Source organism: Salinispora mooreana, assembly GCF_000379065.1.
Classification (GTDB): Bacteria; Actinomycetota; Actinomycetes; order Mycobacteriales; family Micromonosporaceae; genus Micromonospora; species Micromonospora mooreana.
On the sequence record NZ_KB900614.1, the window covers coordinates 55,949 to 112,820 of the forward strand.

Here is a 56,872-nt window from a genome sequence, read left to right on the forward strand (position 1 = left end):
AGGTCCTGACTATCCTGCCACTGGCGGTCAGTTTCGTTCCAGAACGGGTGGTCCTCTGTTGTCGTGACGTCGCCGCCATCGACTCTGAGATCGACCAGTTGGTCCTCATGGACCCAGAGGTGTGTTACCTCGCGTGGGCCTTCTTTGCCGGTTTGGGGATCGGTGGCCCACACCAGGTCACCGACCTCGATGTCCTTGATCGGCTTGGTGCTCCCGTCAGCGAGTAGCACCTCGGTGTCGCCGGCAAAGCTCTTGCGGCCACCACAGCCTCGGAAAGGTTTACCCATGTAGCCGCCGCCACCGAGCTGACCCTCACTATCCCAGCCATACCGAATAAAACCTTCCTGTATGGCCTGCTCAAAAGTGCCGTAAAGGGCCTCGTCGTACGCCGCGCCGAATTCACCGCCGAGAGCCCCTCGCATGACATCGAGAGCGCCATACGCCCACTGGTCCGCACAGTCCTCGACGTACACGTACGCACATGCGAGAGAACTTTCACAGTTGCTGGCACCACCGCGGGGATCATTGCAATAGCTGATGACCTCATTGATGATCACGTCTTCGCTTGGCCCAGCGGGAACCGGAACCCCGTTCAGATGCAGCGCACCGGATGAGTTCTTGGTGAATCGATAGATCCCATTTGTAGCGATCAGCCTATCGCCGCGCGAGGAAGGCGACGGCCCCTTGGGGAGCTTCGGCGCTTTCCCGGTTATTACGGTTTTACCACCGTATTTGTAGGCACGACGGCCACTGCCGTGGATACCACCTTCTTCGAAGTACAGGCCGCTGGGGTCACTGAAGGTGGTGGGATTGTTATTGGAGTAGGCGTATCCGTGCCATTGTTGAGGGTCGGCGAGGCCCATGATGGGGTCGATGCTGATGAAGCGGCCGAGGGTGGGGTCGTATTCTCTGGCGCCTAGGTGGGTAAGGCCGGTGGGGTCGGTGGTGCCGCCGACGTAGCCTTTGGTGCCGATCCAGGGGGTTGGTGGGGTGGTGCGGTCTTCGCCGTAGGGCATGGTGCGGCGGCGTTGGGTGGTGAGGGTGTCGGCGTCGATTTGGATCTGGCTGGTGTTTTGGTGGTTGTTGATGGTCCAGGTGAGACCGCTGGCCTTGCGGATGGCGTTGCCGTTGTAGTAGCGGGTGCCGTTGGCCTGGGTGCTGCCGGTGGGGAGTTCGAGTTCGGTGTCGCCGAGGTAGAGGGTGGTTTTGTCGGGCGCGTGGGTGATGAGCCGGTTGCCGGCGGCGTCGTAGATATAGCTGGTGGTGTCGTTGTTGGTGAGGGTGTCGAGGCGGCCTTCGGGGTTCCAGGTCAGGTTTTGGGTGTCGCCGGCGGGGGTGGTGCGGGTGAGGGTGTTGCCGGCGTCGTCGTAGGTGAACGCTCGGGTGGGGGTTTCGGCTTGGGGGCCGGTGACGGTGATGGAGGCAACCTGGTGGGCGGTGGTGCCGTGGCTGGCGCCGACGTTGTAGGTCCAGGTGGTGTTGCCGGTGGTGTCGTTGTGGTCGGTTTGGGTGAGCCGGTTGCCGAGGTCGTCGAAGGTCCAGGAGCGGTGGTAGGGGTCAGCACCGCTGCGTTGTGGGTTGGTGCAGGTCGCCGTGTTCTGTGTCCAGGCCTGGGTGAGTCGGCGGAGTTGGTCGTAGGTGAAGCATTCGACTTGGTCGGTGATGCCGTCGGTTTGGCCGGCGATGGCGGTGATGTTGCCGGCTGGGTCGTAGGTGTAGTTGTTGGTGAACCGGCTGGTGAAGGTGCCGGGGGTGGCAGGGTCTTCGGTGGCCACGTCGTGGTTGTCGAGTCGACCGGTGCCGGTGTCGATGGTGTTGGTTTGCCGGATCTGGCTGCCTGGGTTGCCGTGCAGGGTGTGGTGAACGGGTCCGTGGAGGTAGTAGGCGGTTTCAGCGAGGTATGGGATGTCGGGTGAGCCGGCGATCTGGCCGGTGGTGGATTGGAGGTAGCCATTGGTGTCGTATTCGGTGGTGATGGTTTCCGCCGGGAGGCCTCCGATGCCCGGCAGGGTCTGCCGGACGGTCTTTCCGGCGAGGTCGTAGGCGGTGCTGCTGGTGTAGGTGCCGGCGAGGGCGCCTTCGGCGGTGGGGATGGTGATGTTGGTGCCGCTGGGTTGGTAGCGGTCGGTGTATCCGGTGACCGCGGTGGTGTAGGCGTTCCCGTTGTGCCAACGGGTGGTGGCCGTCGGCTGTCCCTTGGCGATGCTGTCGTAGAGGTAGCTGGTCAGGCGCTCACCGGTGTTGACGTCGCCGCTCCAGAGGGCTTGGGTGCGGGACATGCCGTCGTACTCGGTGGAGATCTTTTGGCCGCGGGCGTCGATCGTGTGAGCGACCCTACCGGCGGTGTCGTAGTGGGTGCTGCTGGCACCGGCGTCGGGGTCGGTCTTGCCGGTGAGGCGGCCGGCGAGGTCGTAGGTGTTGGTCCACGTGTTACCGGCAGGATCAACGAGGGCGGTGAGTTGGTTGAGCCGGTCGTAGGTGTAGGTGGTGCTCTGGTAGGCGTCCGGGTCGGAGGCCGAAGTGTATTGGTCTACGCGTGTGGTGTTGCCGCGCACGTCGTGGTGGCTGACGGTCTTGGTGCCTCCGGACGGCGGGACGACCATGGTGCGGTCGCCGTAGTAGGTGCTCGTCGTCTGCCGCCATCCGGCGCCGAGGTTCTTGTCCACCACGGTGGTGGGACGGTTGAGGTGGTCGTAGCTGGTCTCTTGGACTGCGGGGACGGTGGTGAGGTCGGGGTTGACCAGTCCGTTCCCGGCATCGGCACTGTTGTGGAACGGTTGGGTGGTGGCGGCGATGTTGCCGCGTGGGTCGTAGGTGGTGGCGGTGACGACCCGGCCGCCGTTCGGGCCGGGTTGTTGGTCTTCTCTGGCCCGGCCGAGCCCGTCGAGGTACTGGTAGGAGTTCAGGTAGACGGGGCTGCCGTCGTGCGACTGCAGCGTCTCGGTCTGGATCCGCGCGGCGGCGGTGGGTTGGCCGATGCCGCTGGAGGTGATGTGGTAGCCGAACCGTAGTGACGGCACCCCGGAGGACTTGGCCTGCCCGGGTAGATACACCTCGGCGAGACGACCGACCGGGTCGTAGAGCAGTTCGGTGACCTTACCGTTTTGGTCCGTGATCTTGGATGGTTCGCCGGTGTGTCGGTTGATGAGCGTGGTGGTGGTGTGGTTGAACTCGCCACCGACGGTGCTGGTGATGCCGTTGTCCGGCCAGTTGATCGCGGGACTGTAGCTGGTGGTGGTGGTCAGCCCGGTGGCGTCGGTCGAGGTGACCACGCGTCCCATGTTGTCGTAGGTGCTACGGCCGCTGGATACGTAGCTGGTGGGGTCGTGGTAGGTGTGGACCTCGGCGACGTTGCCGTCGAACGGTTTCTGGGAGCCCTCGACGGTGTAGGAGTCGTAGAAGATGACGATACGGGACAGCAGTGTGCCCGAGCCGCAGGTGTCACCGGACCAGGTTTCCACCCGTTCCGGGTAGTCGATCAGATACCAGGAACTCGGCTCGTCGCGCTGGGCGTAGGTGAACGAGGTGCAGGTGTTGTCGTCGACGCCGACCTGGTTGTACTGCTGCAGCCGTGTCGGCAGCCCGTATGTGGAGTCGTAGATGGTGCGCTGTGAGGTTTCCCGCCAACTGCCGTCGTCGAGGAGGACCCGGTGGTTTTCCAGACCCATGCGGACCTGGCGGGGATTCCACCAGCCGGGGCCGTCGAGGCTGCCTTGGATCTCATGGTCGTAGCGGGTGCTGGCGACCTCGGTGTAGCTGGCCTTGGCAGGGTTGGCGTTGTAGGCGGTCATGCGGTACTGCTGGGTTTGCAGAGCCAGTCCAGCTCGGGCGTAGTGGTCGTGGTAGGTGTTACCGGCCCAGTCGGTGATCTTGGTTTCCTTGATGCCGCCACCGCTGCCGGGATCGTAGAAGTCGTGGTACATGCCGCGGAAGTACTTCGACGTTGACACCGTGTATCTCGACGGGTCCGTGCCGGTGCCCTGAACGACGCGGACCTTGTCGTAGCCGGCGAACAGGTTCCACGTCTCGTGCTCGTTGGGAATCAGGGGGCTGCGCAGGTTCTTCCACGCCGGTGTGCCGACCGAGTAGTCGTACTGGGTGACCTGGTCCGGGGAATCACCCACCTGATCCTTTACCACGACCTTCTTGACAAGGTACTTGTGGAAGATTCCGAAACCCGCCTCGGCGCCGGGTGGAGTATGGAAGATCGGATAGCAGTCCTGCGTGTTGACGTCCCAGTTGCCCACCTTGCCGTCGTGCCAGGTGTCGTAGCCCGACTTGTTCGACCCGCCCTGCGGACACGGTCGCTGCGTACCGTACGTGACCTCGGTGCGGCCGCCCAAACCGTTGCGGACCACGAGGAGCCGGGGCATCCGCATCGCCGACACGCCTAACCCAGCCTCGTCGTAGTCGACCCGACCATCACGGTAGTTCGGCTGTACCCCGTCGACGTAGTCGAAGTTCACCGGCGGCAGATCAACCTTGTTGGCGTCCAGACCGATCAATCCGACTGGACGGATGTAGTCCAGGATGAACACCCGGTCGGTCAACCCAGTCGGGTTGACCACCTTGTAGCGCAGCTGCACCCGGCCGACGTTGTTCCACGCCCCCGAACCCGCGTTCCACTGATACGACGTGACCCGGTCCAGAATTCGGGTCGAGAAAAACGACTGGCTGTAGTTGCTGCACGAGGACGACCCACAGGAAAGGTCTGTCGGCACGTCCGGATATGACGACGGGCTCGACGATGTCGACGGACAGGACGGTGGAGTGTTGTTGAGCGGGTCCTCCTCGGCAGTGCGCTCCACGCACCGGCTCGCCCAGCTAAACACCGTCCGACCAACCGGAATCGCACCATCCTCGGTCGCGTTCTTCGCGTACAGCACCTCCGCCAGGTAGCCGCCACGGTCGTACTCCAGGATCGACCCGGTCAACGCCCGCTTGTAGTGGTTCGTTTCCCGCTTCCACACCAAAGTCGTGTCGTTTTCGTTGGGGTCCGAAACCCGGTCCAGGTTCCATCGCCACGGATCCCGACACGAACTCGGATACGAGCCATTACACGGCTCCCCCGCCTCGTCCCCCAGGAAGCTCATCTTCCATACCGAGTCCCGCTCATGCCCGAACCGGTACTCCGTGCCGTCCTGCGTCCACACCTTCCAATAGCCGTCGTTCTCCGCGCCACCGGACAGGAACTCCACCCGCCAGCCCAGATCGTCAACGGTCTTCCACACCCCGCTCGTGGTCTTCACAAGCTTCGTCGACTGCCCCTGCAGCGAGATCGTCATCAACGCCGAGCCCTGGTCGTTGGTGTCGGATTCACCATCATGGTCATCCGGCGACTCCCAGCACATCTCACTCGGATGCGCCGGACACGGTTTGTACTCCCGCTCGATGAACCCCGGCGAGAGAGTCCACCCCAACCCCACCGGACCAGACTGGTTGTTCGTCCCATGCGTCATCCCGTCCACCGACGACGAGTTGTAGGACACCTCCAACCCCAACGTCTGCCCGTACGGCAAAGACGGCTCCGGCAACGGGTACGAATACGAAAACGACCCCGCACTTTCGCCCACCTGCCACGAACCCGACTCCTTCAGATCCGTCGCCGTGTACGACCCGGTTGACCCACCCGCAGCAGAAGCCACCACCGCGAATACACCCGCCGAGGCCACCGTTCTGTCCGCCGATAGACCCGCGAACTCGCCCGTGAACCTACCGGGACCCCTCGGGTCACCACCAACGTCCACCACCGCCGTCAACGTCTCCGCGGCCGGATCGTTCACCGACGACACCCACTGCGGCTTCGCAGAACACGCCGCCACCTCGGGCAACGTCGCCGCGCACCCCGGCAACCGCACCAACGTCAACCGATCCGCGAACGACCCCCCGAACGCCTGCGCATATGCAGAGTAGTCAAGCTTCACCCGCACCGGGCCCGAGGCCGCTCCCCCGTCCGCACGGCGCAACGTGAACAGAGGACCCGCGCTGCCCAACTCCACCGACGCTGCCCGGTCAAACCACCGCACGTGCACCGTGTCGACCTCGTCCACCGCCACGCCGCCATCCAAGACGCCAACACCGGCCGGCTCTTCGGCCCGCTCGACCGTCAGCCCGGCCCGCTCTTCGGCCCGCTCGACCGTCAGCCCGAACGCCTCCGAGTCGGCGGCGCCACCCTCCAGGTCAAGAACCGCTTCGCCCCCTGCCGGGAACTCCGCCGCCGGCAACGGCTCCGTCACCGCCTGCCGATCGTCCGGATCCGGCCCCTGATCCGCCTCCCGCACACCAACACCAGCCACCGAAACAGACCCATCCGGCGCGGCCACCGGGTCCGCCGCCACCGGCTCACCCAACTGCACCACCGGCAACAACCCCACCAGCACCGCCGCAGCCAAGCCCCCGACCCTCGCCCTGCCCAACAAGCGAGAACGGTCAGCCCATCCACCCCGGCCACGGACAGCAAACATGGCAACCCCCGTGTCGACACTAAAGTGATCAACACTCTAAACATCCCGCCAAGGCAACATAAGACTAGGGTTCCACCGTCCGCCCAGAGCAGTGGGCCGAGTTCGGCCGCCTGCTGCGCCTGGCCGAACGGGCCCTCGACCTGGCCTCGCACCTCACACCCGAGGACCCCACCCCGTGGGCGCACCGGCTACGAATCATGATCGACCGAAGCGCGCCCCGGGAAGACCTCGATGAGGTGTGGACGGAACTGATCCGACGGGACCCCTGGAATCGAGATGGGCACGTTTACCGGCTGACCTCCCACTGCAGAAATTGGGGCGGCTCGCACCAGGCGATGTTCGACTTTGCGCGGTCGGTCGCCGCCACGGCCTCACCCGGATCGCCGCTCCACCTGCTGCCGGTGCGGGCCGCCTGCGAGTGGGCTCTCTGGGAACAAGATCGTGAATACAGTGGCACCGCCGAGGCAATCGGCCAACGATGGCGGCAGGACCCGACCATGCAGTCGGATCTGGACACCGCGCTGCACCGCTGGTTCCACCAGCCGGCCAGCCGACACGCCGAGTGGCTCGCGGACGTGAACTTCCTGGCCTACGGGCTGGCCCGTACCGGACGCGACGCCGACGCCGCGCCGGTCTTCGCCTCGATCGGCCGGTACATGACCCCCGTTCCCTGGGCCTGGTGGGACGACAAGAATTCCACCAACGCCTTCTTCCGCGCGCGCCGCCGAGCTCGCCGGGCTTGACCTGCCCCCCCCACACAGCTACGCCCAAGCCAGGAACCGGCGATACAGATCCGCGTTTCGGTGAACCTGCGACAGGTGCGCCTCGGCCTCCGCCATCAGCGCCGCAAGGTAGATGCGTAACGCGACGCGGTCGTCGTGGTATTCGGCCAGCAGGGTGCGGCGAGCAGCGGGGCAGGGCCACTCAGCCCGACAGGTGTCACAGCCCCACAAGGGCCGCATCGGCAGATGCCGCTCGTTCGCCATCAGGAGGCCCGGATTCGCGCCAACGCGGCGAGCAGGACCACGCGTAGCGCGTACTCATCAACCGTCGGCGGATAGCCGACCTGGGCTACACCGACCGCCCGGCCGACCGATGGCGGACGATTCACCGGCCGGGCGGTCACCGCAGCGCCCCGATCACCATGGCAGCGACGACGATCACCACGATGAGGATGGCCACCGCCTTCTGCCTGGTGGTCGGTGGCGGGGTGTGCACCGACGGGGCGGCTCGCCGTACTCGATCACCATCGGCCAACGGCGGCGCCCCGTGCGGATCATGGTTGGCCCGCACCTCGGCAGGGTTGTTGTCGTCGGCCATCACAGCCTCCGTAGCCCCGCCAGCACGGCCGCAAGCACGTCGTCGCTCGGGCGGGCCCGGCCGACACCAGCGCAGCCGACAACACTGCCGAGGAGCGGCCGTTGCTCCGAATCGACTCCGGTCACGACCGCGAGCTGACCGCTACTGGTCGAGCCAGGCGGCGCGGTTCGGCGTGCACGCTGCGGCAGCCGGTCGAGTGATTGGTATTCAGTAGCTGCTTTCATGAGTGCTCCTGTTTGAAAGGCATACTGCGGTGCTTGCTCTACCCGGGCGGCGGCTTCCCCACTGCCCTGTAGCCCACGATCAGCGCAATCGATCTCGGATGCAATGTCTCGGACTAAGAACCTCTATGCAGGACGATGCTTTTAGGGAATGATGCGAATGCCATCTCATGACATGCCCCGCCAGCGCATCAGGATGAGACAGGGAGACACCCACCAATGACCGACGTCGGATCGACAGTGCCGAGGCGGCAACTTGGCAGGCTGCTTCGACAGGCACGGGAACAGGCCAACATAGGGCTGGAAGCCGCTGCCGCTGATCTTGAATGGTCCCGCGCCAAGATGTATCGCATCGAGTCGGGGCAGGCGCCCATCCGCGTGTTGGACGTTGATCAAATGTGCCGGCTGTATGGAACGTCAGCCGAGATGACGGAAGTCATGAAGAGCCTCGCCAAGGAGTCGAAGAGCAAGGGCTGGTATCACTCCTACGGCGAGGCGATCCCCCGCTGGTTCGAGCTGTATGTCGGATTGGAGTCAGCGGCCAGCCGGATCCGGACCTACGAGCATGCTGTCGTGCCAGGGCTGCTCCAGACGCCGACGTACGCCGAGCAGGCCATCCGCACCAGGCCGGACCTTCCTTCGGAGGAGGTGGCGAAGCTCGTGGAGTTACGCGCCGAGCGGCAGCGCCTGCTGCGCCGAAAGCGGCCCGCCGCCCCAATCCTGGACGTCGTCCTGGAAGAGGCGCTCCTACACAAGAACGTGCCCGGGATGCGTGCGCAGATCGAACGACTGCTCGACGCCAGCACGACCCCGAACATCTCCGTGCGGGTGATGCCCCTCGGCGGCAAGCTCAGCCAGGTGGTGACCTCGGGGAGCTTTGTCATCCTGGACTTCCCCAAAATCGGGCTACGCCCCGCCGAGCCGACCACGGTCTACAATGAGGGGCTGTCCGGCGCCCTCTACCTCGATCGCATAGCGGAGGTGCGAACGTACGCCGACGCCTGGAATTCGCTGACCGCACAGGCGCTGGACGCCGACGACTCCCGGAAAGCCCTACTCACGATCAAGGAGAAGTACTATGACTAGGCTCAGTGACGCGATGTGGCGCAAGTCCGGCCGGAGCTCGGGCCAAGGGAACTGTGTGGAGGTTGCCGACAACCTTCCGGGTGTCGTGGGTGTGCGGGACTCCAAGGACCCGACCGGGCCCGCCCTCACCTTCGGCCCGGCGGCATGGCGCAGCTTCGTCACCTACACCAAACAGCGCTGACCAGCAGCCAGAGAGAAGGCCCGGCCTCCCGAGAGGAAGCCGGGCCCTCTGCTGCACTACCCGTTCTGAGCTGCTGATCGTCGACTGTGGCGGGCCACCGGATGGCGTCCGGCGCCCCGCCACAGTCGGCGGGATCAGTAGACGTCGACGCCGTAGACGTTCAGGGCTTCAACGACCGGCTGGAAGAAGGTCGTGCCACCGAAGAAGCAGTTGCCGCTACCGCCGGAGGTGAGGCCGAGCGCGGTCGAGCCGCTGAACAACGAGCCGCCGCTGTCGCCCCGCTCCGCGCAGACGTTGGTACGGATCAGGCCACGAACCGTGCCCTCGGCGTAGTTGACGGTGGCGTTGAGGCCGGTGACCGAGCCGCTGCGCAGACCGGTGGTCCGACCGGAACGCTGCACGGACTGGCCGACGAAGGCGTTACCGGCGGAGGTGATGTCCCGGTAGGTGCCGTTGTAGAGGTAGACCGAGCCCGGCTCCTGGCCGCTGAGGCTGACGATGCCGTAGTCGTTGCCGGGGAAGCTGGACCCGGCGGTGGAGCCGAGGTAGTTGGTCTGCGAGCTGTTGGAGTACCAGTTCGAGATGACGTCGGTGCAGTGCCCGGCGGTGAGGAAGTAGTAGTTGCTGCCACTGCGGACGTTGAAGCCGAGCGAGCACACACCGCCGCCGCCGTAGATCGCCTGACCTCCGGCGATCCGGGTGCTGTACACACCCGCCTCCGACTCGATGCGCATCGCACCGCCGCTGCGGGCCACGGCGGCCTCGACCCGCGCCAGCTTGGCACCGGTCACCGTGCTGTCGACGGAGACGACGACCTGGTTGGTCGCCGGGTCCGTCCACCAGGCCGTGCCGGGGATCTTGGCTGAGCTTTCCAGCTCCGCGGTGGCACGCTGCAACTCCGCGGCACCACGCTTGACGATCTTCGGGGTGGCTCCGGCGGTGCTGACCTGCTGGGCGGCAGCAGCGTCGGTCACCGTGACGATGACGGTGCCGTCGGCATCGGCATAGACGCCGGCTGAACGGTCGCCAAGCCGCTCGGCGAGATCAGCGGCGGCTTCCGGGGACGCGTTGGGGGCTGCCGCCTGCGCGGGGCTGCCGATGAGCGCTCCGACCACCAGGGTTCCGGCCGCGGCCACCGCCGCGACACGACGCAACATAAACCTCGTAGGTCGCATGTGACACCTCCGTTGGGGGGTGGGGGAAGGGCCACGCCGAGGGCGGCGGGGCCGGTGAATCAACCCCGGCCGAGCGGGGCTAACGGCCAGGATGCAACGAAGTATTCACATGTTTCGATTATTTGGCAAGCGCATCGACCTTGAACTTGCTCGACCTGGAAGCACCTTATGTCCGATTGCCACCACATGCGTGGCCCAAATCACCGTACTGGGGCAAACAGCGTGGACCGGCACTGGCGTGCGGCCCGAGCACACTGGAAAGAGGAACTTCGCCCGCAGCGCGGACAATAGGCGACAAGGGGGAAGTCACCACCTGATCACCCGCTGCCGCTGCCGTACTAGGTTGGGGATCGGTCTACCGGTTCGCCCCCGCGACCCGGTCGACCGTGCTGGTCGCGACGACGGGAGGGGAGCACGTGGGCGACAGTGCGAAACACCAGACGCCGACGCCAGAGCCGGAGTCCCTCACCGACCTACTCGGCGGACGACGTGGCGCGATCGACGCCACGGTGCCGCCGGTGGCGTTCGCGGCCGGCTGGCTGCTCGGCGGGGAGTCGCTGCAGATCGGAGTCGGCGCGGCGCTGGTGACCGGCGCGGCTGTGGCGGGCTGGCGATGGCGCCGTGGACATCGACCCCGGTCAGTTCTGGTGGGCCTGCTCGCCGTCTGCGTCGGCGCGCTGATCGCGCTTCGGACCGGACGAGCCGAGGACTTCTTCCTGGTGCAACTCGTCGCGAACGCGGCGAGCGCACTCGTCTGGATGGTCAGCATCGTGATCCGCTGGCCATTACTGGGAGTGGTCGTCGGCGTTGTGCTGCGACAGCGGACCCGATGGCGCCGGGACCCGGCGCTCCTGCGGGCCTACGGGCGCGGCAGTTGGGTCTGGACCACCAGCTTCCTGCTGCGGGTTTCGGTGTTCCTGCCGTTGTGGCTCGGCGGCCAGGTGGTCGCGTTGAGCGTGGCCCGGGTGGCGCTGAGCTGGCCGTTGGTGGCGGCCGTCCTCGGGGTGAGCTGGGTGGTGGTACGCCGTTCACTGCCGGCCGGCCATCCAGGGCTACGGCATCCGGTGCTCCCGGGCGAAGCATCGCCGCAGACCGAACCGGCGCCGCAGACCGAACCGGCGCCGCAGACCGAACAGGCACCCCGGCGCGAGTCGGCGGGCAGCCCGGGCTAGACAGAAAGGGAGAGGCCGCCACGGGGGGAGCGGCCTCTCCGGTGACGTACATTACCCCGTCGGGATCCGCTCCGCGCTCCCGGGGGCACACTTATTTCGGCCAGTTTGCAGATTGCGCGTACTCCGACCAATCGGGCATCCCCTGCCCAGGCTGATCGGGCACCCCGGACCACCCCGCCTCCTCGCGGATCCACCCAGTGATTCGGGGGGTTAAATGTACGGTTCTATCCTGAATCTAGCCATGGTCAGTCGTTCGGAAAGAGCCGCCCGAAGTCGGCGTACGCCATCGCGACATCGGCCTGAGCCCAGAACCGGTGGTAGCGGAACGTCGGCTCGGCGCCGCCGTCCAGATACGCCCGGACCTTCGGCCAGTCCGGATCGTTGAGGTAGAACGACCGGATCTCGACGAAACTCCTCCCCGTCTCGATCACGTCGCCGTTGGGCATCGTGCCCGTCCAGTCCGGCGGCAGGTAGAGGCCCTGACCGGTGCCGGCGTCGTAGACATCGTCGAAGCGCTCGTAGTCGCCCCGCGTCTCCACCGTCGACACACCCAGGGCATCACTGGCGGCGTGTAGCGCGTCCAACAGCCCCTTGGCCGTGTTCTTCGCGGCCACGTTCCCCGACCTCGCCGCGTACGCGGTCAGGGTCCGGGCGTAGGCGGCAGCGGCACCCACATCCTGGCCGGTCTCGGTCACCTCGACGTGCAGGTCGGTGTTTGGCTCAGGGGTGGCCGGATTCCACGTGTTCGGCTGGCCCGTCCAGGTGAGTTCGGCCGGAATCGACCAGTCCGCGCCCAGCGTGGTGTTGGCGATCGCCCACGGCACCCACCTGTCCAGCAACGCCTCGGCCCGGGCATCACCGGTCTCGAGGTACAGCTCGGCAATCCGGTGCATCGACCAGACCTGCATGCCGAACCACTGGTTCGACGGCGGGTCGTGGTAGACCGGCTTCTCGTCGTAGAACATGCCGTAGAAGGTCGGCGTGCCCGCGGGCGGCTGGCCGTACCGACCGCCCCAGCTGTTGGTCGCGCCACCGGCGATCGCACCCTCGGCGGACTGGAGCCAGGTGTACAACTCCAACTGCCGCTCCAGACTCTGGGCCCAGTCGGTGGACGCGCTCGGCGACCTCGGCTCGAGCTCCGGCACGGTGGTCAGGGCCCAGGCGGCGAAGGGGTTCTGGTAGCCGAAGTGGTTGTGGCTGGAGCCGATCCGCCACGACCAGTTCTGACCCGGCTCGTACGCGCCGCCCCAGGCGTAGTACCAGGACAGGAGGTAGTGCGCGGACTCCCGACCACTGCCGGCGGGGCAGGTGGACGCCCCGACACAGTTGCCGATCTGCTTGAAGTACTTGTCGAACATCGCGTACCGCAGGTAGTCGCCCAGCTTGGCGGCCTTGGCCACGGTGTCCGCCACCTCCGCGACCCTGCCCTGCTGCGTGGCCCAGGTCAGCGCCCAGTAGGCGGCCTGCACCGCCCGGGCGTCGGCGTCCGGCGCGTTGGTGTACTTCCACTGCTTCGCCGGCGCGTTCTGCTCCTGGACGGAGATGTCCAGGAAGCCGTACTGCCCGCCATGGGTGAAGGTCTCACAGGACGGCTGCGGGACGGTCTCCCAGACCGACTCCTGCTGCCCGCGCTGGAAGGTGTTGATGTACGCCGGCCGGGTGGTGCCGTCGCCGCAGCGGCCGAAGCCGTAGGTGTTGTCCACGTCGAGCAACCAGTGCATGCCGTAGATGTCACCGGTGCCATAGGTGGACTGGAGTTCGGCCCGCAGCGGGTCCTGACCGACCGGGACGCTCGGTTGCAGCTGCGCCGGGTACTGGCTGGGCAGGTCGTACTCGGCGGCGTACTGCGCGGTGCCGGGAGCGCCCGCGGTCGGCTGGTCGGCGGGGGAGGGGATGATGTAGTTCTCCAGCACCGTCCAGGCGTTGTTGAACGGCGCCCAGTCCTCGGTCACCCGGCCGTACTGCGCCTCCAACCAGAGCCAGAAGCTGAACGCCTCACTCGTGGTCTCGTGACCGTGGTCCGGCGCCTCGACGATCAGGGTCTCGATGGAGTGGTACGGCACCCCCTCGGGGCTGAAGTACCCGGAGTTCTTGACCTTGCCGTACTGGGTGAGGAACCGCGCGATGTACTCGTTGTCACCGCCGGGAGTGTCGTTGTCAATCTCCGTCGCGGCAATCGTCACGTCAGCGAGGCCGGCGGCGGAGGCGGTGATCGTCGCGCTGCCCCCGGCCGTGTCGGCGTCCTCGGCCGCCGACACGGTCACGTCAACACCGGTGTTCCAGTTCCCGGTGGTCAACGTCAGCGAGGTGGGGGCCACGGTGAGGTCGGAGTCACCGGTACGGGCGAGGCCCACCTGGACGTTCACGGCCGGTGCCGCACTCAACGTCAGCGTCACGGTGGCGCTGCCGCCCTCCGGTACGCCCACCGTGGCCGGGGTGGCGACCAGTTGCGGGCCGGTGGCGGGCGCGACGGTGAAGGACCGCTCCGCGATGGCGCTGAGCCCGGTGTCGTCATACGCCCTGGCCTGCACGGTGTAGGAGCCGGCCGGCAGACCCGGCAGCGTGTGGGCGTACGGGGCGGTGGTGTCGGTGTTGACCAACAGACCGTTGCGGTAGAAGTCGACCTTGCTGATGCTCCCGTCCGGGTCGCTGGCGGTGGCCGTCAGCGGCACGTCGGCCGGTGCCTCGAAGGGCCCGGGCGGCACGTTCAGCGAGACCGTCGGCGGCTGCTGCGCACCGCCGCAGGGGACGCCGTTGACGGAGAACGAGGTCGGGTCGGCGTTGGTACCGCTGTACGCGGCGTTGAAGCCGATCTGCGCGGTGCCACCGGTGCCGAGACTACCGTTCCACGACTCGTTGGTGGCGGTGACGTCGTTGCCGCTCTGGCTCCACTGCGCCGACCAGCCGTGGGTGATGGTCTGGTCGCCGGCGAAGGAAAACCGCAGGGTCCAGCCCGTGATCGGGTCACCGAGATTGGTGAGAGTGAGGTTCGCGGTGAAGCCGTCGCCCCAGTCGTTGGTCGTGTAGCCGACGTCGCAGGTCGGCGCGGCCGACGCGGCCTGCGCGGGCAGGACCGCCCCGCTGGCTACCGCAAGCACCGCCGCGGTGACTGTCGCCCAGCCGCGGCGTCGGTTCATGGGTCTCATGCGCGGTGTCTCCTCGGACCAGGCCGGAGCCCAGACTCCGGCGGGGCACCTGGCCGTTCTTCCTGCGGGGCGAGGCACCCGGGTGTGGACCCCCGGCCAAGGCCAGGGCCGGTGACGTGGCGTGGACGGGCATCCGTCCACCTCGGGGTGCCGCACCGGACTTCCCGGCTGCCCTCGGCCCCGCGCTCCCGCGACGGCGGCTCCACCACCAGCCTGCCACGACTGGAAACGCTCCCACAAGAGGACTGTCGCATCAACTCAGTTAGATATTTCAACTTTGTGAAGCTACTTTCTCAAAGCGGTTACGAGACGTTACAGTCGCACCAGAAATTGGGAGCGCTTCCACTCGACTCTCGTTTCCGCAGTGGAAGGAGGTGACTCCACAAGCCACTCGCGTGACCCGGCTCCCCCACGTGACACGCACGGCCAGACGCCACCGTCCGACCCGGCGTGTCCAGCACTGATGGGGGTGGGGGCCGCCCTCCCCCGCCCCCATTCCGCACTCCGGTGACAGCGCGGCCGGGGCGCGTCGCCGCACGCGCTGCCCAGAATCCCCTCGCTCCCGGGCTCCCGCCGGGAGGACCGGAGGCGTACCCTGTCTCTGGGAGCGCTCCCGGTCCGGTTCAGAACTAGCAGAGGAGACTCTCCCGATGTCGACACTCCCCCACACCGCGCAGCCCGCCAACTCGGAGCACCAGTCGGCGGGCACCCTGCGCTTTCCGCCCAACTTTGATTGGGGAGCCGCCACCTCCGCGTACCAGATCGAGGGTGCGGCCAAGGAGGACGGGCGGGGTGAGTCGATCTGGGACACCTTCAGCCACACCCCCGGACGAACCCGTAACGGCGACACCGGCGACATCGCCGCGGACCACTACCACCGGTACGACGCGGACCTCGATCTCATGGCCGAGTTGGGCCTGCGCAGCTACCGGTTCTCCATCGCCTGGCCCCGCATCCAGGCCGACGGCACGGGTGCGCCCAACCAGCGCGGACTGGACTTCTACCGCCGGCTGGTCGACGGACTACACGACCGCGGCATCCAGCCGGTGGCGACGATGTTCCACTGGGACCTCCCCCAGGCCCTCCAGGACCGGGGCGGCTGGGAGGCCCGAGAGGTCGCCTACCGCTTCGCCGACTACGCCGAACACGTCTTCCGGGCCCTCGGGGACCGGGTGCCGACCTGGCTGACCATCAACGAACCGAAAACCGTCGTGCAGAACGGCTACCTCTCCGGCCACCACGCCCCCGGCCACCAGGACCCGCAGGCCGCATATCTGGTCGCGCACCACCTGCAACTCGCGCACGGGCTCGCCGTTCGGTCGTACCGGGCCGTCGGTGGGACCGGGCGCATCGGCCCGGCGTTCAACCTGCACCCGTGCTACCCGGCCGACTCCTCCCCCGGTGCGACCGAGGCCGCCTGGCGCTACGACGGCTACGAGAACCGGCTCTACCTCGACTCGGCGCTCACCGGCCGCTACCCCCAGGACGTACTCGACGACCTCGGCCCCGACCACCGCATGGTCCGCGGCATCCACGACGGCGACCTCGGCATCATCTCCGCTCCCGTTGACCTCCTGGCGGTGCAGTACTACACCCCGTACTACGTCACCGCCGCGGGCACAACCGTGCAACGCTGGCCCACCTCGGAGGCCTCCTGGCAGCAGATCTACCCCGAGGGCATGTACGACATCCTCACCCGGGTCACCCGGGACTATGGCGTGATCCCGCTGACCGTCACCGAGAACGGCCTGCCCACCCCCGACACCCACGCCGCCGACGGGACAGTCGACGACGGCGGGCGGATCCAGTTCCTCCGCGACCACCTGGCGGCCGCGCATCGCGCCATCGCCGCCGGGGTGCCGCTGGAGGGCTTCCACGTCTGGTCGCTGCTGGACAACTTCGAGTGGGCCGAAGGCTACGACCAGCGCTGGGGGCTGGTCTACGTGGACTACCCCACCCAGCGTCGGGTGCTCAAGCGCAGCGCGCACTGGTACCGCGAGGTGATCGCGGCGGGCGGGTTCTGAGCGCGGGGCACAGCCCACGCCCCACCCGGGGATCGGTTCACCGGCGTCGGTGGCGCGGTGGTCAGGAAGGAGCGGTCAGCTCGCCGGTCCGGTCCAGGTCGGCCACCCCGGCCGCATCGCCGATCCGACCGAGTGCCACCAGCGCCGCGCCGGTCGCGCCGATCTCCGGGTTCCGCTGATGCCAGACCGACCGGGGCGCGAGGGCCACGGCGAAGGCTCGACGCCACCACTCGGACGCCGCCATCGCTCCGCCGCCCAGGACCACCTCGACCGGCCGCGGGCCCAGCTCCGACTCCAGGACGGCCAGGTCCACCGCGACCAGTTCACTCACGCCCCGCAACAGGGCGGCTAGGATCTCCACGGCAGTGGTGCCGAAGCCAAGCCCGGTCAACGCTCCGGAACCCGCCGAAGCCAGTCCGGGTGGCCGGTCGCCGCCGAAGCAGACGTTCGCCACCGGCCCCCCACCGACGACGGGCACCCGGGCCAGGGCCGCGTTCAGCTCGGCCCGGTCCGGGAGCCGCAGCTCCCGGTTGGCCCAGGCGAAGAGGTTGCCGCCGGCGGAGTACGCCCTTCCGGTGACGATGTGTCGCTGGTCAACCCGGTACCGCCAGAGGCTCGGTACAAGCCGGGGCAGCGGCTCCCCCGGCGCGACGGCCTGCACCACCCGGACCGCTGCCGAGGTGCCCACCGTCACCGCCGCCCGGCCCGGATCGACGCAGCCCGAACCGATGTTCGACGCGGCCCCGTCGCCGATCGGGGCCGCCCACCGCGCCCGGGCCAGCGGCGGCCAGCGGCGCGCGTACTCCGAGCGCAGCCGACCCTGCCAGCCCACCGGTGCCAACTCCGGCAGCTCGCCCGGGCCGGTGTCGGCCAGCGCACACGCCTCCGGGTCCCAGTCCATCGTGCCGAGGTCGAGCAGGCCGGTGCCGGAGGCCTGCGACACCGACATCGGGACCGGGTCCAGCAGCACGCCGAGGGCGTACTCGGCCAGCCCGGCGAAGCGGGTGGCGTGGCGACCGACTCGCGCCCGCAGCCAGGGCAGGCGGACTGACCAGTAGCAGCGGTGCCACCAGGTGCCGGTGCGTTGGTGGAAGGCCTCCGGGTCGGCCGGGCCGGGTTGCCCGGGCGCCGGCGCCGGTCGGGTGTCCAGCCAGGTGAGCACCGGGCCGATCGGGGTGCCGTCGGCGTCGAGCGCGACCACCGAGTGCCACTGCGCGGAGGTCGCCACCAGTTCGACTCCGTCCAGGTGCCCGCCGGCCGCCAACTCGTCCAGGCACTGCCCCAGGCGGGCGAGGTAGTCCCGCGCATCCAGCGTGCCGGCACCATCCTCGCCGACGGCGAGGCGCACCCGCCGCCGGGCCAGCGCCCCGGGCAGCAGCCGGGCTGCCTCGTCGAGCACCAGGCCACGTACCGAGGAGGTGCCCAGGTCCAGCGCGAGTGTGGTCATCGTCGGTCACGCTATCCGGCCGGGCCGGGTGAAGCCCTCGCTTCCGCCCCCCGGCGGTGAGCGCGTAGGGTGGTGCGCATGCTCGCGCACCTGCACTGCTGGTGGCCCGCCGACCCGGCGGCCACCCTCCGCGCGTAGCGTCACGCGGCCGCCCGTTGAGGCGGCCGTCGGTCTCTGACCGGCACCGGGCGCCCCTCGGGTGGCACCGGAACCGAGGAGACCCGATGACCCACCTTCCCCCGCTACTCGCCGCCGTCGCGGCCGGCACCGACCCCGGCCCGTTCGCGCTCATCCGCCGCGAAGGCGCTGACCACCTCGACCTCTACACCGGGTCGGTGCGGGTGGTAGAACGACTCAGCGACATCCCGGTACCAACCGGGGCAGCGGGGCCGGCCACCCTCGCGCTGGTGCCCTACCGGCAGGTGAGCGAACGCGGCTTCGACTGCATTGACGACGGCGCCCCACTGGAGTGCCTGGTGATCGACCAGCACGAAGAGATCGACCTCCCGGCGGCGCTGGCGGCGCTGCCGGACGCCCCGGTGGTCACCCACAACGCGGGCTTCGACAGCTCCGACGAGGAGTACGCGGCCACCGTTGACCGGGTCCTCGCCGACGAGATCGGCCAGGGAGCGGGTGCCAACTTCGTCATCCACCGCACCATGCGCGCCACCGTACAGGGCACGCCGCTGCGGGCGGCGCTGGCGGCGCTGCGCTCGCTGTTGCTGCGCGAACGCGGCGCCTACTGGACGTTCGTCGTGCACACCGGGGCCCGGACGCTCGTGGGGGCGAGCCCGGAGCGGCACGTCAGCGTGGACGACGGGTTGGTCCTGATGAACCCGATCAGCGGCACCTTCCGCCACACCGGCGCGACCGCCGACCGGGCTGACCTGTTGCGCTTCCTCGCCGACCCGAAGGAGGTCGAGGAGCTGTACATGGTCCTCGACGAGGAGCTGAAGATGATGGCCTCCGTGGCCGAGCGTGGGGGCCAGGTGGTCGGCCCGTACCTGAAGGAGATGTCCCATCTCGCCCACACCGAGTACCTGCTGGCGGGGCGGGGCTCGAAGGATGTCCGCGACGTGCTGCGGGAGACCATGTTCGCCCCCACGGTGACCGGGAGCCCGATGGAGAACGCCTGCCGGGTCATCGCGCGGCACGAGCGCACCGGGCGCGGCTACTACGCGGGGGTGCTGGCGCTGCTCGGTCGGGACGCAACCGGCCAGCAGACCCTCGACGCCCCGATCCTGATCCGTACCGCTGAGCTCTCCCCCGCCGGCGAGCTGCGGGTGTCGGTCGGGGCAACCCTGGTCCGGCACTCGGTCGCCGCCGGGGAGGTCGCGGAGACACACGCCAAGGCCGCCGCGGTGCTCGCCGCGCTGGGCCTCGGCCCGCAGGCGCCCGACGCAGCCGCGGGGGCGGCGCCCCGGCTCGCCGACGACCCAGCGGTCCGCGCGGCGTTGGCCGCCCGCAACGCACCGCTGGCCCGGTTCTGGCTGGACCAACGGCCGGAGGAGAACCCCGGCCGGCCCGGGCTCACCGGCCGCCGGGCGTTGATCGTGGACGGGGAGGACACCTTCACCGGTATGCTCGCCCACCAGCTACGCGCGCTCGGCCTCACCGTTACCGTGCGGCCGTGGGACGCGCCCGGCCCCCGTGACGGATACGACCTGGTGGTGGTCGGCCCGGGGCCCGGCGACCCGGCGGAGCTGGCCCAGCCGAAGATGGCGGCGCTGCGCCGGCTGCTCACCGAACTCCTCACCACCGGCCAGCCGGCCCTCGCGGTCTGCCTCGGTCACCAGTTGCTCTGCGGCCTGCTCGGGCTGCCCCTGCACCGACGGGACGCCCCGTACCAGGGGCTGCAGCGGGAGGTACAGGTCTTCGGCGTCCGGCGGCGAGTCGGCTTCTACTCGACGTTCACCGCGCGAGCGGACACCGATCACCTGCACACCCCGTACGGCCCGGTGGAGGTGGCCCGGGACGACACGAACGGCGCGGTACACGCGCTGCGCGGCGCCAGCGTGGTCGGGGTGCAGTTCCACCCCGAGTCGGTGCTCAGCCCGGACGGCGTGGACGTCCTCGCCGACCTGTTGGGCGACCTGCTGGCCGTGGGGAGCCGCCAGGGCGCCTGACCGGCGGCGACGCCCCGCAACACGACCGGCCGCCTCGCCTGATCCGCCCCCTGCGCCGCGCGGGTTAACCGACACACGAAAGGGAAGTCCACCCGCGCGTGCTGCCAGGACTCGGGGGTGCCAGTGCGGGATACAGAACCGACCGTCTCACCGGTTGTCGACGCATGGACCAAATCTCGGACGTCATCGGCACAGGATTGGCACATCGAGCGGCTGATGGAGGCGAAGGGGGAGAACAGGGTCAGCGTGGTGTTACCCGCCTACAACGAGGAGGCGACTACCGGGCCGATCGTCTCGACGATCCGCGAAGACCTGATGGAGCAGGTACCCCTCGTGGATGAGCTGGTCGTGGTCGATTCCCGGTCCACCGACCGCACCGCTGAGGTGGCCCGGGCCGCCGGCGCCGAGGTGGTCAGCCAGGACGAGATCACCAAGGGCCTGCCTCGGCTGGCCGGCAAGGGCGACGCGCTCTGGGCCGGCCTGGCCACCACCGACGGTAACCTCGTTGCCTTCGTCGACGCTGACCTGCGCGAATTCCGGCCGCACTTCGTACGTGGCCTGCTCGGCCCGCTCCTCACCAACCCATCGATCGATTTCGTCAAGGGCTTCTACCACCGACCGCTGGAAGATCAGCCCGGCCCCGAGGAGGACAACGAGGGCGGGCGGGTGACGGAGCTGATGGTCCGGCCGCTGCTGAACCTGTTCTGGCCGGAGCTGGCCGGCTTCGTGCAGCCCCTGGCCGGCGAGTACGCAGGTCGACGTGAGGTACTGGAACAGCTACCGTTCGTCACCGGCTACGGGGTGGAGACGGCAATGCTGGTTGACCTGCTGGGACTGGTCGGCCTGGACGCGTTGTCCCAGGTTGACCTTGGCATCCGGAAACACCGCCACCAGGACACCGAGGCGTTGGGCCGGATGTCCGCACAGATCATGCACACCGTCTGGGCACGGTTGCAGCAGCAGGGCTGGGCGGTCCCGGGCACCAGCCCAGCCAACCTGCTGGCCCAGTTCCGTCGTGGTGACTCGGAGGAGCTACCCAACCTCGACCGGGAGATCGTCGTCAACGACGTTTCGGTGCAGGAACGGGCGCCCTTGCGGGAGTTGCGGCACCTGGTGCCGCGCCGGTAGCGCGGGCGCCAACGCCCCGACCGTGGAGTCGCCGCTGGCCACCGGGCATCGGCGTAGCTCGGTCAGGTGGGTCAGGGGATCCGGACCAGCAGCATCGTGGCTACGGCGCTACTGACCGCGACTCCCAGGAGAACCCGCATGATGCCGGTGGCGAGGTCGCCCTGCTCGATCAGCGTGCCGGCCGCCGCGATCGCGACACCCGAGCCGGCGGAGAGGATCGAGAGCGTGGTCCCGGATGCCTCCCCGGCCCGCTCGGCCGGGACCATGGCCTGCGTACCCAGGTTGGTCAGGGTAAGGCCGGTCCGGTAGCCGAACCCGGCGACCGCCAGACCGAGCAGGTACGGCCCGATTTCCCCGCCAAACGCCACCACGACCAGGCCAGCCGCGCCGACCAGGGTGGCCGCGGCGATCAACCGATGCACCGCGACCCGTTGGCTGAGCCGACCCGCGAACGGACCGGCGACGCCACCGCTGATCGAGGCGGCGAGGACCGCCAGGCCCGCGACGAACGGCGAGTAGCCCCGGACCTGCTGTAGGTGAATTGTCGTGGCGAAGATCGTGACCACGAAGGCGATGTTGGCGACCAGCCCCATCAGGGTCACCACCACAAACGTGGTGTCGTGGAAGAGGTCAAGCCTGATCAGTGGACTTTCGGCTACCCGTTCCCGAAGCACGAACGCGGCCAGCAACACCAGTCCCCCGACAGCGACGGCAGTGGCCACCACCGGTCGCCAGGCGTTCATCCGGTCGGCGGCCACGGTGATCGCGAGGACCCCGAACACCACCACGACCAGACCAGCCAGGTCAATCGCCCGCGACACCGTCGGATCACGCGACTCGGGCAGCCAGGCAACGCTGGCAACGATGGCGACGACGCAGAGCGGCACGTTCACCAGAAGTACGCTGCGCCAGCTCAGCCACTCGGTGACCCCACCACCGAGCAGGGGCCCCAACGCCAGCGCCACCGCCCCGATGCCGTAGGCGTTACCGATCGCCCGCTTCGCCCGCTTCCCCGGGAACGCCTCGGTGATCACCGCGAAGGCGAGGGGGTACACGATGCCCGAGCCCATCCCCTGCACCACCCGAAAGGCGATCACGATCGGCGGATCGGAGCCCAGGCCGGCGCCGAGCGAAGCCGCCCCAAAGATGAGCAGGCCGACAACCAGCATGCGCCGACGACCGAGGATGTCGCCGAGCTTGCCACCAGGGATGAGGAACGCCGCCTGGGCCAGGATGTAGCCGCTGACCACCCAGTGCAGATCGGTGGTGGTCGTCCCCAACTCCGCCGCCATCGACGGCAACGCGAGATTCAACGCATAGAAGTCAAGCTGCACGAGGAAGATGCACGCAGCAGCCGCAAGCAGGGTCAGCCGGCGCCGTGGTCGGCCCGCATCCCCCGCCGATGCCTCACCTTGGCCGTGGGGCCGGGGCAGACGCGGACGGAACGACACACCGAAACATACCATTTATACGAAAATTACTCCCTTGTTCTGCTGATCCGATCCAGGCGTGGACGGTACGGGGTCGGTGCCGCCAGACTGGGCGGCACCGACCCGACGCGCTTCCCGTACTGGTTCAGCCGAAGAAGCTGAGGTAGCCCAGGAGCGCGCCGTAGCCGATGAAGCCGGCCCCCATCACCCGAAGCCCCTGCGCTGACCCGCGCCCCTGTTCCGCCGGTCGAAGCACCAGCTGGGGGATCCAGTAGTAGCTGATACCGCGCAGGGTGAAGAAGACACCCAGGAGAGTCACCAGGACCTCCGCCAAGCCACCCCACTCGAAGTGGGTGACCAGTACGCCGAAGCCGACGAAGAGGTGCACCATGCCGGAGATGTTCACCGCCATCAGATCCGACCGGTCGGCCCGCTGGGTGAGTCGCAGATAGAACTCGGTGGCCACGATAAACGCGACTCCGGAGGTCAGTAGATACAGCGCAAGGATTTTTCCGAGCGTCTGGGTCAGATCCATGTTCGCCGCCTCAGGGGTGTGAGAAACAATTGATCAGGTGCGAAAGATCCCGCTACCGAGTAGCTCCGACGCAATGCGCCCGTAGGTTGACTTCACCGCCGCCCCACCGTCGAGGCTGGTCAGGTCGACGCCGAGCAGCCGCCGCACATGCTCGTGGAGTGCGAGTGCGCCCAGGGACCAGATCGCGAGGAGCGCCGCCCGTTCGTAGGGGTGATCCGTCGGTCGGATCAAGCCCGACGCGACTCCTTCGGCGAGGTAGTCGACCGCGTCATTGACCATCTCGTCAACCAGCGCGGCCGTGTGCGGGGAGCCGTCCGCCAGCGCCCGGGCCAGGTATCGCAGCAGCGGCGGCCCATCACTCAGGTCACGCAGCTCCGCCGGGTCGAACCTTCCGGCCCTCATCACCTTCTGTTTGTGCTCCCGCACGAAGGCCGCGACATGCTTGTCGCAGGCCACCCGTAGCCCGTCCTTCGTACCGAAGTAATGAATGATCAATGATGGGTGGACGTCGGCTGCCGCCGCTATGGCACGAACCCCGGTGGCCGCCACGCCCTGATCGGCGAAGAGAGTGATAGCGGCAGTAAGGATGCGGCTCTTTGTGGAGGACTTGTCGTCTCTCGGCCGTGACTCATCGGACACACCCGACATGCTAAACGAGCGTTCGATTAATGTCCAGCAATAGCAGTGATTACCATGATCATATTCGTTAGTCACGTCGGCTGGGGCCATCGAGTGTGGTTGGCGTCCATCATCACCCGGTGGGTGTGCACCCACGCCACTCCATTCCACTCGGCGTCGACCAGGTGCGCGCGATCAGCGTTGACGCCATGCTGGTGCCGGAAGACGTCGGGAAGGCCAGCGGGCCAGAATCGGAGGGCGGTGAGTCCCGCCGCGAGCACCACGCCCGCCAGGAGCGCCCACGCCACGGTCAAGCCGGCCCCCGCGCCAACCCAGCCGACGAGGGGGTAGGTGAGCAACCAACCGAGGTGGGACAGGGAGAACTGGGCGGCGAACAACGCTGGCCGGTCGGCGGCCGCCACCGAGGCGCGCAACACCCGGTTGACCGTGACGACAATCAGGCCACCGGCGAAGCCGATGAGCAGCCAGACAACCATCGCCAACGGCCAGGACGGCACCATCGACAGCAGCAGCGCCCCGGAGAGGGCGAGCAGAGCCAGGACAGTGCCGATGAGCAGCACACCTCGATCCGTACGCCGACGCAGCAGCAGCGGCGCGCCGAACGCCGCCGCGATGCCGCCAAGGCCGGAGACGGCGAGCAGGAGTGGAACCTGCGCCTCGGTGGCGTTCAGCAGGTCGCGCACCACGTTGACCGTGCTGACCAGCGTGATGGCACCAGAGCCAGCGACGACCATGTTCAGCGCCAGAACCGCCCGCAGCCGCGGCGCGGCCACGAACATGCGCATCCCGGTGAAGAGGCGCTCGGAGAACCGGACCCGGCTGCTACGTTGCGCCCTGGGCACCGTCGCCGCGCCGACACACAACGCGGAGACGAGAAACCCCACCGCCGTCCCCACAAACAAATCCGTGAACTTCAGGACGAGCAGCAACGTGGCGGCGATGAGCGGGCTGGCGATATTCTCCAGGGAGACCGCAAGCTGCGACGCGGAGAGCGCCTTCGTGTAGTCCCCCTCATCCGGAATGACATCCGGGAGCACGGACTGGAAGGTAGGTGTGAAAATGGCGGACGCGGCCTGTAGCACCGCGATGAGCAGGTAGATCTGCCAAATCGCCTCGACCCACGGCAGCAGCAGGACGACCCCGAACCGAACCACGTCCGCGCCCACCATCACCGCACCCCGTGACACCCGGTCCAGCACCGCCCCGACCAGGGGCGACACGCACACGTAGGCGACCATCTTGATGGTCAGCGCCGTCCCGAGGACCGCTCCGGCCCGCGCGCCCGCGAGATCGTAGGCGAGCAGCCCGAGCGCCACTGTCGCCAAACCGCTGCCGATGAGCGCGACCGTCTGAGCAGCAAAAAGCCAACGATAGGTGCGATTACCCAGCAGTGCACGCACAATTAATCGCTTCCCTTTCCGGAATTCTCGCCGCCGAGAAGATTACCGACGAAAGTTGAATGCGACAATGCTGCCAATGCCAAAGGAGTGCAACAGACAGTCCCTGACAAGTACGCGCAGCGGGCGATTGTGTCGTGGCTGTCCCGCTGCCGAACCTGCGGTGCGCCGACCGCGCGGAATGCGCGTCGCCGCCCCGCCGCTCGCCGCGCCCCTCGGCCGCCCCTCGACCGTCCGTCACGCCTGAGCCGAGATGGGCCACGTCTGACGCGGAGCCGAGGGCGCGCGGCGGATAGGCTGCGGCATGCATATCAACAGGGCGCCCGAACCGATCAGAGGGGTCATCTTTGACTTCCACTCCACGCTGGTCCAGGGCGGCGACTCCAGTCGTTGGATCGAGGCCGCTCTTCGTCGTCTGGCGGAGGAAGGAAACGCGGAGCCGAATCTGAGCGCCAGCCAGATCACCGGCCTGTCTGCGCATCTTGACCAGATTGGGCAGCATACCCACACGATCGACCCTGGAAGCGAGCGCGATCTCAGCCAGGAGCGCCATTGGGACGTCTTTAGCAGGACGGTCTCGCTGTATCCCGGCATCAAACCCGATCTGATAGCCGCACTATACGCAGTAATGACGGATCAGTGGGTGCCGTTCGCCGACACCCTCCCGGTACTTCAAGAACTTAGGTCGCGCGGCGTCAGAACTGTGATGCTATCCAACATTGGGCTGGACATTCATTCGTTCCTCGACCGAGCTGGTGTGAGTGCTCTACTCGACGGTGTAGTGCTGTCCTTCGAGGTGGGCCTGGTGAAGCCTGACCCGGCGATCTTTGCCCACGCGCTGGAACTGCTGAACGTTCCAGGCAGCCACACCTTGATGGTCGGCGACAGCCCCCGGGACGACGTCGGCGGAGTTTCGCTGAAGATTCGCACGTTGATCCTGCCGCGGACCGAAGGCCCGGTTCACGGCCTGGGAACGGTCCTCCAGATGGTGTAGATCTCGTGGCGCAGCCAGCCTGCGGCGCGGACTTCGGCGGCTGGTCCGGCGACAGATGCACCCATTCAGCACGCAGCCTGGGCCCCGCTGTCCCAGGCTGCTTCGCGGTCAGGTGGATCGGGGCAGCCGGGCCAGCAGCACCGCGGCCACGGCACTACCAGCCGCTGTCCCCAGGAGAACCCGCATGATGCCAGCGGCGAGGTCGCCCTGCTCGATCATTGTGCCGGCCGCCGCGACTGCGATGCCCGAGCCGGCGAAGAGAATCGACAACGTCACCCCCGATGCCTCGCCGGCCCGCTCGGCCGGGACCATCGCCTGCGTGCCCAGAGTGGTAACGGTGAACCCGATCCGGTAGCCGAACCCCGCGACTGCCAGACTGATCAGATACGGCCATATGGCGCCACCGAAGGCCACCACGAGCAGGCCGAGGGCGCCGACCAGGATGGCGGCGGCGATCAACCGACGCACCGCGACCCGTTGGCTGAGCCGACCCGCGAACGGACTGGCGATGCCACCGCTGATCGAGGCGATGCAGACGGCCAGGCCCGCGACGAACGGCGAGTAGCCCCGGACCTGCTGTAGGTGAATTGTCGTGGCGAAGATCGTGACCACCAGGGCGATGTTGGCGACCAGCCCCATCAGGGTCACCACCACAAACGTGGTGTCGTGGAAGAGGTCAAGCCTGATCAGTGGACTTTCGGCTACTCGCTCCCGAAGCACGAACGCGGCCAGCAACACCAGTCCCCCGACAGCGACGGCAGTGGCCACCACCGGTCGCCAGGCGTTCATCCGGTCGGCGGCCACGGTGATCGCCACAATCCCGAGCACCACCACGACCAGACCCACCAGGTCGATCCGACGCGACACCGTGGGGTCGCGTGACTCCGGCAGCCAGACGATGGCGGCAACGATGGCCACGAGGCAGAGCGGCACGTTCACCAGGAGCACGCTGCGCCAGCTCACCAGCTCGGTGAAGCCACCACCGAGCAGGGGCCCCAACGCCAACGCCACCGCCCCGATGCCGTAGGCGTTACCGATCGCCCGCTTCGCCCGCTTCCCCGGAAACGCCTCGGTGATCACCGCGAAGGCGAGGGGGTACACGATGCCCGAGCCCATCCCCTGCACCACCCGAAAGGCGATCACGATCGGCGGATCGGAGCCCAGGCCGGCGCCGAGCGACCCCATGCCAAAGATCGCCAAACCCGCGACCAGGATGCGCCGACGACCGAGGATGTCGCCGAGCTTGCCACCAGGGATGAGGAACGCCGCCTGGGCCAGGATGTAGCCGCTGACCACCCAGTGCAGATCGGTGGTGGTCGTCCCCAACTCCGCCGCCATCGACGGCAACGCGAGACTCAACGCATAGAAGTCAAGCTGCACGATGAAGATGCACGCGGCGGCCGCGACCAACGTCAGCCCACGCGGCGGCCGACCGCCGTTCCCCGCCGACGCGACACCACGGCCGGGCAGCCGAGGAAAGCGTAGGCGGAACGACACACCGAACCGTATCATTAACGGGGAAACTTCCTCTTTGTTCCATCTCGTCCGGTAATCCCAGTTGACTACCCGCTGTATGCGGCCCACCAGGCAAGTCGTACGGTGGTCACCGGAGGTGCCAAATGCGCGTTTCGGTGTTTAGCACGAAACCATACGATCGGGAATTCCTGTCGGCGGCCAACCCGGCCGACGGCCACGAACTGGAATTCCTCGAGCCCCGACTCACCCCGCAGACCGCCAAGCTCGCCAGCGGCGCAGCAGCGGTCTGCGCGTTCGTCAACGACGACCTCGGCACCGAGGTCCTGGAGCGGCTGGCCGCGGATGGCGTCCGCCTGATCGCGCTCCGCTCCGCCGGCTTCAACCACGTCGACCTGGCCACCGCCCGCCGACTCGGCCTCACCGTGGTCCGGGTGCCGGAGTACTCCCCGTACGCGGTGGCCGAGCACACGGTTGCCCTGATCCTCGCCCTCAATCGCAAGGTCTACCGGGCCTACAACCGGGTCCGGGAGCACAACTTCGCCCTCACCGGGCTGCTCGGCTTCGACCTGCACGGCCGGACCGTCGGCGTCGTCGGCACCGGGAAGATCGGGTTCTGTGTGGCCCGCATCCTGTCCGGGTTCGGCTGCCGGGTCATCGCCAGCGACCCCTACCCCGACGACGCGGTGACCGCGGCGGGGATCGAGTACGTGCCGCTGCACCGCCTGCTGAGCGACTCGGACGTGATCACCCTGCACTGCCCGCTCACCCCGGACACCGAGCACCTGATCAACCCCGAACGGATCGCCCAGATGCGCCGGGGCACAATGCTGATCAATACCAGTCGCGGTGCGCTGGTGGACACCCGAGCGGTGATCGACGGGCTCAAGAGCGGCCAGATCGGCTATCTCGGTCTCGACGTGTACGAGGAGGAGACCGACCTGTTCTTCGAGGACCTCTCCGACCGGGTCCTCGATGACGACGACTTCTCCCGGCTCAACACCTTCCCCAACGTGCTGATCACCGGTCACCAGGCCTTCTTCACCGAGGATGCGATGCGCAACATCGCCGCCACCACGATCGACAGCCTCACCACCATCGAACGGGAGGGAGCGGACGCCGTACCCCGGTCGGCCCGGGTCTGCTGAGCGCGGTGACCGCACACCGACGCACTGTGCGATATTGACTGTCATGTCTGCACTGCGTACGCCGGACAGCCGGTTCACCAACCTGCCCGACTTTCCCTACCAGCCCCACTACGTCGACCTGGACGGCGTACGGATGGCCTACGTCACGGCCGGCCCAGCGGACGGGGAACCCGTGCTGCTGCTGCACGGGGAACCCAGCTGGTCATTCCTGTACCGGAAGGTCATCCCGGTGCTCGCCGACGCCGGGCTGCGGGCCATCGCGCCGGATCTCATCGGCTTCGGCCGGTCCGACAAGCCGGCCGAGCGCAACGAGCACAGCTACGCCCGACACGTCGAGTGGATCCGCAGGTTCGCCTTCGACAAGCTGGGCCTGACCGGGGTGACGCTGGTCGGGCAGGACTGGGGCGGCCTGATCGGGCTCCGTCTGGTCGGCGAGCACCCGGACCGCTTCGCCCGGGTGGTGGCCGCCAACACCGGGCTCCCCACCGGTGACCAGGCGATGCCGGAGCTCTGGTGGCAGTTCCGGCAGATGGTCGAGACGGCCCCCGAGCTGACGGTGTCCCGCCTGGTGCAGTCGGGCTGCCAGCGCGAGCTGACCGCGGCGGAGCTGGCGGCCTACGACGCGCCGTTCCCAGACGAGTCCTACCTCGCCGGCGTCCGCACCATGCCCACCCTGGTGCCGACCGCACCAGACGATCCGGCCAGCACCGCCAACCGCGCCGCCTGGACCGAACTCTCCCGTTGGGAGCGCCCGTTCCTGGTGGCGTTCAGCGACCAGGATCCGATCACCGGGGGGATGGCACCGGTACTGCGCCGTACCGTGCCGGGTGCAGCCGGAATCGACCATCCAGTGATCGAGGGAGCCGGGCACTTCCTCCAGGAAGACGCGGGTGAGCAGCTCGGCAAGGTGATCGTGGAGTTCGTCCGAACCGCTGCCGCGACCGCATCCTAGTCGGGCAGAATCTCATCGAGTGAGCGAACAGTTACCCAGAGCGCGCCAGGTGGACTAGCCTTACCTGCGCGTTCGCCAGCGACGTCGACACGCCTCGGCCAACCCTGCCCGCCCGATCGGCCGGTTTTCCGGAGAACCCTCACCGCTGCGTCGCTGATTGGGCAGGATCGTCGGCAACAAGGAGGTGCCGTTGTGCAGGACACCCGCGCTGTCGCCCTGACCGTCAAGGTGAGCGGCCTGCCACCGGTCAAAACCGAGGCGCTGTCCATCTTCGCCGCCGGCCATCGGCAGGCGACGAGGGTCCGCGCCCTACTTGAAGCAGCCTGTGCGGCGGCTCAGCACACCGGCTGGACCCCGTTGTCCGGGCCGATCGAAGTGGACCTCGTGCTGCGCTGCCCGCCGGGGCATCGCACATCCGACGCCAGCACGCTACTCGGCGGGGTGTGTGCGGTGCTGCAGGACAAGAAGCGGGTGGCCAGCATCGGTCTGGCCCACCTCGGCGTCCTGGTGGACGTCGCACTCTACGACGATGACCGGCAGATCAGAACAATGACGTACCGGGAGGAACCGGCGGAGGACTACTCGTACGAGGTGCGGGTCGCCGCCGTGCCAGCCGCGGTGTAACCGACGGCGACGATGGGGTACCCGGTCACCGAGGAAGGGAGCGCCGATGTCAGAGCCACACGTCACGCTGGAGCCCCGGGACGCAGTGCAGAAGAAGCTGCGCGGCCCACTGGAGGAGCAGCTGACCTCGGCGCTTCAGGCCGCCACCGACCGAGTCCGGGAAAGCTACGACGGCGAGCCGGTCGAGCAGGTCTGCCAGCGGCTGCTGGATGAGACCCGCGCCGGCTTGCACCCAGACATCGCGGCCGGGTTCCAGCCCGACATGGACGAGTTCTGTCGGGTGGCGGTGGCAATCGTCCGCGGCACGGCGGTGTGAGCGCTCCGCCCGTCAGAAGTGGCGGAGCGCTCTGCCATCAGAAGTGGTGCAGCAGATCGGGGAAGGCGGTGACGTGCAGCACCGCCGCGTCGCCGTGGTCCAGCGCGTCGTGCTCCAACACCCAGGTGTTCTCGTTCGGAACGTAGACGGCGTTCATCCCGGCCGCGCGGGCCGGCAGAATGTCTGACTTCGGCGAGTTCCCGATCATCCAGGCCCGAGCCGGTGCGAAATCGTGCTCGTTGGCCAGCCACCGGTATGTGGTCACGTCCTTCTCCGGCACGATGTGCGCGGCCCGGAAGTGGTGCAGCAGGTCCGAGGCGTCCAGCTTCCGCTGCTGCTCCTCCCGGTCGCCCTTGGTGAGCAGGAACAGCTCGTGCCGACCGGCCAACTCGTCCAACGCCTCCGCCACCCCCGGCATCAGCTCCACCCGGTGCTCGACCAGGGCGACGGCCAGCTCCTCGATCCCCCGCCGCTCGGCGGCCGTGGCTGGCCGCTCCCGCAGCCGCTCGAAACACTCGGCGAGACTACGCAGAAAGACCTTGCTGCCGTAGCCGTGCACGACCGCGTTGGCCCGCTCGATGTCGTCGAGAATCGTACGGATCTCGGTGCGCTCCAGAGTCGGGTGCGCCATCCAGGTCAGAAAGTCCTCGATGACCCGCTCGAAGACGATGTTGTTCTCCCAGAGCGTGTCGTCGGCATCGAAGATCAGCACCTGCCCGTGTCGACGTGCACCTGCCATGTGGCCCTCCCGTCAAGAGTCGGCGCCACCGTAAACGAGCCCATACCGATCCGGCCACCTGGTTTCGCACCCACCGTTGGGGAGAGCGGCGGCAGGCCCAGGCATCTGCGGGCGGCACCGTCCCTTTCGGAGGACGGGTGAGCTCCCGGGCAGTACCGCCACTGCACTACAGTGACGTAGCTTCTGGGCGTCCGGGATCCGGGGAGGGTGAGCGGGCATGATGGGACCGTCGCACGCGCTGTCTGGCGCGGCGGTGTGGCTGGCCGGCTCCCTGGCGCTGGACCACTTCGCCGGCTATGAGCAGTCGCCGCTCGCGCTCGCCGTTGGCACCGCGGTCTGCGCGGGGGGTGCGCTCCTTCCCGACCTCGATCTCTCCGGCAAGGTCACCCGAAACCAGGGCGGCGCCACGGTCGCCCGCACCTTCGGCGTCTTCTCCCTCTTCGTCGCCGAGGTGACCGAGAAGGTGTCGCTCGGCGTCTACTATGCGACGAAGTTGAGTCGCGACCCGCGTCGCACCAACGGGCACCGCACCCTGACCCACACCATTCCCTTCACCGTACTGGTCGGCTGGGGCACCACCGCGCTCTGCGCCGCGTACGGCAAGTGGGCGGTGATCGGCATCCTCTTCTTCATGTTCGGTCTCGCCCTACGCGGTCTCTTCGACGAATGGGCCGACCGCGCCGGCTGGTTCGTGGTGACCCTCGCCTCGCTCGCCGCGGCGTGGTTCACCTTCGCCACCCTGCCCGGGGACCGGGGCTATCCGATGATCGGGCTGGCGGTCGGCGTCGGCTGCTTCGTCCACATCCTCGGTGACATGATCACTCGGGCCGGGGTGCCCATCCTCTGGCCGATCCCGATCAAACGTCGGATGTGGCGGATGATCAGCCTGCCGGACTCGATCGCGCTCCGCGCGGGTGGCAAGACCGAAGTGGTCTTCGTCCGGACCGCGCTCACCATCGTCGCGGTGCTCTCCGCCGTCGGGCTGGTCGCCCCGCACCTGCTCAGTCGCTTCAACATCGAGGTCTGACTGCCGTGCCGGTAACCACCGACGACGCCGACGTCCCGGCGTTCTGGCAGGGCCTCGGTCTGCCCGGCCTCGCCGACGTGCACGTGCACTTCCTCCCGCCCCGGCTGCTGCGTCGGGTGTGGGCGTACTTCGACGCGGCCGGTCCGCTCCTCGGCACCACCTGGCCCATCCGCTACCGGTGGAGCGACGCGGAGCGGCTGGCGCACCTGCGCCGGATGGGCGTACGGGCGTTCAGTGCCCTGGCGTACGCGCACCGCCCCGCGATGGCCGCCGACCTGAACTCCTGGACCCTCGACTTCGCCCGCGCGAACCCGGACTGCCTCCCCTCGGCCACGTTCTTCCCCGAGCCGGCGGCGCCCCGGTACGTCACCGAGGCGCTCACCGCCGGTGCCCGGGTGTTCAAGGTGCACGTGCAGGTCGGCGGGTTCGCACCGACCGATCCGCTACTCGATCCGGTGTGGGGGCTGCTCGCCGACGCCGGGGTGCCGGTGGTGGTGCACGCCGGACACGCACCGGCCGGCACCGCACACACCGGCCCCGGCCCCTTCGCCGACCTGCTCGCCCGGCACCCGCGGCTCGCCGCGGTGGTGGCGCACCTCGGCGCACCGGACTATTCGGCTTTCCTCGACCTCACCGACCGGTACCAGAACGTGCGGCTGGACACCACCATGGCCTTCACCCCGTTCTTCGACCAGGCCGTGCCCTTCCCCACCACGGAGCTGCCCCGGCTACGCGAACTGGGCCTGGCCGGCAAGGTGCTGCACGGCAGCGACTTCCCCAACCTGCCCTACGCGTACGCCGAGCAGCTCACCGCGCTGGCCCGACTCGACCTGGGCGATGCCTGGTTGCGGGCGGTGTGCTGGACCAACGCCGCCGCCCTGTTTGATCTGCCGGGTTGACTACGCGCCGACCCGCTGCGGTGGGACGGTTAACCCGTACAGGGCCATCAACTCCGGGCTGTCGACCCGACTGCCGTCGGCGACGGTGTCACAGGAGATGTCGACGATCTGGTCCTTGTGCGCCAGCAGGTATGGACGGGCGCCGACATCCGCGCTGGCCAGCGTGGCGATGCCGGACCAGTGCCGGCGACCGAAGAGCATCGGGTAGCCGCGCAGTCCGCCGTAGGTGGCGCAGACCAGCACGTCCGGGTATGGCAGTGCGGTGACCCGCTGGACCGCCGCGGCGGTCAGGCCCGGCATGTCCACCGGAACGACGACCACCGCCTCGATGGCGTCGTCGTCGATGGCCGCGAGGCCAGCCTTGATTGAGGAGCCCACTCCGGTTCCCCAGGCCCGGTTCACCACGACGGTGGCCTGGGTGAGGTCAGCGGTCTCCTGTACCTGGTCGGCGGCGGCGCCGAGGACGACCACGATCTGCTCGCAGCCCGCCGCCGTCATCGTGTCGATCATCGTGCTCACCAGTGGTTTCTCGCCCTGGCACAGCAACGCCTCGGGGCCACCGATCCGGCGCCCGCCACCCGCGGCGATGATCATTCCTGCGGTCCGGTTCAGCGGTGCCACCTCCGTCTGGTAGCGGACCGGGCAGGCCACCTGCCCGGTCCGGGACGCACAACGGACCCAACGAGCAGTCAGCGTTCAGGTTCCGGGCATGAATCGGATATTCCGAGCATAAGATACAAAAGGTTAGATTTAGGCGCTCCACCTGGACTGGCGGCGTCCCATCGGGGAAGAGCCGAACAGCAGCTCAGGACGCGTCGGCGTAGCACTCAACGGTGGAGAGATCGAGCGGGAAACGCACCGGCGTCCGACCGAAGAGCAACGCGCTCGCCCGCTCCCCGCACCGGGTCACCGCCGCGGCCACCGCTGCGGCCCGCTCGACGCGACAGTGCACGATCACCTCATCGTGCTGGAAGAAGACCAGCTCGGCATCGCTACCGGCCAACTCCCCCCGCAGCATGGCCAGCAGCGTCGCGGCCCACTCGGCGGCCGTGGCCTGGATGACGAAATTTCGGGTGAACCGGCCGCGCGCCCGAGCCCGCGCCGACCGACCGCCCTCGCCCCCGGCCGGGGACGGGGCCGCCTCGGCAAGGTCGACCGAGCCGGGTGGGCAGGTGCGGCCGAGCCAGGAGCGAACCAACTCGCCGGACTCCCCGCTGCGCGCGGCCGTCTCCACGTAGCCGAAGGCCGCCGGATAGTTACGCCGCAACACCTCCAGCGCCGGTGCCGCCGAACCGCCGGTCTGCCCGTACATGGCGCCGAGTAACGCCACCTTGGCCCGCGCCCGGTCCCCGCCAAACGCGTCGGCGGCCAGAGCGGCGTACAGGTCGCCCGCCCGGGCCGCGGCGGCGAGGCGAGTGTCGCCGGAGACCGCCGCCAGGATCCGCGGCTCGAGCTGCCCCGCGTCGGCGACCACGAACGTCCAACCCGGATCCGCCACCACCGCCCGTCGGATCACCTTCGGGATCTGTAGCGCCCCACCACCTCGGGTCGCCCACCGGCCGGAGACCACACCGCCGGGTACGTACTCCGGGCGGAACCGACCATCCCGCACCCAGGCTTCCTGCCAGGCCCAGCCGTGCGCCGTCCAGATCCGGTAGAGCTCCTTGTACTCCAGGACCAGCGGCGCCGCGGGGTGGTCAACGCCGCGCAGCACCCAGGACCGGGTGTTCGGCACCTCCACCCCCGCCCGGGCGAACGCCCGCACCAGCTCCAGCGGCGAATCGACGTGCAGCCGCGGAACGTCGAAGGCGGCAGCGATCCGCGCGGCCAGCTCCGCCAGCCGACGCGGCAGCCCACCCACCGGGGAGGGGCCACCGAGCAGCTCGCCGAGGAGGGCGTCGTGCACGTCCACCCGCCACGGCAGCCCCGCCGCCCCCAACTCGACGGCGATCAACGCCCCCGCTGACTCGGCCGCGACCAACAGCCGGAATCGGCCCGGATGCTCGGTGGCGGCGATCCGAGCGAGCTGGTCAGCGTAGACCCGGGTCAGGGCCGTGATCCCGGGACCCGGCGGAGCCGGCGGCGACTCGAAGAGCGCGCCCTGGCCGTGGCCCGGGGGCTCGGCCAACCGCGGCGGCGGATCGGGCGGCACCGGCGCACCGGTGAGCCGCGCCCAGGCGGCGGCGAAGGAACGCGGCTCACCCCAGCGGCCCGCGTGACCGAGGAGCAACGCCTCGGTCAGCTCGATGTCGTGGCAACGGTCAACCCGGACCCCGGCCCGCAGCAACCCGGGGTAGAGCGCCGCGCCGGACGCCCAGACCCAGCGGGGGCGCTCCCTTCGCTCGCGATCGGCCACCGCGAGCGCCAGGTCGGCGACCTGCTCCGGCGGCCCAATCGGCGCTCCGGCGGCGTCGAGCGGTTGCAGAACTCCCCCGCCGACGCCGGTGCCCGCCTCCGGAGCAGCGGGGAGTCGATGATCCGCACCCGCCACCACCGCCACCACCGCCATGATCGCGATTCTGCCCGCCCGGTACGACAGAGCCCGGCAGCCCGGCAACAATCAGTCGCGAGGCTGGCCAGCAGCGGATCCGCCGGGCTGACGGCGGGCTACTTGCCGACGCCCGCGGTCAAGCCCGACTGCACCTGGCGCTGGAAGACGAGGTACACGATCAACACCGGCAACATCGCCATGGTGACCCCGGCGAAGAGGCCGGACCAGTCGGACTTGTATCCCTGATTGACCGACAGATCGATCAGGCCCTGGGCGATGACCTGGTTCTTCGGCTCACCATCTACGGACTGCATCAGCAGCGTCGGCAGATACCACTGGTTCCACTGACCGAGCACGTTGAAGATACCGATGCTGATCAGGCCGGGCTTCGCCATCGGCAGCATCACGCTGAAGAACAGCCGGGTGTGTGAGGCCCCGTCAACCAGACCCGCCTCGGCGATCGCGTTCGGCAGGGTCCGGAAGAAGGAGTGCATGAAGAAGACCGTGAACGCCAGTGACCACGCCACGTACACCAGGATCAGCATCAGGTGCTTGTTCGGCCCGAGCGGCGGGAAGACCACCCCGGTGTTGAAGACGCCCTTGAACAGTGGAACGGCGGCGAGGTAGATCGGCAGGGTGAGGCCGGACAGGAACATGTAGTAGATCAGTCGGTTGCCGGGGAACTCGTAGCGCGCCAGCACGTACGCGGCCATCGAGCCGAGCAGCATGGTCAGCGTGACGCTGCCGGCCAGCACGAGCACGGTGTTGAGGAAGAAGTCACCGAGCTGCCCCTCGGTCCAGGCCCGGCCGAAGTTCTCCCAGCGCAGCGTCTCCGGGATCAGCGACAGCGGCTGCCGGATGACCTCCGCGTCGCTTTTCAGAGCCGACATGACCACCCAGATCAGCGGGTAGACGACCATGATCGCCCAGACCAGCAGGAACAGGTGGGAGAAGCCGTTGAAGACCTGCGTGCCGGGCCGCCGGCCGCCGGGCCCAAAGCGACGGGCCGACGTGGGGCGGGCCGGCGGAACGAGATCCGGCCCGACGGGACCGGGGTCATGGGTCACCGTACTCATCGTCGACTCCTCAGTACTCAATCCGCTCGCGGCGGGTGATCCTCAGCTGCGCCGCGGCCAGCAGGATCGTGAAGATCGCCAATGCCACGCCCATCGCGCAGGCGTAGCCGAACTGGCCCTTCTGGAAGGCGGTGAAGTTGAGCACCGACGCGAAAATCTCGCTGGCGTGGTTCGGGCCGCCCTGGCTGGGCGTCATCACGAAGACCAGGGCGTACATGTCCAGGGCGATGAAGCCCAGATAGATCCAGGCCACCGAGACGGTGTCCCGCAGCAGCGGCAGCGTGACCCGGAAGAAGGTGTGGAACCGTCCGGCGCCGTCGAGAATGGCCGCCTCGAAGACGTCCTTCGGAATCGACTGCATCGCCGCCGAGAAGAGCACCATGTAGAAGCCGGCGCCGCTCCAGACCGCGATCAGCAGCAGCCACCAGAGCACCGCGGGGACGCCGAGGAAGGGCTCCGGGTCGTTGGTGAACGCGATCGGGTTCTCCGGGTCGACCAGCCCGATCTTCATCAACACGCCGTTGATCAGGCCCAGCTCGTCGGCCCGGTAGATCTGCTGCCACATGACGGCGACGACAACCAGGGACAGCACCTGCGGGAAGAAGAAAATAACCTTGTAGAGACCGGAGCCGAAGACACCCCGGATGCCGGCCCTGTCCTCGCGGCCGCCCACGTTGAGCAGAAACGCGAGGAACAGGGCCAGCGCGATCGTGAACAGCGGCACGGTGACCAGGAAGAAGACGTTGTGCCAGAAGGCCTTCCTGATCAGCTCGTCGGAGAAGAGCCGGATGTAGTTCTCCAGCCCGACAAACTGCTGCCGGTCGGAGTAGCCACCCCAGTCGGTCACCGAGTAGCCAGCCGCCTGGGCGAAGGGCCAGATCACGTAGAAGAGGTAGAGCGCGACCGGCAGGGCCAGGAAGCCCGTGACGAAACGCGCGACACCGTGCCGCATGGAACTCACTGCCTCCGTTCGGGTCAGGCGGAGCGGGTCTGCTTCTTGATCGACGAGTCACTGGCGACCTTGTTGGCGGCGCCCTGCATCCCGTCAACGAACTGCTGGGCGGTCAGCCGGCCGGCCATCAACTCCGCGGAGAGGTTCTGGCTCTCCTTGTCCAGGTCGGCGTAGAAGTTCCAGAACTTGACCGAGACGAGATCCTGCGGAGCGTTGCTCATCAGCTCGTTGGCGCTGGCCAACGCCGAGTCCTGGACGTTGTCCCCGGAGCCCCTGGTGGAGGCGAGCGATGTGGTCAGCTCGGCGAACCTCGCCGAGCCCTCCTTGGAGAGCACCGCCCGCAGGAACTCCTTGGCGGCGGCCTTGTTCGGCGCCTTCGACGGCACGACGATGCCCTCGCCCGCACCGGCGTAGACGTCGTTCGGCGCCTTGTCGCCCGCCCCCAGGCTCCAGTAGTCCGACAGCTTCATCTCGAAGCCCGGGGGAATGGTCTCCGCCATCTCGTTCTTGAGCCAGGTGCCGACCTGGATGAAGGCGGCCTTGCCATCGAGCCACGCCTGCTGCGACTGGGTGTGGTCGAGCTGGCCGGGGAGGAGCAGCTTGTCCTTGACCAGCTTCTCCCACGCCTCCAGGGCCGGCAGCACCCCGTCGGCCTTCCAGGCGTTCTCCTTGAGGTTGTCAATGTCGATCACGGCCTGCCTGCCGGCGGACTTCCAGATCGTCGCCATCAGCGCCCAGCGCGGATAGTAGCCATGCACCGCGTCGTAGACGTACGGGGCCATGCCCCTCGCCTTGATCTTCGGCGCGAGGGCGAAGAACTCGTCGAAGGTCTTCGGCGGCTGCCAACCCTCCTTCTCGAAGAGTGCGGCGTTGTACCAGTTCCCCCAGACCGTGTACGCGACGTTCACCACGTAGAACTTGCCCTGGTAGGTGCCGTCGTTGACGGTCCCCGGCAGCAGGGTGTCCGCCACCGTGCCCTCGCTGTCCCATGCCGGTGCGGCGAGCAGATCCTCCAGCGGCTCGATCGCGCCCTCGTTGACCAGGGTGCTGATGTCCATCAAGTCGGCACCGGAGTTCATGACGACGTCGCTGGGCCGGGTCGCCATCTTCGGCTGCTCTTCGGTCTTGATCTTCTGGGTCGAGGACATGTTGACCGTGACGTTCGGGCGCTTGGCCTTGAAGATGGCCTCGTCCTCCTTGGCCCACTGGTCGCCCAGCCCGCCGTTGAAGATGACCACCCTGACCGAGCTGCCGTCCCGGACGCCGAATGGGTTGTCCTTGCTCTTCTCGGCGTCGGAGCTCTGCTCCTGGGCCGGCTCACTGCCGGCACAGGCACTGAGCAGGCCGGCAGCCGGGATGGTCAGCAGACCCGCGGCGGCGGCACGACGCAGCAGGGCCCGGCGGTTGAGATCGGGGGTAGCGGACATGCGACTCTCCCTAGCGGTAGATCGGGGGTACCACTGCGGACTGGTGAATCCGTCGTACGACCTCGGCGGTCAGCGGGACCGCTTCGGCGTACCGAGGTGGGCTGATCATGAGCTGGCCTCCTTCGCCGCCTTGTGCCCCGCAACGGCCTGGGCGGTACGTCGCAGGGCCGCGTGGGCTCGGTCGTGGGTGCGCTGGGCGACAGCGATGTAGAGCAGGTCGAGTACGACCAGCTGGGGGTGCCGGGCGGACAGCGCGTCGGGGCGGAAGGTGGTGGCACCGCTGGCGGTGAGCAGCACGATCTCCGCCAGCTCGGCCAGCGGCGAGCGGGCGAAGCCGGTCACCGCGACGGTGGTCGCGCCGCGGCTGCCGGCCTCCGCCAGCATCTCGATGGTTTCCCGGGTCCGACCGCCGTGCGAGACGCCGAGCGCGACATCGCCGGCCCCCAACAGGGCCGCCGAGGCCAGCCCTTCGTGCACGTCGTTCCAGGCCCAGGCGGCGACTCCGATGCGGTGGAGCATGAACTGCATCTCCTCGCCGACCAGGGCGCTGCCACTGGCGCCGAAGATGTTCACCCGGCCCGCGCCGGCGATCGCCGCGGCGGCCCGCTCCACCTCGGCGAGGTCGAGCAGGGCGGCGGTGTCGTGCATCGCCCGGGTGTCGGCGGCGATGATCTGTTCGAGCACCCGGCGCAGCGGATCTCCGGGCTGAATCTCGCGGCCGATGTCGACGGTCCAACCGGCCAGGCGGGCCCGGCCGCTCTCGGCGGCGATGCCGAGCCGGAGGTCCGCATACCCCTCGAAGCCCATCGCTCGGCAGAAACGGGTGATGGTGGCCGGGGAGGTGCCACTGCCCTCGGCCAGCTCGACGATGGTGGCGCGGGTGACGGCCTCCGGGTCGCTGAGCACGTGTTCGGCGACCCGGCGCAGGGCCCCGGTCAGGTCGCTCACCCCGGCCCGGACCCGGGCCAGCACGCCGTCGGCCGCATCGGCACGGACGCCACGGCGGTCGAACCCGTCGGCGTCGGCCACCGCGGTCTCCGTGGCAGCGCCCACCTCGTGATCAACCATCCGAGACTCTTTCCGCAAAGAATGTTTACTGTTGGTAAAAGTTCTTACTGAACCCCCCGTCCTGTCAAGACCATGGATGAAGTTTTCAAAACGTTATCTTTGGGCCGACCCCAGCCGAGGCAGCGAAACCCGTCCGGCAACCGGCACTGACCAGCGCGAGAACACACCCGGGCAGATCAGCCGAGGCTTGACCGTTCTAGGCCCTAAGACCGACTTTGGGTGGTTGATCCCTAATTTGGGGTGTGGTCGGGGGCATGGTGGTGGTGGAATCTCGGTGGGCGTGGGGGCGTTACACCCTGCGTACGGCCGTGGAGGTGCCCCGCTCGGGCGGGTGACGCCGGGCATGGGCCGCCGGGAATGATGGTGGCCGGTCGGTCGTTACATCTGGACCCGGCGCCGTGCGTGTGGCCCGCTTGTGAGGCCCGCGGTCGCCGACCTCTTCCCCTTAGTTTCGTTGAGCGCCGGACGGTGCTCGCACCCACCCCGAACCCCCTTCGGGTGTGGGGTGTCGACCCCCGAATGGAGCAATCCCTGATGAACACGATTCTGCGTCGTAGCGTGCTGGGTATCGCTGGTCTGGCCCTGTCCACCGGTGTCGTCGCCGGCCCGCTGGCCACCCTCACCGACCCCACCCCCGCCTCGGCCGCGGCTGTGGTGCGGGCGGAGAAGCCGGACATGGGCACGCTGATCCCGCACGGCACCCAGGGCACACAGTCGCGCATCGCCCTGGGCGATGAGCAGGTGTCGAACGTGAAGGCCATCATCGAGGCCACCAAGGCCGCCGGGATGGACGAGCGGGCCGCCGTGGTCGCGATCGCCACCAGTTTGCAGGAGTCGAAGCTGGAGAACCTGGGCCACCTGGGCGCGCGTAACGACCACGACTCGCAGGGCCTGTTCCAGCAGCGCCCGTCCAGTGGTTGGGGCACGGTGGAGCAGATCACCGACCCCGCCTACTCCACCACCGCCTTCCTCAACGGCCTCAAGCAGGTCGAGGGCTGGCAGGACATGCCGTTGACCGAGGCCGCGCAGACCGTGCAGGTGTCGGCATACCCGTTCCACTACGCCCAGTGGGAGACCCAGGCCGCCGACCTCGTCGCCGAACACTGGACCAGCTAACCCACCCGCACCACACACACGACCCAACCCACACAAGGGAGAACGAAACTGGTGGCCGGCACCCGAACCAGGGCGCCGGCCACCAGCCATGTCTGGGCGAACACCGACCGGTGAGCAGCACCGTCCCCTACGCTTGCGCTCATGGGCCGCCTGCGCCGACTCGCCGAGGCGACACCGGCGAGCCGGAACCGCTACCTCGACCTACTCCGGGCCCTCGCCATCATCATGGTCGTTCTCGGTCACTGGAGCGTCGTCTCCATCGGGTACGACGCCTCCGGGCAACCCACCGCGCGCTCCGCGCTGCCCGACCTACCCTGGGCCTACCCCCTGACCTGGGCGGTCCAGGTCATGCCGATCTTCTTCCTGGTCGGTGGGTACGCGAACGCCGCGTCCCTGACCTCGCACCGCCGTCGGGGCGGTGACGCCACCGGCTGGCTACTCGGCCGCAGTGCCCGCCTGCTCCGGCCCACCAGCGTGCTGCTGCTCGTCCTCGCCGCCGCCGGCCTCGCCGCCCGGCTCGGCGGTGCCGACCCGTCGTTGACCCGGACCGTGGTCTACTTCGCCACCATCCCGCTGTGGTTCCTCGCCGCGTACCTCCTCGTGGTGCCACTGACCCCGGTGATGTACGCGCTGCACCGGCGCTACGGGCTACTCGTACCGGTAGCGCTGGCCATCCTGGTCGCGGCGGGCGACCTGACTCGCGGACTTGACCTGGACGACGCCGCCCTGCCGAACTATCTCTTCGGCTGGCTGGCCATTCACCAGCTCGGCTTCGCCTGGTACGACGCGGACAAGAAAGACGCTGACACGACGGCTCCGCGCAGCCGCTCGGGTGGGCTTCGAACCCGACGGCTGCCGCTGTCCCGGCGGGCCGGGTGGACGGCGTTGCTCGGCGGGCTGGCGGTGGCGGTGCTGCTGACCGGCCCCGGCCCGTACCCGGTCAGCATGATCAATATCCCGGGTGAGCGGCTGAACAACGCCGCCCCGCCCAGCCTCGCGCTGCTGGCGGTGAGCACCGCACAACTTGGGCTCCTCCTGCTGCTGCGCGGGCCGGCGCAGCGCTGGCTGCGCCGTGACCGCCCCTGGATGGCGGTGATCGCGGTGAACAGCGTCGTACTGACGGTCTTCCTGTGGCACCTGAGCGCGGCGATCCTGGCGATCGGCGCCCTGGACGCGGTGGGGTTGCTGCCAACCCCGGCCCCCGGCACGGCCGCCTGGCTGGCCTGGCGGATTCCCTGGGTGCTGATCCTCGGTGTGCTGCTGGCCGTTCTGGTCGCCATCTTCGGTCCGATCGAGGCGCGCACCGGCCGCCCCCCGGCCGCCCGAGAGCCCTTCCCGCCATCGGACGACCGGGCGGAGCACCGCTGGCGGGCCACCGGCAGCAGCGTGCTCGCTGTCGTCGCCTTCTTCGCCGTCGTTGCCGCGCTCGTGATCAACGCGACCGCCCCACGGGACGCCCCGCTGCTGCTCGGGCTGCCCGTCCCGGCGCTGGTGGCCTACCTGGCCGGGGCGGGCACCCTGCGGGTACTCAGGTCTGGATGGGGAACCCGAGGTTGACCCCACCGTGTCGGGGGCCCCGCCAACGGCTGGTGACCACCTTGCCCCGGGTGAAGAAGCGCACCCCGTCCTCCCCGTGCGCGTGCAGGTCGCCGAAGAGCGACGCCTTCCAGCCGCCGAAGGAGTAGTGCGCCATCGGCACCGGGATCGGAACGTTGATCCCGACCATGCCCACCTGCACCTCGTGCTGGTAGCGCCGGGCGGCGCCCCCGTCGTTGGTGAAGATGGCTGTCCCGTTGCCGTACGGGTTGGTGTTGACCAGGTGGACGGCCTCCTCGTACGAACCGACCCGAACCACCGACAGCACCGGCCCGAAGATCTCGTCGGTGTAGACCGACATCTCCGGGGTGACCCGGTCGAACAGGGTCGGCCCCAACCAGTAGCCGTTCGGGTCACCGTCCGGACGCACGTCCCGCCCGTCCACCACCGGCACCGCGCCCGCCGCCACGCCCGCCTCGACGTACGAGCGCACCCGCTCGGCGTGCGCGGCGGTGACCAACGGGCCCATGTCGCAGCCGCGCCGGCCGTCACCGGTGCGCAGCTCCGCCATCCGCTCGGCGATCTTCTCCACCAGCACGTCCGCGACCGGCTCCACCGCGACCAACGCAGAGATCGCCATGCAGCGCTCCCCCGCCGACCCGAACCCCGCGTTGACGGCGGCGTCGGCGGCCAGGTCCAGATCCGCGTCGGGGAGCACCACCATGTGGTTCTTCGCCCCGCCGAGGGCCTGCACCCGCTTGCCCGCCAGCGACGCACGCTGGTGTACATGCCGGGCGACCGGGGTGGAGCCGACGAACGACACCGCCCGCACGGCCGGATGATCCAGTAGGGCGTCCACAGCCTCCTTGTCCCCGTTGACCACATTGAGCACCCCGGGCGGCAGGCCCGCCTCGGCGAACCACTCTGCCAGCAGCAGCGCCGCGCTCGGATCCTTCTCGCTGGGCTTGAGCACCACCGCGTTACCGGTCGCCACCGCGACCGGCACGAACCACAGCGGCACCATCACCGGAAAGTTGAACGGACTGATCACCGCCACCACCCCGAGGGGCTGGCGAAGGTTGTAGGAATCCACCTCGGTCGAGATGTTCTCGCTGTACCCGCCGCGCATGACCGCGGCGATGCCGCAGGCGTACTCGATCACCTCCAGCCCACGCTGCACCTCGCCGGCGGCGTCGGCGAGCACCTTGCCATGCTCCGCCGTGATCACCTCGGCGAGCCGGTCGCGTCGGGCGTGGACCAACTCCCGGAACGCGAAGAGCACCGCCGTGCGCCGCGACAGGGAGGCGTCTCGCCAACCCTGCGCGGCCCGGTCGGCGGCCTCGACCGCTGCCGCCACCTCCGCGGCGGAGGCCAGCTCGACCTCCGCGGTACGCACGCCGGTGGCCGGATCGAAGACGTCGCCGCGGCGCACGGCCGTGCCGGAGAGCAACGTGCCGTCCACGAAGTGCCCGATGAGACTCATGCCGCCACCTCCCCCGCGGTCCCGCCGGACCGGATCGCGTCCACCAGAATTGCCAGGCCCTCCCGGGCCTCCTCCTCGGTCAGGGTCAACGGCGGGCCCATCCGCACCACGTTCCCGTAGAGGCCACCCTTGCCGACGAGCAGGCCGCCGGCCCGGCACGCCTCGAACACCTGGGTGGCTCGCCCGGGATCCGGGACAGCGGTGCCCGGGTGGACGAACTCGCAGCCGAGCATCAGCCCCTTACCGCGTACCTCGGCGACCCCGGGCAACCCGCCGACCGCGGCGCGCAGCCCCTCGTTGAGGATCGCGCCGACCCGGTCCGCGTTGGCCTGCAGATCGTTGTCGAGCAGGTAGTCGAGCACGGCGTTGCCGGCGGCGGCGGAGATCGGGTTGCCGCCGAAGGTGGAGAAGCTGATCGCCGGCACCGACTCGACCACCTCGGCCCGCCCGACCACCCCGGCAAGCGCGAACCCGTTGCCGACGCCCTTGGCAAAGGTGATCATGTCTGGGGTCACCCCGTGGGCCTGGTAGCCCCAGAAGTGCGTGCCGGTACGCCCCCAGCCGGTCTGCACCTCGTCCGAGATGAGCAGGATGCCATGCTCGTCGAGCACCTTGCGCCAGCCGGCGAGCAGCCCGTCCGGGCCGTGCACGAATCCGCCGACGCCCTGAATCGGTTCGGCGATCAGACAGGCGACATCACCCGAGGTCTGGGTGGCCAGGACCTCCCGCAGATCCTCCACCGCCGCGTCGATCCGATCCGCCTCGGGCAGCCGGGCGAGCAGGCCCCGCAGCCGCTCCCCCGAGTGCAGCCAGGCCACCTGCAACGGGTTCAGCGGGCTCGCCGACCAGCCGCGGTTGCCGGTGATCCCGATCGTCGCGTACGACCGGCCGTGATAGCTGTTGCGCACGGCGAGGATCTGCTGCGAACGCCGATAGTTGGTGGCCATCAGCAACGCGGCCTCGTTGGCCTCGGTGCCGGAGTTGGTGAAGAAGACCCGGGCGTCCGGGATCCCGGACAGCCGGGCCACCTTCTCGGCCAGCTCCACCTGCTGTCGGATCAGATAGAGCGTCGAGGTGTGCACGATCCCGGTACGCAACTGGCGCTCCACCGCCGCGCGGATCTCCGGAATGTCGTAACCGATGCTGTTGGTCAGCACGCCGCCAAAGAAATCCAGGTACGTGCGGCCCTGCGCATCGGTGACCCGGCGCCCCTGGCCAGCGACGAGTTCGAGCGGTTCGTCGTAGTAGAGCGGCATCCAGGACGGGAGCACCGCCCGGTGCCGGGCCAGCAGATCGTCGGCGGTCATAGTGACACCTCTCAACGAAGCGGGTGATGAGGGCACGCTCTCACCACCGCGCATCGCGAACAACTGGCACCGTGTAGCGTCACCACACCGTCCACCTGACACCACGTCAACGAGACGCCCCGATGGATCGGTCAACCAGCACCGAAGGGCGTGGCCCAGGCGATGTCCAGTACGGCGGCCAGTTCAGTGATCCAGGCACCGTGTGTGGGGGTTGCCCCGGACAGATTCCTCGCCACCAAGCAGGGGGTGCTCGGTGTAGCCGACCGGCGGTTGCCGCGTCCCCGTACGGGCTGAGGACTCCGTCCACGAGGACGGGACTTAGCGCCCCGAGGCGACCACGCGAACAGGTGACAGCCTGGCGTGGAGGCGGGGAGTACCGTCGATGGTGGCGGCCCGCCGGGGTTGAGGCCGGCGGCCCGCCGCCCAGTCCTCAACCTGGGAGGCCAACATGGAGCCGAAGCACGACCCAATGCCGCCCGGTGCGCGGATAAAGCTCTATCGCAAACGGCGCGGACTCACCCAAGAGGTGTGCGCCCAGCTCAAGGGTGTCAGCGTGGGCGCATGGCGGAAGTGGGAGTCCGGAGAGCGCTCAGTCAACAGCCTGGTTGACTGGATCGAGATTGCTCGGATTCTCAATGTTCGTGACCTCTACAAACTCACCGGCCATCCGCTCGGGGTAATGCCCGACGACCCGGCCGAACACGAATCGGTGCCGCCGCTGCGGGCGGCAATGACCGCCTACGCACCCGATGCCGACCAACTGTCAAACCTCGCTGAACTACAGTCGGCAGTCCGGCTGGCGTGGACGACGTGGCAACAGTCGCGGCAACGCTACACCTACACCAGCCCGGTCCTCCCTGGCCTGGTCCACGCATCCCGGGCCGCGGTCGCCCGCCTCGACAGCAACGAACGACGGCAAGCCCAGCGAGTCGCGGCCGACCTGTACCTACTCGTCCGCGCGTTTGCGAAGAGGGTCGGCGCTCAGGACCTTGCGATCATCGCCGCTGACCGGGCGCTGACAGCCGCATACGAGGCCGATGATCCCGCCTATCGGGCGTCCGCTGCGTGGAACATGGGCCAGGTGCTCTCCAATCGAGGGCATACCGAGGATTCGGTGGACATATGCCAGCAGGCCATCGCCGACCAGCAGCGCAGCGCCGGCGACGACCCAGCTCGCCTCGCTGCGCTAGGCGGGCTACACCTACTGCTGTCGATCCAGTACGCCCGGCTGCGAGACGAACGGCGGACACTTGACGTGCTTGACCGGGCCGACGCGCTCGCAGCCCGCACCGGGGAGACAGAGCACCACTTCATCTTTTTCGGTCCGACCAATGCGGCCATTCACCGTGCCGCAGCAACGCTGGAACTGTCCCGACCAGGGGAGGCCGCGCGGATCGCGGAACGGGTCGACGTTGGTCGGTCCCCGTCAATTGAGCGTCGACACTCCCACTTCACGCACCTCGCACGGGCGTACGCCAGCAAGCGCGATGACTACGCCGCGATCCACATGCTGCACGCGCACCGGGAGTCCCCCGAGGAGTCCTCGCTGAATCTGCTGATGCGGGCGACGGTTCGGGAGCTGCTGACCAGGGAAACTGCTACTAATCGGGATAAATTGCGCAGCATCGCAGAGCTGGTGGGTGTGGCCTGAAGTACCCCGCTACGGGGTGGTCCCCCATTCCGTGAGAGCCGCAGCGTAATAGCACGCCTACCTTCTGTTGTGGCACGGCTGGTTCGGCCCCCTCCGAATCAGCCGTGCATGACAGATCGGGTAGGGGCGGTTGCAGCCGAAAGGGCGGACGTCTCACCCACCATCGAGGGTGAGGGAGCACGCGCATGATCCGGCTATTCCGTCGACTCCGCCGCCGTTCCGCACGCAGGGACGGGTGAGCCCGGCTCGCCCGTTCGGGCTGACACTGTCCACACAGGTACATGCTGAGGTTCCGGTGGTTGACCTGACCGACGCCCACCTGGACCCGGTGACGCAGACCGTGATCGGTGTCGACGGCGCCTCCTTGGGTAAGCCGCAGACCACGCAGAAGGTCGCCACGAACAGCAAGACCTCCTACGATCACCAAAACTTCAACGACTCCACCCCGGACACCTACCAGGACTGACTCCCGTGACGATCCTGGTACTGACCGAACCCCACGACGTGACCGCCGACCTGGTCATCACCGCACTGCACAACCGAGAGGCGCAGGTACATCGCGTCGACACCGGCGACTTCCCCCAACTTCTCACCCTGACCGCAGAGAACGGCGGCCAGGGCGGCTGGTCCGGTGTCCTCACCGACGCCCACCGGCAAACCCGGCTGGAGAATGTCACCGCGGTCTACTACCGGCGGCCCGGCCCGTTCCGGCTAGCCGATGGCCTCGACGACTACGAACGGCGGTGGGCCACCCAGGAAGCCCGAATCGGGTTCGGTGGCCCGGTCGCGGCGCTGCCAGTACGGTGGGTCAACCACCCCCACCACATGGCGGCAGCCGACTATGGCTTTGACCGGGACAAGCGGTGTCCCGCTGACGCCACAGCGGTCTGCCACGGGCGTCACGTGGCCCTGCCCCCAGACCGCCAGGAGCCCGCCCTCGAACTGCTACCGCCGAGCGGCCGAGCGGTGTTCGCGGGGGCTCACGCCACGCCGGCGTTTGAAGGCGGTACTCAGCGCGAAGGAACTGCCGTAACCCACTCGGCGGGCGACCGCGCCAACGGTGGCGTCGGGCTCGCGGAGCAGGTCGGCGGCGAGGCTCAGCCGCCAACCGGTCAGATAGGACATGGGTGGTTCACCGACCAGTGCGGTAAACCGACGGGCCAACGCCGCCCGGGAGACTCCGGTCTCGGCGGCCAGTGACGCCACCGTCCAGGACTGGGCCGGATCGTTGTGCAGCATTCGCAGGGCGTGGCCGACGACCGGGTCGCGGTGCGCCCGGTACCAGCCGGGGGTCTTGGCTCCGGGGTGGGCGAACCATTCCCGCAGCACCGCGATGAGCAGCAGGTCGAGCAACCGGTCGAGGACCGCTTCCTGACCAGGGTCGTCCTTGACGATCTCGTCGGCCAGCAGTGGGATCAACGGGGAGTCCCAGGAGTCGCCGCGTACGACGAGCAGCGGCGGCAGCACGTCCAGCAACCGTTGGCTGACCTCACCCCGCATCGTGTACGTGCCGGTCAGCAGTATTGTCGGGCCGTCCGAGCTGTTGCCCCAGGTGCGCACCCCCCACTCGGTCATCTCGGACAGTTCCCGCCCATCCGGACTCGTGCAGCGTTGACCCGGATGGACCACGACCTGCGGCGCCGTGGACAGGTCGTCGGCGATCAGGTACGGGGAGGGGCCGCGGAGGATCGCGACATCCCCCGGGTTCAACCAGATCGCCGTGCCCTCGTCGGGTGCGACCCAGGCGTCGCCTCGGACCATGGCCACCAGGGTGAGTGGCGCTTCGTCCCTGATCGCAATAGACCACGGCGGGGTCAGGACCGAACGCATCAGGACCGCGCCCTGGGCTCGGGGTCCGTCCAGGAGACCGGCGACTGCGTCCATGTAGACGATTAAACACAAGATCGCGCGAATCAGCTATGTACCGTCTCACGTGGTTGCACTTAACTGGTCGGTATGGCAACTCAGCGAACGCAGCAGCAGATTCTGGTCCTCGGCGGCACCGGCAAGACCGGCCGGCGCGTCGTGGCACGCTTGCAGGAACAGGGCCTACCGGTCCGGGTGGGTTCCCGCTCCGCCCAGCAGCCCTTCGACTGGACCGACCAGGCAACCTGGGCACCGGCCCTGCGGGACATGAACGCCGTCTACATCTCCTACTATCCGGACCTCGCCGAGCCAGGCGCACTCGAGACAGTCTCCGCGTTCACCGATCTCGCGGTGGCGGCCGGAGTCTCCCGACTGGTGTTGCTGTCCGGCCGTGGGCAGGACAGTGCCCAACTTGCCGAGAAGCACGTCCAGTCTGCCGGGGCCGAGTGGACGATCCTGCGGTCGGCCTGGTTCAACCAGAACTTCAGCGAGGACTACCTCCTGGGTCCGATCCTCGGTGGCGAGGTCGTCCTCCCGGTCGGAGCCGTACCCGAGCCGTTCGTGGACGCCGACGACCTCGCCGAGGTGGCCACGGCGGCGCTGACCGATGACAAACATGCCGGGCAGCTCTACGAGTTGACCGGGCCCCGGCTACTCACCTTCGGTGAGGCGATCGCCGAGATCTCCACAGTCACGGGTCGCACCATCAACTTCGTGCGGGTTTCCCCCGAGGAGTACGCGGACGGCCTCGCCGCCGTAGGCGTCTCCGCTGAGGCGATCGAGTTGCTGACACACCTGTTCACGACCCTGCTGGACGGGCGAAACGCCCAGGTGACCGACGGTGTTGCGCGCGCCCTCGGCCGGCCGCCGCGCGACTTCGCCGACTACGCCACGAGCACCGCGGCCACCGGCGTCTGGGGCGGGGCATAGCCTGCGGTGCCATGCGGATCGACTCAGGCCACGCCGCTGAGGACAACGGCCTGAGTCGATCCACGTGGATCCAGCGGCGGAGTCGCCGCCAGGGTCAAGCGGCGAAGCCACCGTCCACAGCGATGGCGGCACCAGTGACATAGCGACCAGCGTCACCCGCGAGGTGGGCGACGGTCGCGGCGACGTCCGACGGCTGACCGAAACGACCGAGTGCGGTGAAGCTCTGCTGCACATCGGCGCCCTCGGCGTCGGCGGGGTTCATGTCGGTCTCCGTCGGCCCGGGATGGACCAGGTTGGCGGTGATTCCCCTGGCACCCAGCTCGCGGGCCAACGACCTGGTCAGGCCGATCAACGCGGTCTTGCTCGTCGAATACAGCGAGACACCGGGGAGCGGCACCCGCTCGGCCAGGCAACTGCCGATATTGATGATCCTTCCGCCTTCGGTCATGTGCCGTACCGCCGCCTGGGAAGCCACGAAGGGTGCCCGAACATTGACGTTCAACACGCGGTCGATGTCCTCCAGTGACATGTCTTCGACCAGACCGCGCACCAGAATCCCCGCGTTGTTGACCACGATGTCAAGCCGCCCGAACTCCGCGACGGCCTGATCCACGGCCGTGCGCACAGCAGTCGGGTCCGCACTGTCAGCCTGGACCGCCCAGGCCCGGCGCCCCAGCGCCTTGATCCGGTCGACGACATCCGCCGCGCGCTCCGCACTGTCCCGGTAGGTCAACGCGACGTCGGCGCCATCCGCTGCCAGCCTCAGCGCCACGGCCTCGCCGATGCCACGGCTGCCGCCGGTCACGAATGCCACCTTGCCGCCAAGTACCGCACTCATGTTCGCTCATCTCTCCTGTCGTGTTCGTGAACAAATGTTATGTTCACATGCTGCGGGCAGGGAGTCTGGCGGCAATCCGACGTCGCGTTCCGGCTGAGAAGTGCCGAGCACCACCCCTTAACGTGACGTGGCGTCTTCGTCTTCCAGATAGGCCGCGGCGGTCCATGCCACCACCGGGTCATCGTCGCGGGACAACCGTCGCAGGACGGGCTGTGCAACAGTTCGAGGCAGCTCCAGGATGGCCTGGGTGAGGCGGCTGCGGGCGGCGGAGTCCGCGGTGGGGGCGGCGAGTTCATCGGAGAGCGCACTCACGATCTGTTCGGCGCGGGCCAGGTCATCCGACAGGGCACCCAGGTGCTCGGCCGCCTCGACGTCGTGCCCGCCCTCGGCCACCAGGTCGACGAGGGCGGGCACGGCCGCCACCTCGCCCTGCGCACCCAGCGCCAGGGCCGCGTGTCGGCGGACCGTCGGGTCCGGATCGTCGAGGGCGTCCACGAGCACTGCGGTCGCCTCGTCACCGGCCAACTCGGCAACCGCCTGGATCGCGCGGCGGCGGATGTCCACGTTCGTGGAGTGGACACCGGACGTCAGGGTTGCCAGGGCCTCGCCGTCCGCCCGTCCGAGCGCCCACCGCAGCGCGCCGGCCACATTCGGGTCGGCTTCGGCAAGGACCGCGCCGGCCAGCAGCTCAGCGGGCACCCGTACCTCCTCGGCGGGAGCCAGGGCGCTCTGCTGACGCAGGGCGGCGCTGGGTGAGTTGAGCCCGGTGATGAGTTCGGTGATCCGCAGGACGTCCGGCCATCCGGTGGGCGCCGAGGCGGCGACCGTACGCAGCCGGTCGAGCAGCTGACGTTCCCGGTCCAGCCGCTCTTCGGTCCAGCGGATCAGGTCGCTCACCAGGCCGGCCGGCGTGCAGGTGGGGTCCTGGAGCGCCTGGGTGATCTGGCGCAGCGACAGCCCCAGTGACCGCAGGCTCTCCACCTGGAACAGCCGTCGTGCGTCCTCATCCGAGTATTCGCGGTAGCCGCCCGAGGTACGACCCGTCGGTCGTACCAGCCCCAGTGCGTCGTAGTGCCGGAGCATGCGGGTGCTCACTCCCGAGCGGCGGGCCACGTCGCCGATCAGCATGGCGGTTCCTCTTCCTCACCCACCGGGTCAGCCGTGCGGGCAGCGAGCCGTCCCGCCTCCTCGATGAGCGCGTCGTACTCGGCTTCCGGGTCTTCCAGGAGCAGCAGAGTAGCGTGGGCGTGCTCCCGCGTCGTCGGGTCCACGTCGGTGATGCCGGCCGCAAGGGCCGGCTTGACCGCCTCGCCGAGGCCGACCAGTGCCCGACTGAGGCTCAGCCACACGTCCCGGTCGCCGCGGCCAAGCTGGGTGACCAGTTCCGCGGCCAACGCCTTCTCCTCCCCGTTGGGGACGAGCACGACAGCGGCCCGCCAGGCGGTCCGGGCGACCTCGTCGTCGGGGTCGCGGAGCAGGGCCGCAACGATCGAGGGGTACACGCTCCTGTTATTGATCTTGGATAGCGTGTGGAGGGCCTGGCTACGAGCCTGGGCGTGCTCAGAGGTGAGCTCGGCGACGAGCCGGGGCAGCGTGACCGCCTCCGGGAGGCGGGTAAGCGCCCAGGTGAGCATGTCGCGCACGAAGAAATCCGGCTCGATCGCGCACCGCTGCACCAACTCGGCGGCAACGCTCGGGTCGGGGTGCATACCGACCGCCATGGCCGCCTGTAGCCGGGTGGACGATGTCTTGGCCCGCAGGGCAGCCACCGCACCATGAGTCGGGGTGTTCTGAGCCGGGTTCATTGGGTACCACCTCCCAGACACAGTCAAGACCTTGTCACTATGTCAAGGTCAAACAGACCGGCCGAGCCGCCTCGGCTTCACCTCAGAACTGTGGCAGGCTGCCACAGGCACACGCCCGGACGAGGAGGTGCGGTGACCGCGCAGCGCGCATCGGTACTGATGCTCTCCCTCGGCGGCACGATCGCCATGACCGGTGACGCCGACGGCGTCGTGCCGACCCTGACCGCCGAGGACCTCATCGCCGCCGTACCCGGATGGGCCGACACCGGCATCGACATCCAGGTCCAGACCTTCCGCCAACTACCGAGCGCCTCCCTGCACCTCGACGACCTCACCGCGCTCGCCGCACTGATTGCCGAGCGCACCGCGACCGGCGACGTGGACGGCGTCGTGGTCGCCCAGGGCACCGACACCATCGAAGAAACTGCATATCTGCTCGACCTGCTGCACGTCGGCGACGCGCCCATCGTGGTGACCGGGGCGATGCGCAACCCCACCCAGGCCGGCGCCGACGGGCCGGCCAACGTCCTCGCGGCGATCCACACCGCCGCCAGCCCCACCGCCCGCGGACTCGGCGCGCTGGTGGTCTTCGCCGACGAGATCCATTCTGCCCGATACGTCCGCAAGACGCACTCCACCAGTGGCGGCACCTTCCGCTCGCCGAACACCGGCCCGCTCGGCCACGTCGTCGAGGGTGTGGTTCGGCTGCTCGCCTACCCGCCCCACCCGCTGACCGTGCCGCTGGCGGCGGTCACCCGGACGCCCCGAGTCGGGCTGTACACCGTCACCCTCGGCGACGACGGCACCCTGCTCGCCGGCGCCGAACACCTGGACGGTCTCGTCGTGGCCGGCTTCGGTGTCGGCCACGTACCCCAACGCCTCATCAACCAACTCGCCGCTCTCACGGCGAGGATCCCGGTCGTGCTCACCTCCCGCATCGGTGCCGGACCGGTCCTGGAAGCCACCTACGCCTTCCCCGGCTCGGAGAGCGACCTGCGGCAGCGAGGACTGATCGGCTCCGGCTTCCTCAACAATTACAAGGCGCGTATCCTGCTGCACACCCTGCTCGCCGTCGGTGCCGACCGCGACACCATCGCCGCCGGATTCGCCGCCGCCGGTGGCACCGGAGATCCCGCCCGCTGGCCCTGGGCCAGCACCCCCTGAGGGCTTCCGCTGCTCCGCCGCTCCGGTCGCCGTGACGGGCATGGAAACCTCCCCGGCCCGGGCGTACGCGCTGATCGGCCCGGCCTGACCCGCGCCAATCGACAGTCCGGTTGGCCTTGGCCCACCTGCAACAGCGGACCCCGGACTTGGCCAGCGTCCCCCGCTCGAAGGGAATCGGGCAGTTCAGGTCGAGGTGGGCTCAGCTTCGGCGTTTGCTCGGCGAGGCGCGCGCTCCGACTGCTCGCCGACGAGCCATGCGTCGAAGGTGGTCGGCATGATGTGGGCCCCTTCGCCGGGCAAGAGCACCGAGCCGGCCATCGAGGAGTCGAAGATGCCCGACCACGTTGGTACGAGTCGCACCGTGCGACCACGGGCCTCGTTGGTGCGTCGCGCCAGGTCGACGAGGCCTTGCGGCTCCGGGCCGGCAACGTCGGCGTAGCGGCCTCGTGGCCGGCCCACCGCGATCTCGGCAAGGACGTCAGCGACGTCCCGGGGCGCGATCGGCTGCACGAGCAGGGGCGCGATGGTGGCGACGCCGTCCTGCTCAGTCCAGCCTGCGACCATCGCGGCGAAATCGTGAAACTGGGTGGCCGGGACGATGGTCCACGGCAACGGACCGCCGGCCACGAGGCGCTCCTGCTCGCGTTTGCCCGCGTAGTGTGCGGTCCCCGCGACGCGATCGATCCCGACGATCGAGAGTAGAACGTGATGCCGGACGAATGGCTGTTGCACTGCGCCGCGACACTGGCGCAACTCGACCCGAGCTCCACCGCATCGGCGGCACAACTCGCGCGGTACTTCGACCTTCCCGCGCCCTACCTAGCCAAGCAGCTACAGACACTCGTCAAGGCCGGCGTTCTGGTCGCGACGACCGGTCCCGCCGGCGGGTTCCAGCTCGCGCAACCGGCATCCGAGATCACCCTGCTACGGATCGTCGAAGCGGTTGACGGCTCATCGCCGCCGTATGCGTGCCGCGAGATCCGCCAACAAGGCCAGGGTGCGCTCCCCGCCGACGAGTGCCAGAACATGTGCGTCCTCGCCGAGAAGATGGCGGCGGCGCACGAGGCGTGGCGGCGCAGCCTCGCCGACGTCTCCCTCGCCGACATCGTCGCCACCCTGCCCCCGGCAGCACCGGCCCGCACCCGATCCCGCCTCACCTCGACGGGGAGGGCCGACCCCACACACCCGTCGCCAGGGTGAGCGCCGCCGGAGTCGCGGCACCAGGGTGAGCAGCACAGCCCTCCGGGCGGCGTTTCGGCCCGGTTCGCAGCTCGCCGCTCAGCCGGCGGTGTCGCGGACCGCCTGGGCGAAGACCTCGGAGCGGTGCTCGAAGTTACGAAACTGCCCGTAGCTCGGTGCCGCCGGCGACAGCAGCACCACCCCATCGGCCGGAGTGACCCGCCGGGCCAGCCGAACCGCCTCGACCAGATCGCCGGTGACCTCGCGCCGGACCTTCGGCAACCCGTCCAGCGCGGCGACGATCCGCGCCCCGCTGTCCGGTACGCCGATCACGGTGATCTCCCGCTCGGCGAGGTGATCGCGCAGCGGCGTGTAGTCCAGCCCCCGGTCGGCACCGCCGACGATCACGGTGAGCGGCCGCCCGTCGTACGCGTCGATCGCGTGCATGGCCGCGTACGGGCTGGTGGCGAGGGTGTCATCGACGAAGGTGAGACCAGACGGGTCAACGATCTCGGTGAGCCGGTGGGCCAGCCCCTGGAACCCGGCGACGGCCACCGCCAGGGTGTCCCGACGGGCGCGCACGTCAACGCCGAGCACGTCGAGCACGGCCAGCGCCACGCAGAGGTTGCCCTCGTTGTGCCGTCCGACCAGCGGCAGCACCGCCCGGGGGAAGAGCGGCTGGTTGCCGAGGTAGAACCAGGGCGTGCCGTCCGGGCCACCCGCCACATGAGTGGTGTCGGGGGTGCCGGCGCGCACGACGGGCCGGTCACCGAGCTCGGCGGCGAGCCGGGGGTCGGCGCCGTTGACCACGACGGTCTCCGGGCCGTGGGCCAGCAGGTTGAGCTTGTCGCGGTAGTACTCCCGTTCACCGCCGTGGGCGTCCAGGTGTTCGGGGAAGAGCGCGGTCACCACCGCGACCCGGGGTGAGTCGGTCAGGTCGCTGCACTGATAGCTGGAGAGCTCCAGCACGTAGAGGTCGGCCGCGGGCAGGTCCAACGTCGGCACCCCGATGTTGCCGCCGAAGACGTTGGGCTGATCCACCGCGGCGAGCAGGTGGCTGATCAGGCTGGAGGTGGTGCTCTTGCCCTTGCTGCCGGTGACTCCGACGGTGCGGGCGGCGTGGTCGGCCATCCAGAGCGCGGTGCCCTGGGTGACCGGCACCTGGCGCCGCCGCAGCTCGGCCAGCCACGGGTGGGTGTTCGGCACGCCCGGCGAGCGGACCACCACGTCGGCGGCGGTCAGCCGTTGCGCTCCCGCGTCACCGGTGACCAACGGTGCCGCCGTCGCCAGAAACCCGTCCCAGGGCGGGCTGACCGTCGA

The 56,872-nt window shown here is 68.7% G+C and carries 48 protein-coding genes and 2 pseudogenes (2 of these 50 cut by a window edge); 22 read left to right on the forward strand and 28 right to left on the reverse strand.

From position 1 onward, the window contains the following. Positions 1–6,392, reverse strand: partial view of an RHS repeat-associated core domain-containing protein gene (locus tag SALPAC6_RS0100285; protein WP_109746774.1) — the 5' portion only. The gene continues 433 nt to the left of window position 1, outside the view; 6,392 of the gene's 6,825 nt are visible here — the first part of the coding sequence; the start codon lies at positions 6,390–6,392; its stop codon lies off the left edge, out of view. A gap of 407 nt (positions 6,393–6,799) precedes the next feature. Between SALPAC6_RS0100285 and SALPAC6_RS29840 the strand changes: the two genes are divergently transcribed. Next, a complete protein-coding gene (locus SALPAC6_RS29840) occupies positions 6,800–7,207 on the forward strand; it encodes a hypothetical protein (RefSeq protein ID WP_223874410.1) in 408 nt (135 codons plus the stop codon). A gap of 18 nt (positions 7,208–7,225) precedes the next feature. Here the strand turns inward: SALPAC6_RS29840 and SALPAC6_RS0100295 are convergent, their stop codons facing one another. The 4 genes from SALPAC6_RS0100295 to SALPAC6_RS0100310 are packed head-to-tail and all read right to left on the reverse strand — an operon-like array spanning position 7,226 to position 8,008. After that, a complete protein-coding gene (locus SALPAC6_RS0100295; protein ID WP_018251443.1) occupies positions 7,226–7,450 on the reverse strand; it encodes a hypothetical protein in 225 nt (74 codons plus the stop codon). Beyond that, positions 7,450–7,575, reverse strand: a complete 126-nt coding sequence (locus SALPAC6_RS30665) for a hypothetical protein (protein ID WP_263404705.1) — start codon at positions 7,573–7,575, stop codon at positions 7,450–7,452. Before SALPAC6_RS30665 ends, SALPAC6_RS0100295 begins: the two co-directional genes overlap by 1 nt. A gap of 11 nt (positions 7,576–7,586) precedes the next feature. Next, positions 7,587–7,784, reverse strand: a complete 198-nt coding sequence (locus SALPAC6_RS0100305; protein ID WP_018251445.1) for a hypothetical protein — start codon at positions 7,782–7,784, stop codon at positions 7,587–7,589. Then, positions 7,784–8,008, reverse strand: a complete 225-nt coding sequence (locus SALPAC6_RS0100310) for a hypothetical protein (protein ID WP_018251446.1) — start codon at positions 8,006–8,008, stop codon at positions 7,784–7,786. Before SALPAC6_RS0100310 ends, SALPAC6_RS0100305 begins: the two co-directional genes overlap by 1 nt. A gap of 216 nt (positions 8,009–8,224) precedes the next feature. Here SALPAC6_RS0100310 and SALPAC6_RS0100315 point away from each other — a divergent pair, with 216 nt between their 5' ends. Both SALPAC6_RS0100315 and SALPAC6_RS0100320 read left to right on the forward strand, forming a co-directional pair. Beyond that, the gene (locus SALPAC6_RS0100315; RefSeq protein WP_018251447.1) at positions 8,225–9,091 is read left to right on the forward strand and encodes a helix-turn-helix domain-containing protein; all 867 of its coding nucleotides are present in this window, start codon (positions 8,225–8,227) and stop codon (positions 9,089–9,091) included. Beyond that, positions 9,084–9,272, forward strand: coding sequence for a DUF397 domain-containing protein (locus tag SALPAC6_RS0100320; RefSeq protein ID WP_026189190.1), 189 nt, complete (start codon positions 9,084–9,086; stop codon positions 9,270–9,272). The genes SALPAC6_RS0100315 and SALPAC6_RS0100320 overlap by 8 nt, the downstream gene beginning before the upstream one ends. A 134-nt stretch (positions 9,273–9,406) precedes the next feature. Here SALPAC6_RS0100320 and SALPAC6_RS0100325 read toward each other — a convergent pair whose 3' ends face one another. Further along, the gene (locus SALPAC6_RS0100325; protein ID WP_026189191.1) at positions 9,407–10,447 is read right to left on the reverse strand and encodes a S1 family peptidase; all 1,041 of its coding nucleotides are present in this window, start codon (positions 10,445–10,447) and stop codon (positions 9,407–9,409) included. A gap of 416 nt (positions 10,448–10,863) precedes the next feature. On the opposite strand from SALPAC6_RS0100325, the gene SALPAC6_RS0100330 reads away from it, so the two are divergent. Next, positions 10,864–11,619, forward strand: coding sequence for a DUF3159 domain-containing protein (locus tag SALPAC6_RS0100330; RefSeq protein ID WP_018251450.1), 756 nt, complete (start codon positions 10,864–10,866; stop codon positions 11,617–11,619). 245 nt (positions 11,620–11,864) lie between these two features. Here the strand turns inward: SALPAC6_RS0100330 and SALPAC6_RS0100335 are convergent, their stop codons facing one another. Continuing rightward, positions 11,865–14,756 (reverse strand): glycoside hydrolase family 48 protein, encoded by a 2,892-nt coding sequence (locus SALPAC6_RS0100335; protein ID WP_018251451.1) that lies wholly within the window; start codon positions 14,754–14,756, stop codon positions 11,865–11,867. Between the two features lie 659 nt (positions 14,757–15,415). Between SALPAC6_RS0100335 and SALPAC6_RS0100340 the strand changes: the two genes are divergently transcribed. Then, positions 15,416–16,789, forward strand: coding sequence for a GH1 family beta-glucosidase (locus tag SALPAC6_RS0100340; RefSeq protein ID WP_018251452.1), 1,374 nt, complete (start codon positions 15,416–15,418; stop codon positions 16,787–16,789). Positions 16,790–16,850: 61 nt separating this feature from the next. Here SALPAC6_RS0100340 and SALPAC6_RS0100345 read toward each other — a convergent pair whose 3' ends face one another. Next, positions 16,851–18,236: an FGGY family carbohydrate kinase gene (locus tag SALPAC6_RS0100345; RefSeq protein WP_018251453.1), complete on the reverse strand. Its 1,386-nt coding sequence runs from the start codon at positions 18,234–18,236 to the stop codon at positions 16,851–16,853. Positions 18,237–18,460: 224 nt separating this feature from the next. On the opposite strand from SALPAC6_RS0100345, the gene SALPAC6_RS0100350 reads away from it, so the two are divergent. Then, on the forward strand, positions 18,461–20,362 hold the full coding sequence (locus tag SALPAC6_RS0100350; protein ID WP_018251454.1) for an anthranilate synthase family protein: 1,902 nt from the start codon (positions 18,461–18,463) through the stop codon (positions 20,360–20,362). A gap of 123 nt (positions 20,363–20,485) precedes the next feature. Then, positions 20,486–21,490: a glucosyl-3-phosphoglycerate synthase gene (locus tag SALPAC6_RS0100355; protein WP_033667135.1), complete on the forward strand. Its 1,005-nt coding sequence runs from the start codon at positions 20,486–20,488 to the stop codon at positions 21,488–21,490. Positions 21,491–21,561: 71 nt separating this feature from the next. On the opposite strand, the gene SALPAC6_RS0100360 is transcribed toward SALPAC6_RS0100355, so the two are convergent. The 4 genes from SALPAC6_RS0100360 to SALPAC6_RS0100375 form a co-directional block, all read right to left on the reverse strand. Continuing rightward, positions 21,562–22,956: an MFS transporter gene (locus SALPAC6_RS0100360; protein ID WP_026189192.1), complete on the reverse strand. Its 1,395-nt coding sequence runs from the start codon at positions 22,954–22,956 to the stop codon at positions 21,562–21,564. Between the two features lie 109 nt (positions 22,957–23,065). Beyond that, positions 23,066–23,455, reverse strand: coding sequence for a hypothetical protein (locus SALPAC6_RS0100365; protein WP_018251457.1), 390 nt, complete (start codon positions 23,453–23,455; stop codon positions 23,066–23,068). Positions 23,456–23,488: 33 nt separating this feature from the next. Then, on the reverse strand, positions 23,489–24,103 hold the full coding sequence (locus SALPAC6_RS0100370; RefSeq protein WP_033667137.1) for a TetR family transcriptional regulator: 615 nt from the start codon (positions 24,101–24,103) through the stop codon (positions 23,489–23,491). Between the two features lie 62 nt (positions 24,104–24,165). Next, positions 24,166–25,494 (reverse strand): MFS transporter, encoded by a 1,329-nt coding sequence (locus tag SALPAC6_RS0100375; protein ID WP_018251459.1) that lies wholly within the window; start codon positions 25,492–25,494, stop codon positions 24,166–24,168. Positions 25,495–25,795: 301 nt separating this feature from the next. On the opposite strand from SALPAC6_RS0100375, the gene SALPAC6_RS0100380 reads away from it, so the two are divergent. Further along, on the forward strand, positions 25,796–26,485 hold the full coding sequence (locus SALPAC6_RS0100380; protein ID WP_018251460.1) for an HAD family hydrolase: 690 nt from the start codon (positions 25,796–25,798) through the stop codon (positions 26,483–26,485). Positions 26,486–26,593: 108 nt separating this feature from the next. On the opposite strand, the gene SALPAC6_RS0100385 is transcribed toward SALPAC6_RS0100380, so the two are convergent. Next, entirely contained in the window at positions 26,594–27,997 is a 1,404-nt protein-coding gene (locus SALPAC6_RS0100385) for an MFS transporter (protein WP_018251461.1), read from the reverse strand. A gap of 107 nt (positions 27,998–28,104) precedes the next feature. Here SALPAC6_RS0100385 and SALPAC6_RS0100390 point away from each other — a divergent pair, with 107 nt between their 5' ends. The 4 genes from SALPAC6_RS0100390 to SALPAC6_RS0100405 all read left to right on the forward strand — a co-directional run bounded on the left by SALPAC6_RS0100390 (position 28,105) and on the right by SALPAC6_RS0100405 (position 30,998). Further along, complete coding sequence (locus tag SALPAC6_RS0100390; RefSeq protein WP_018251462.1) at positions 28,105–29,106, forward strand: 2-hydroxyacid dehydrogenase; 1,002 nt, start codon at positions 28,105–28,107, stop codon at positions 29,104–29,106. A 43-nt stretch (positions 29,107–29,149) separates the two neighbouring features. Then, entirely contained in the window at positions 29,150–30,058 is a 909-nt protein-coding gene (locus SALPAC6_RS0100395; RefSeq protein ID WP_018251463.1) for a haloalkane dehalogenase, read from the forward strand. Between the two features lie 192 nt (positions 30,059–30,250). After that, positions 30,251–30,682: a RusA family crossover junction endodeoxyribonuclease gene (locus SALPAC6_RS0100400; RefSeq protein ID WP_018251464.1), complete on the forward strand. Its 432-nt coding sequence runs from the start codon at positions 30,251–30,253 to the stop codon at positions 30,680–30,682. 46 nt (positions 30,683–30,728) lie between these two features. Beyond that, positions 30,729–30,998 (forward strand): hypothetical protein, encoded by a 270-nt coding sequence (locus tag SALPAC6_RS0100405; protein ID WP_018251465.1) that lies wholly within the window; start codon positions 30,729–30,731, stop codon positions 30,996–30,998. 37 nt (positions 30,999–31,035) lie between these two features. Here SALPAC6_RS0100405 and SALPAC6_RS0100410 read toward each other — a convergent pair whose 3' ends face one another. Further along, on the reverse strand, positions 31,036–31,737 hold the full coding sequence (locus SALPAC6_RS0100410; protein WP_018251466.1) for an HAD family hydrolase: 702 nt from the start codon (positions 31,735–31,737) through the stop codon (positions 31,036–31,038). Between the two features lie 217 nt (positions 31,738–31,954). Here SALPAC6_RS0100410 and SALPAC6_RS0100415 point away from each other — a divergent pair, with 217 nt between their 5' ends. Then, positions 31,955–32,764: a metal-dependent hydrolase gene (locus SALPAC6_RS0100415; RefSeq protein ID WP_018251467.1), complete on the forward strand. Its 810-nt coding sequence runs from the start codon at positions 31,955–31,957 to the stop codon at positions 32,762–32,764. A gap of 5 nt (positions 32,765–32,769) precedes the next feature. Continuing rightward, positions 32,770–33,663, forward strand: a complete 894-nt coding sequence (locus SALPAC6_RS0100420; protein WP_018251468.1) for an amidohydrolase family protein — start codon at positions 32,770–32,772, stop codon at positions 33,661–33,663. Here SALPAC6_RS0100420 and SALPAC6_RS0100425 read toward each other — a convergent pair whose 3' ends face one another. From SALPAC6_RS0100425 to SALPAC6_RS0100455, 6 genes are all read right to left on the reverse strand, one after another. Further along, positions 33,664–34,257 carry a nucleotidyltransferase family protein gene (locus tag SALPAC6_RS0100425; protein WP_026189194.1) on the reverse strand — a complete coding sequence of 198 codons (594 nt, stop codon included), beginning with the start codon at positions 34,255–34,257 and terminating at the stop codon, positions 33,664–33,666. It lies immediately after the preceding gene. Positions 34,258–34,468: 211 nt separating this feature from the next. Beyond that, the gene (locus SALPAC6_RS0100430) at positions 34,469–36,202 is read right to left on the reverse strand and encodes a bifunctional 3'-5' exonuclease/DNA polymerase (RefSeq protein WP_026189195.1); all 1,734 of its coding nucleotides are present in this window, start codon (positions 36,200–36,202) and stop codon (positions 34,469–34,471) included. A 68-nt stretch (positions 36,203–36,270) separates the two neighbouring features. Further along, positions 36,271–37,230 carry a carbohydrate ABC transporter permease gene (locus tag SALPAC6_RS0100435; RefSeq protein WP_018251471.1) on the reverse strand — a complete coding sequence of 320 codons (960 nt, stop codon included), beginning with the start codon at positions 37,228–37,230 and terminating at the stop codon, positions 36,271–36,273. Between the two features lie 10 nt (positions 37,231–37,240). Next, entirely contained in the window at positions 37,241–38,182 is a 942-nt protein-coding gene (locus SALPAC6_RS0100440; protein ID WP_018251472.1) for a carbohydrate ABC transporter permease, read from the reverse strand. A 23-nt stretch (positions 38,183–38,205) separates the two neighbouring features. After that, a complete protein-coding gene (ngcE, locus tag SALPAC6_RS0100445) occupies positions 38,206–39,609 on the reverse strand; it encodes an N-acetylglucosamine/diacetylchitobiose ABC transporter substrate-binding protein (RefSeq protein WP_018251473.1) in 1,404 nt (467 codons plus the stop codon). Positions 39,610–39,714: 105 nt separating this feature from the next. Next, complete coding sequence (locus tag SALPAC6_RS0100455; RefSeq protein ID WP_018251475.1) at positions 39,715–40,677, reverse strand: MurR/RpiR family transcriptional regulator; 963 nt, start codon at positions 40,675–40,677, stop codon at positions 39,715–39,717. A 534-nt stretch (positions 40,678–41,211) separates the two neighbouring features. On the opposite strand from SALPAC6_RS0100455, the gene SALPAC6_RS0100460 reads away from it, so the two are divergent. Beyond that, positions 41,212–41,793: a hypothetical protein gene (locus SALPAC6_RS0100460; protein WP_018251476.1), complete on the forward strand. Its 582-nt coding sequence runs from the start codon at positions 41,212–41,214 to the stop codon at positions 41,791–41,793. Between the two features lie 141 nt (positions 41,794–41,934). Then, entirely contained in the window at positions 41,935–43,350 is a 1,416-nt protein-coding gene (locus tag SALPAC6_RS0100465) for an acyltransferase family protein (protein WP_018251477.1), read from the forward strand. On the opposite strand, the gene SALPAC6_RS0100470 is transcribed toward SALPAC6_RS0100465, so the two are convergent. Both SALPAC6_RS0100470 and SALPAC6_RS0100475 read right to left on the reverse strand, forming a co-directional pair. Beyond that, a complete protein-coding gene (locus SALPAC6_RS0100470; protein WP_018251478.1) occupies positions 43,322–44,812 on the reverse strand; it encodes a CoA-acylating methylmalonate-semialdehyde dehydrogenase in 1,491 nt (496 codons plus the stop codon). The genes SALPAC6_RS0100465 and SALPAC6_RS0100470 overlap by 29 nt on opposite strands. Continuing rightward, entirely contained in the window at positions 44,809–46,119 is a 1,311-nt protein-coding gene (locus SALPAC6_RS0100475; RefSeq protein ID WP_018251479.1) for an aspartate aminotransferase family protein, read from the reverse strand. Before SALPAC6_RS0100475 ends, SALPAC6_RS0100470 begins: the two co-directional genes overlap by 4 nt. A gap of 448 nt (positions 46,120–46,567) precedes the next feature. Here SALPAC6_RS0100475 and SALPAC6_RS0100480 point away from each other — a divergent pair, with 448 nt between their 5' ends. From SALPAC6_RS0100480 to SALPAC6_RS29845, 3 genes and pseudogenes are all read left to right on the forward strand, one after another. After that, positions 46,568–47,770 (forward strand): helix-turn-helix transcriptional regulator, encoded by a 1,203-nt coding sequence (locus SALPAC6_RS0100480; protein WP_018251480.1) that lies wholly within the window; start codon positions 46,568–46,570, stop codon positions 47,768–47,770. 169 nt (positions 47,771–47,939) lie between these two features. Next, positions 47,940–48,236: a putative ATP-grasp-modified RiPP gene (gene tgmA / locus SALPAC6_RS0100485; protein WP_223874263.1), complete on the forward strand. Its 297-nt coding sequence runs from the start codon at positions 47,940–47,942 to the stop codon at positions 48,234–48,236. Between the two features lie 5 nt (positions 48,237–48,241). Further along, a pseudogene (locus SALPAC6_RS29845) lies at positions 48,242–48,613 on the forward strand (MvdC/MvdD family ATP grasp protein); the annotation flags it as partial. A gap of 102 nt (positions 48,614–48,715) precedes the next feature. Here the strand turns inward: SALPAC6_RS29845 and SALPAC6_RS0100500 are convergent. Continuing rightward, on the reverse strand, positions 48,716–49,654 hold the full coding sequence (locus SALPAC6_RS0100500; RefSeq protein ID WP_018251484.1) for an AraC family transcriptional regulator: 939 nt from the start codon (positions 49,652–49,654) through the stop codon (positions 48,716–48,718). A 72-nt stretch (positions 49,655–49,726) separates the two neighbouring features. Here SALPAC6_RS0100500 and SALPAC6_RS0100505 point away from each other — a divergent pair, with 72 nt between their 5' ends. Further along, the gene (locus SALPAC6_RS0100505) at positions 49,727–50,566 is read left to right on the forward strand and encodes an NAD(P)H-binding protein (protein WP_018251485.1); all 840 of its coding nucleotides are present in this window, start codon (positions 49,727–49,729) and stop codon (positions 50,564–50,566) included. A gap of 94 nt (positions 50,567–50,660) precedes the next feature. On the opposite strand, the gene SALPAC6_RS0100510 is transcribed toward SALPAC6_RS0100505, so the two are convergent. From SALPAC6_RS0100510 to SALPAC6_RS0100520, 3 genes are all read right to left on the reverse strand, one after another. Then, entirely contained in the window at positions 50,661–51,404 is a 744-nt protein-coding gene (locus SALPAC6_RS0100510) for a 3-oxoacyl-ACP reductase family protein (protein WP_018251486.1), read from the reverse strand. Between the two features lie 117 nt (positions 51,405–51,521). Further along, positions 51,522–52,532, reverse strand: coding sequence for a HEAT repeat domain-containing protein (locus SALPAC6_RS0100515; RefSeq protein WP_018251487.1), 1,011 nt, complete (start codon positions 52,530–52,532; stop codon positions 51,522–51,524). Further along, entirely contained in the window at positions 52,526–53,209 is a 684-nt protein-coding gene (locus SALPAC6_RS0100520) for a HEAT repeat domain-containing protein (protein WP_018251488.1), read from the reverse strand. Before SALPAC6_RS0100520 ends, SALPAC6_RS0100515 begins: the two co-directional genes overlap by 7 nt. A 132-nt stretch (positions 53,210–53,341) precedes the next feature. On the opposite strand from SALPAC6_RS0100520, the gene SALPAC6_RS0100525 reads away from it, so the two are divergent. Next, on the forward strand, positions 53,342–54,373 hold the full coding sequence (locus tag SALPAC6_RS0100525) for an asparaginase (protein ID WP_018251489.1): 1,032 nt from the start codon (positions 53,342–53,344) through the stop codon (positions 54,371–54,373). Positions 54,374–54,556: 183 nt separating this feature from the next. On the opposite strand, the pseudogene SALPAC6_RS25170 reads toward SALPAC6_RS0100525, so the two are convergent. Then, positions 54,557–55,108, reverse strand: a pseudogene (locus SALPAC6_RS25170) (SDR family oxidoreductase); the annotation flags it as partial. On the opposite strand from SALPAC6_RS25170, the gene SALPAC6_RS0100535 reads away from it, so the two are divergent. Then, positions 55,082–55,573 carry an RrF2 family transcriptional regulator gene (locus tag SALPAC6_RS0100535; RefSeq protein ID WP_018251491.1) on the forward strand — a complete coding sequence of 164 codons (492 nt, stop codon included), beginning with the start codon at positions 55,082–55,084 and terminating at the stop codon, positions 55,571–55,573. The pseudogene SALPAC6_RS25170 and the gene SALPAC6_RS0100535 overlap by 27 nt on opposite strands. A gap of 78 nt (positions 55,574–55,651) precedes the next feature. On the opposite strand, the gene murD is transcribed toward SALPAC6_RS0100535, so the two are convergent. Then, positions 55,652–56,872 carry the 3' portion of a UDP-N-acetylmuramoyl-L-alanine--D-glutamate ligase gene (gene murD, locus SALPAC6_RS0100540; RefSeq protein WP_026189199.1) on the reverse strand. It continues 126 nt past the right edge of the window, so only the last 1,221 of its 1,347 coding nucleotides appear in the window; its start codon lies off the right edge, out of view; the stop codon is at positions 55,652–55,654.

Excerpts from the sequence above, each read along its gene's own strand:
- SALPAC6_RS0100510 (WP_018251486.1), bottom strand. The coding sequence starts at position 51,404 with ATGAGTGCGGTACTTGGCGGCAAGGTGGCATTCGTGACCGGCGGCAGC.
- SALPAC6_RS0100345 (WP_018251453.1), bottom strand. The coding sequence starts at position 18,236 with ATGACCACACTCGCGCTGGACCTGGGCACCTCCTCGGTACGTGGCCTG.
- SALPAC6_RS0100360 (WP_026189192.1), bottom strand. The coding sequence starts at position 22,956 with ATGGTATGTTTCGGTGTGTCGTTCCGTCCGCGTCTGCCCCGGCCCCAC.
- SALPAC6_RS0100315 (WP_018251447.1), top strand. The coding sequence starts at position 8,225 with ATGACCGACGTCGGATCGACAGTGCCGAGGCGGCAACTTGGCAGGCTG.
- SALPAC6_RS0100410 (WP_018251466.1), bottom strand. The coding sequence starts at position 31,737 with ATGGCAGGTGCACGTCGACACGGGCAGGTGCTGATCTTCGATGCCGAC.
- SALPAC6_RS0100535 (WP_018251491.1), top strand. The coding sequence starts at position 55,082 with ATGCCGGACGAATGGCTGTTGCACTGCGCCGCGACACTGGCGCAACTC.
- SALPAC6_RS0100310 (WP_018251446.1), bottom strand. The coding sequence starts at position 8,008 with ATGAAAGCAGCTACTGAATACCAATCACTCGACCGGCTGCCGCAGCGT.
- SALPAC6_RS0100380 (WP_018251460.1), top strand. The coding sequence starts at position 25,796 with ATGCATATCAACAGGGCGCCCGAACCGATCAGAGGGGTCATCTTTGAC.
- SALPAC6_RS0100415 (WP_018251467.1), top strand. The coding sequence starts at position 31,955 with ATGATGGGACCGTCGCACGCGCTGTCTGGCGCGGCGGTGTGGCTGGCC.
- SALPAC6_RS0100480 (WP_018251480.1), top strand. The coding sequence starts at position 46,568 with ATGGAGCCGAAGCACGACCCAATGCCGCCCGGTGCGCGGATAAAGCTC.
- SALPAC6_RS0100455 (WP_018251475.1), bottom strand. The coding sequence starts at position 40,677 with ATGGTTGATCACGAGGTGGGCGCTGCCACGGAGACCGCGGTGGCCGAC.
- SALPAC6_RS29840 (WP_223874410.1), top strand. The coding sequence starts at position 6,800 with ATGTTCGACTTTGCGCGGTCGGTCGCCGCCACGGCCTCACCCGGATCG.
- SALPAC6_RS0100520 (WP_018251488.1), bottom strand. The coding sequence starts at position 53,209 with ATGAACCCGGCTCAGAACACCCCGACTCATGGTGCGGTGGCTGCCCTG.
- ngcE (WP_018251473.1), bottom strand. The coding sequence starts at position 39,609 with ATGTCCGCTACCCCCGATCTCAACCGCCGGGCCCTGCTGCGTCGTGCC.
- SALPAC6_RS0100385 (WP_018251461.1), bottom strand. The coding sequence starts at position 27,997 with ATGATACGGTTCGGTGTGTCGTTCCGCCTACGCTTTCCTCGGCTGCCC.
- SALPAC6_RS0100460 (WP_018251476.1), top strand. The coding sequence starts at position 41,212 with ATGAACACGATTCTGCGTCGTAGCGTGCTGGGTATCGCTGGTCTGGCC.
- SALPAC6_RS0100305 (WP_018251445.1), bottom strand. The coding sequence starts at position 7,784 with ATGGCCGACGACAACAACCCTGCCGAGGTGCGGGCCAACCATGATCCG.
- SALPAC6_RS0100475 (WP_018251479.1), bottom strand. The coding sequence starts at position 46,119 with ATGACCGCCGACGATCTGCTGGCCCGGCACCGGGCGGTGCTCCCGTCC.
- SALPAC6_RS0100365 (WP_018251457.1), bottom strand. The coding sequence starts at position 23,455 with ATGGATCTGACCCAGACGCTCGGAAAAATCCTTGCGCTGTATCTACTG.
- SALPAC6_RS0100465 (WP_018251477.1), top strand. The coding sequence starts at position 41,935 with ATGGGCCGCCTGCGCCGACTCGCCGAGGCGACACCGGCGAGCCGGAAC.
- SALPAC6_RS0100435 (WP_018251471.1), bottom strand. The coding sequence starts at position 37,230 with ATGAGTACGGTGACCCATGACCCCGGTCCCGTCGGGCCGGATCTCGTT.
- SALPAC6_RS0100390 (WP_018251462.1), top strand. The coding sequence starts at position 28,105 with ATGCGCGTTTCGGTGTTTAGCACGAAACCATACGATCGGGAATTCCTG.
- SALPAC6_RS0100370 (WP_033667137.1), bottom strand. The coding sequence starts at position 24,103 with ATGTCGGGTGTGTCCGATGAGTCACGGCCGAGAGACGACAAGTCCTCC.
- SALPAC6_RS0100350 (WP_018251454.1), top strand. The coding sequence starts at position 18,461 with ATGACCCACCTTCCCCCGCTACTCGCCGCCGTCGCGGCCGGCACCGAC.
- SALPAC6_RS0100295 (WP_018251443.1), bottom strand. The coding sequence starts at position 7,450 with ATGGCGAACGAGCGGCATCTGCCGATGCGGCCCTTGTGGGGCTGTGAC.
- SALPAC6_RS0100405 (WP_018251465.1), top strand. The coding sequence starts at position 30,729 with ATGTCAGAGCCACACGTCACGCTGGAGCCCCGGGACGCAGTGCAGAAG.
- SALPAC6_RS0100505 (WP_018251485.1), top strand. The coding sequence starts at position 49,727 with ATGGCAACTCAGCGAACGCAGCAGCAGATTCTGGTCCTCGGCGGCACC.
- SALPAC6_RS0100425 (WP_026189194.1), bottom strand. The coding sequence starts at position 34,257 with ATGATCATCGCCGCGGGTGGCGGGCGCCGGATCGGTGGCCCCGAGGCG.
- SALPAC6_RS0100515 (WP_018251487.1), bottom strand. The coding sequence starts at position 52,532 with ATGCTGATCGGCGACGTGGCCCGCCGCTCGGGAGTGAGCACCCGCATG.
- SALPAC6_RS0100335 (WP_018251451.1), bottom strand. The coding sequence starts at position 14,756 with ATGAACCGACGCCGCGGCTGGGCGACAGTCACCGCGGCGGTGCTTGCG.
- SALPAC6_RS0100470 (WP_018251478.1), bottom strand. The coding sequence starts at position 44,812 with ATGAGTCTCATCGGGCACTTCGTGGACGGCACGTTGCTCTCCGGCACG.
- SALPAC6_RS0100320 (WP_026189190.1), top strand. The coding sequence starts at position 9,084 with ATGACTAGGCTCAGTGACGCGATGTGGCGCAAGTCCGGCCGGAGCTCG.
- SALPAC6_RS0100325 (WP_026189191.1), bottom strand. The coding sequence starts at position 10,447 with ATGCGACCTACGAGGTTTATGTTGCGTCGTGTCGCGGCGGTGGCCGCG.
- SALPAC6_RS0100340 (WP_018251452.1), top strand. The coding sequence starts at position 15,416 with ATGTCGACACTCCCCCACACCGCGCAGCCCGCCAACTCGGAGCACCAG.
- SALPAC6_RS0100440 (WP_018251472.1), bottom strand. The coding sequence starts at position 38,182 with ATGCGGCACGGTGTCGCGCGTTTCGTCACGGGCTTCCTGGCCCTGCCG.
- SALPAC6_RS0100395 (WP_018251463.1), top strand. The coding sequence starts at position 29,150 with ATGTCTGCACTGCGTACGCCGGACAGCCGGTTCACCAACCTGCCCGAC.
- SALPAC6_RS0100500 (WP_018251484.1), bottom strand. The coding sequence starts at position 49,654 with ATGGACGCAGTCGCCGGTCTCCTGGACGGACCCCGAGCCCAGGGCGCG.